At 68.6% G+C, this 55,881-nt stretch carries 54 protein-coding genes and 1 pseudogene (2 of these 55 only partly in view); 33 read left to right on the forward strand and 22 right to left on the reverse strand.

Annotated features, from left to right (window positions below; all coding sequences use genetic code 11):
* Positions 1-196: the beginning of an MASE1 domain-containing protein gene (locus JN22_RS05675; RefSeq protein ID WP_085552977.1), read on the reverse strand. It extends 1,547 nt beyond the left edge of the window; the window shows 196 of its 1,743 coding nt (coding positions 1-196); its start codon is at positions 194-196; the stop codon falls past the left edge of the window.
* Positions 197-429: 233 nt separating this feature from the next.
* On the opposite strand from JN22_RS05675, the gene JN22_RS05680 reads away from it, so the two are divergent.
* From JN22_RS05680 to mnhG, 8 genes are all read left to right on the forward strand, one after another.
* A complete protein-coding gene (locus JN22_RS05680) occupies positions 430-1,266 on the forward strand; it encodes a universal stress protein (RefSeq protein WP_085552978.1) in 837 nt (278 codons plus the stop codon).
* 136 nt (positions 1,267-1,402) lie between these two features.
* Positions 1,403-1,891 carry a PTS sugar transporter subunit IIA gene (locus tag JN22_RS05685; RefSeq protein ID WP_085552979.1) on the forward strand — a complete coding sequence of 163 codons (489 nt, stop codon included), beginning with the start codon at positions 1,403-1,405 and terminating at the stop codon, positions 1,889-1,891.
* Between the two features lie 151 nt (positions 1,892-2,042).
* Positions 2,043-5,030 (forward strand): monovalent cation/H+ antiporter subunit A, encoded by a 2,988-nt coding sequence (locus JN22_RS05690; RefSeq protein ID WP_085552980.1) that lies wholly within the window; start codon positions 2,043-2,045, stop codon positions 5,028-5,030.
* A complete protein-coding gene (locus tag JN22_RS05695) occupies positions 5,030-5,374 on the forward strand; it encodes a Na+/H+ antiporter subunit C (RefSeq protein WP_085552981.1) in 345 nt (114 codons plus the stop codon). The genes JN22_RS05690 and JN22_RS05695 overlap by 1 nt, the downstream gene beginning before the upstream one ends.
* A complete protein-coding gene (locus JN22_RS05700) occupies positions 5,371-7,011 on the forward strand; it encodes a monovalent cation/H+ antiporter subunit D (RefSeq protein ID WP_085552982.1) in 1,641 nt (546 codons plus the stop codon). Before JN22_RS05695 ends, JN22_RS05700 begins: the two co-directional genes overlap by 4 nt.
* An 8-nt stretch (positions 7,012-7,019) precedes the next feature.
* Positions 7,020-7,496 (forward strand): Na+/H+ antiporter subunit E, encoded by a 477-nt coding sequence (locus JN22_RS05705; protein ID WP_223677589.1) that lies wholly within the window; start codon positions 7,020-7,022, stop codon positions 7,494-7,496.
* Complete coding sequence (locus tag JN22_RS05710) at positions 7,493-7,774, forward strand: K+/H+ antiporter subunit F (RefSeq protein WP_085552984.1); 282 nt, start codon at positions 7,493-7,495, stop codon at positions 7,772-7,774. Before JN22_RS05705 ends, JN22_RS05710 begins: the two co-directional genes overlap by 4 nt.
* Complete coding sequence (gene mnhG / locus JN22_RS05715) at positions 7,771-8,178, forward strand: monovalent cation/H(+) antiporter subunit G (protein ID WP_085552985.1); 408 nt, start codon at positions 7,771-7,773, stop codon at positions 8,176-8,178. Before JN22_RS05710 ends, mnhG begins: the two co-directional genes overlap by 4 nt.
* On the opposite strand, the gene JN22_RS05720 is transcribed toward mnhG, so the two are convergent.
* From JN22_RS05720 to JN22_RS05750, 7 genes are all read right to left on the reverse strand, one after another.
* On the reverse strand, positions 8,138-9,295 hold the full coding sequence (locus JN22_RS05720; RefSeq protein ID WP_085552986.1) for a CaiB/BaiF CoA transferase family protein: 1,158 nt from the start codon (positions 9,293-9,295) through the stop codon (positions 8,138-8,140). The genes mnhG and JN22_RS05720 overlap by 41 nt on opposite strands.
* A gap of 96 nt (positions 9,296-9,391) precedes the next feature.
* Positions 9,392-9,646, reverse strand: a complete 255-nt coding sequence (locus tag JN22_RS05725; protein ID WP_085552987.1) for a hypothetical protein — start codon at positions 9,644-9,646, stop codon at positions 9,392-9,394.
* Positions 9,647-9,663: 17 nt separating this feature from the next.
* Positions 9,664-10,653, reverse strand: a complete 990-nt coding sequence (locus JN22_RS05730) for an NADPH:quinone oxidoreductase family protein (protein ID WP_085552988.1) — start codon at positions 10,651-10,653, stop codon at positions 9,664-9,666.
* Positions 10,650-11,534, reverse strand: a complete 885-nt coding sequence (locus JN22_RS05735) for a MaoC/PaaZ C-terminal domain-containing protein (protein WP_143268156.1) — start codon at positions 11,532-11,534, stop codon at positions 10,650-10,652. Before JN22_RS05735 ends, JN22_RS05730 begins: the two co-directional genes overlap by 4 nt.
* A gap of 3 nt (positions 11,535-11,537) precedes the next feature.
* Complete coding sequence (locus tag JN22_RS05740; protein WP_085552990.1) at positions 11,538-13,115, reverse strand: AMP-binding protein; 1,578 nt, start codon at positions 13,113-13,115, stop codon at positions 11,538-11,540.
* Positions 13,116-13,218: 103 nt separating this feature from the next.
* The gene (locus JN22_RS05745; RefSeq protein ID WP_085552991.1) at positions 13,219-14,463 is read right to left on the reverse strand and encodes an ABC transporter substrate-binding protein; all 1,245 of its coding nucleotides are present in this window, start codon (positions 14,461-14,463) and stop codon (positions 13,219-13,221) included.
* A 47-nt stretch (positions 14,464-14,510) separates the two neighbouring features.
* Positions 14,511-15,569 (reverse strand): amidohydrolase family protein, encoded by a 1,059-nt coding sequence (locus JN22_RS05750; RefSeq protein ID WP_085552992.1) that lies wholly within the window; start codon positions 15,567-15,569, stop codon positions 14,511-14,513.
* Positions 15,570-16,019: 450 nt separating this feature from the next.
* On the opposite strand from JN22_RS05750, the gene JN22_RS05755 reads away from it, so the two are divergent.
* Both JN22_RS05755 and JN22_RS35455 read left to right on the forward strand, forming a co-directional pair.
* A complete protein-coding gene (locus JN22_RS05755) occupies positions 16,020-17,663 on the forward strand; it encodes an AMP-binding protein (RefSeq protein ID WP_085552993.1) in 1,644 nt (547 codons plus the stop codon).
* A gap of 65 nt (positions 17,664-17,728) precedes the next feature.
* Positions 17,729-18,090: pseudogene (locus JN22_RS35455) on the forward strand (transposase); the annotation flags it as partial.
* Between the two features lie 59 nt (positions 18,091-18,149).
* Here the strand turns inward: JN22_RS35455 and JN22_RS05765 are convergent.
* Genes JN22_RS05765 through JN22_RS05795 form a run of 7 tightly spaced genes read right to left on the reverse strand, consistent with a single transcriptional unit; the run spans position 18,150 to position 25,094 of the window.
* Positions 18,150-18,896, reverse strand: a complete 747-nt coding sequence (locus tag JN22_RS05765) for an IclR family transcriptional regulator (protein WP_085552994.1) — start codon at positions 18,894-18,896, stop codon at positions 18,150-18,152.
* A gap of 42 nt (positions 18,897-18,938) precedes the next feature.
* Positions 18,939-19,796, reverse strand: a complete 858-nt coding sequence (locus JN22_RS05770) for an HpcH/HpaI aldolase/citrate lyase family protein (protein WP_085552995.1) — start codon at positions 19,794-19,796, stop codon at positions 18,939-18,941.
* Entirely contained in the window at positions 19,796-20,254 is a 459-nt protein-coding gene (locus tag JN22_RS05775) for a MaoC family dehydratase (protein WP_085552996.1), read from the reverse strand. Before JN22_RS05775 ends, JN22_RS05770 begins: the two co-directional genes overlap by 1 nt.
* 32 nt (positions 20,255-20,286) lie before the next feature.
* Complete coding sequence (locus tag JN22_RS05780; protein ID WP_085552997.1) at positions 20,287-21,444, reverse strand: CaiB/BaiF CoA transferase family protein; 1,158 nt, start codon at positions 21,442-21,444, stop codon at positions 20,287-20,289.
* Positions 21,441-22,676 (reverse strand): acetyl-CoA hydrolase/transferase family protein, encoded by a 1,236-nt coding sequence (locus JN22_RS05785; RefSeq protein ID WP_085552998.1) that lies wholly within the window; start codon positions 22,674-22,676, stop codon positions 21,441-21,443. Before JN22_RS05785 ends, JN22_RS05780 begins: the two co-directional genes overlap by 4 nt.
* A gap of 7 nt (positions 22,677-22,683) precedes the next feature.
* Positions 22,684-23,850 (reverse strand): acyl-CoA dehydrogenase family protein, encoded by a 1,167-nt coding sequence (locus JN22_RS05790; RefSeq protein WP_085552999.1) that lies wholly within the window; start codon positions 23,848-23,850, stop codon positions 22,684-22,686.
* A 17-nt stretch (positions 23,851-23,867) separates the two neighbouring features.
* Positions 23,868-25,094: a CaiB/BaiF CoA transferase family protein gene (locus JN22_RS05795; RefSeq protein WP_317852916.1), complete on the reverse strand. Its 1,227-nt coding sequence runs from the start codon at positions 25,092-25,094 to the stop codon at positions 23,868-23,870.
* Between the two features lie 317 nt (positions 25,095-25,411).
* Between JN22_RS05795 and JN22_RS05800 the strand changes: the two genes are divergently transcribed.
* The 8 genes from JN22_RS05800 to JN22_RS05835 all read left to right on the forward strand — a co-directional run bounded on the left by JN22_RS05800 (position 25,412) and on the right by JN22_RS05835 (position 33,390).
* Positions 25,412-26,923 (forward strand): aldehyde dehydrogenase, encoded by a 1,512-nt coding sequence (locus tag JN22_RS05800; protein ID WP_211099574.1) that lies wholly within the window; start codon positions 25,412-25,414, stop codon positions 26,921-26,923.
* 15 nt (positions 26,924-26,938) lie between these two features.
* Entirely contained in the window at positions 26,939-27,700 is a 762-nt protein-coding gene (locus JN22_RS05805; RefSeq protein ID WP_085553002.1) for an SDR family NAD(P)-dependent oxidoreductase, read from the forward strand.
* A gap of 7 nt (positions 27,701-27,707) precedes the next feature.
* Complete coding sequence (locus tag JN22_RS05810; protein WP_085553003.1) at positions 27,708-28,760, forward strand: alcohol dehydrogenase; 1,053 nt, start codon at positions 27,708-27,710, stop codon at positions 28,758-28,760.
* Between the two features lie 39 nt (positions 28,761-28,799).
* Entirely contained in the window at positions 28,800-30,017 is a 1,218-nt protein-coding gene (locus JN22_RS05815) for an ABC transporter substrate-binding protein (protein WP_085553004.1), read from the forward strand.
* A 64-nt stretch (positions 30,018-30,081) separates the two neighbouring features.
* A complete protein-coding gene (locus tag JN22_RS05820; RefSeq protein ID WP_085553005.1) occupies positions 30,082-30,963 on the forward strand; it encodes a branched-chain amino acid ABC transporter permease in 882 nt (293 codons plus the stop codon).
* Positions 30,960-31,955: a branched-chain amino acid ABC transporter permease gene (locus JN22_RS05825; protein WP_085553006.1), complete on the forward strand. Its 996-nt coding sequence runs from the start codon at positions 30,960-30,962 to the stop codon at positions 31,953-31,955. Before JN22_RS05820 ends, JN22_RS05825 begins: the two co-directional genes overlap by 4 nt.
* Entirely contained in the window at positions 31,952-32,677 is a 726-nt protein-coding gene (locus tag JN22_RS05830; protein WP_085553007.1) for an ABC transporter ATP-binding protein, read from the forward strand. The genes JN22_RS05825 and JN22_RS05830 overlap by 4 nt, the downstream gene beginning before the upstream one ends.
* Entirely contained in the window at positions 32,674-33,390 is a 717-nt protein-coding gene (locus JN22_RS05835) for an ABC transporter ATP-binding protein (protein ID WP_085553008.1), read from the forward strand. Before JN22_RS05830 ends, JN22_RS05835 begins: the two co-directional genes overlap by 4 nt.
* A gap of 200 nt (positions 33,391-33,590) precedes the next feature.
* Here JN22_RS05835 and JN22_RS05840 read toward each other — a convergent pair whose 3' ends face one another.
* Positions 33,591-34,373: an IclR family transcriptional regulator domain-containing protein gene (locus tag JN22_RS05840; RefSeq protein WP_085553009.1), complete on the reverse strand. Its 783-nt coding sequence runs from the start codon at positions 34,371-34,373 to the stop codon at positions 33,591-33,593.
* Between the two features lie 255 nt (positions 34,374-34,628).
* Here JN22_RS05840 and JN22_RS05845 point away from each other — a divergent pair, with 255 nt between their 5' ends.
* From JN22_RS05845 to JN22_RS05915, 15 genes are all read left to right on the forward strand, one after another.
* On the forward strand, positions 34,629-35,912 hold the full coding sequence (locus JN22_RS05845) for a CaiB/BaiF CoA transferase family protein (protein ID WP_211099575.1): 1,284 nt from the start codon (positions 34,629-34,631) through the stop codon (positions 35,910-35,912).
* A 41-nt stretch (positions 35,913-35,953) separates the two neighbouring features.
* Positions 35,954-37,387 carry an aldehyde dehydrogenase family protein gene (locus tag JN22_RS05850; protein ID WP_085553011.1) on the forward strand — a complete coding sequence of 478 codons (1,434 nt, stop codon included), beginning with the start codon at positions 35,954-35,956 and terminating at the stop codon, positions 37,385-37,387.
* A gap of 21 nt (positions 37,388-37,408) precedes the next feature.
* A complete protein-coding gene (locus JN22_RS35155) occupies positions 37,409-38,344 on the forward strand; it encodes an NAD(P)-dependent oxidoreductase (protein ID WP_223677590.1) in 936 nt (311 codons plus the stop codon).
* 71 nt (positions 38,345-38,415) lie between these two features.
* A complete protein-coding gene (locus tag JN22_RS05860) occupies positions 38,416-39,624 on the forward strand; it encodes an ABC transporter substrate-binding protein (RefSeq protein WP_085553013.1) in 1,209 nt (402 codons plus the stop codon).
* Positions 39,625-39,700: 76 nt separating this feature from the next.
* The gene (locus tag JN22_RS05865) at positions 39,701-40,456 is read left to right on the forward strand and encodes an ABC transporter ATP-binding protein (protein ID WP_085553014.1); all 756 of its coding nucleotides are present in this window, start codon (positions 39,701-39,703) and stop codon (positions 40,454-40,456) included.
* The gene (locus JN22_RS05870) at positions 40,449-41,186 is read left to right on the forward strand and encodes an ABC transporter ATP-binding protein (RefSeq protein WP_085553015.1); all 738 of its coding nucleotides are present in this window, start codon (positions 40,449-40,451) and stop codon (positions 41,184-41,186) included. The genes JN22_RS05865 and JN22_RS05870 overlap by 8 nt, the downstream gene beginning before the upstream one ends.
* Positions 41,187-41,202: 16 nt before the next feature.
* Positions 41,203-42,090 carry a branched-chain amino acid ABC transporter permease gene (locus JN22_RS05875; RefSeq protein WP_085553016.1) on the forward strand — a complete coding sequence of 296 codons (888 nt, stop codon included), beginning with the start codon at positions 41,203-41,205 and terminating at the stop codon, positions 42,088-42,090.
* 2 nt (positions 42,091-42,092) lie between these two features.
* Entirely contained in the window at positions 42,093-43,073 is a 981-nt protein-coding gene (locus JN22_RS05880; protein WP_085553017.1) for a branched-chain amino acid ABC transporter permease, read from the forward strand.
* Between the two features lie 49 nt (positions 43,074-43,122).
* The gene (locus JN22_RS05885; protein ID WP_223677591.1) at positions 43,123-44,202 is read left to right on the forward strand and encodes an acyl-CoA dehydrogenase family protein; all 1,080 of its coding nucleotides are present in this window, start codon (positions 43,123-43,125) and stop codon (positions 44,200-44,202) included.
* Entirely contained in the window at positions 44,127-45,377 is a 1,251-nt protein-coding gene (locus JN22_RS05890; protein ID WP_223677592.1) for an acyl-CoA dehydrogenase family protein, read from the forward strand. The genes JN22_RS05885 and JN22_RS05890 overlap by 76 nt, the downstream gene beginning before the upstream one ends.
* Before the next feature lie 56 nt (positions 45,378-45,433).
* On the forward strand, positions 45,434-46,234 hold the full coding sequence (locus JN22_RS05895) for a crotonase/enoyl-CoA hydratase family protein (protein WP_085553020.1): 801 nt from the start codon (positions 45,434-45,436) through the stop codon (positions 46,232-46,234).
* A gap of 41 nt (positions 46,235-46,275) precedes the next feature.
* Positions 46,276-47,025, forward strand: a complete 750-nt coding sequence (locus tag JN22_RS05900) for an electron transfer flavoprotein subunit beta/FixA family protein (RefSeq protein ID WP_085553021.1) — start codon at positions 46,276-46,278, stop codon at positions 47,023-47,025.
* A 17-nt stretch (positions 47,026-47,042) separates the two neighbouring features.
* Positions 47,043-47,990 carry an electron transfer flavoprotein subunit alpha/FixB family protein gene (locus JN22_RS05905; RefSeq protein WP_085553022.1) on the forward strand — a complete coding sequence of 316 codons (948 nt, stop codon included), beginning with the start codon at positions 47,043-47,045 and terminating at the stop codon, positions 47,988-47,990.
* 51 nt (positions 47,991-48,041) lie between these two features.
* Entirely contained in the window at positions 48,042-48,281 is a 240-nt protein-coding gene (locus tag JN22_RS34775; protein ID WP_143268201.1) for a 3-hydroxyacyl-CoA dehydrogenase NAD-binding domain-containing protein, read from the forward strand.
* 10 nt (positions 48,282-48,291) lie between these two features.
* Positions 48,292-48,465 carry a hypothetical protein gene (locus JN22_RS05915; protein ID WP_179166047.1) on the forward strand — a complete coding sequence of 58 codons (174 nt, stop codon included), beginning with the start codon at positions 48,292-48,294 and terminating at the stop codon, positions 48,463-48,465.
* A gap of 621 nt (positions 48,466-49,086) precedes the next feature.
* Here the strand turns inward: JN22_RS05915 and JN22_RS05920 are convergent.
* From JN22_RS05920 to JN22_RS05945, 6 genes are all read right to left on the reverse strand, one after another.
* On the reverse strand, positions 49,087-49,722 hold the full coding sequence (locus JN22_RS05920) for a nuclear transport factor 2 family protein (protein WP_085553024.1): 636 nt from the start codon (positions 49,720-49,722) through the stop codon (positions 49,087-49,089).
* Positions 49,723-49,853: 131 nt separating this feature from the next.
* Entirely contained in the window at positions 49,854-51,215 is a 1,362-nt protein-coding gene (locus JN22_RS05925; protein WP_179166048.1) for a DUF1329 domain-containing protein, read from the reverse strand.
* A gap of 100 nt (positions 51,216-51,315) precedes the next feature.
* Positions 51,316-52,077 (reverse strand): glucose 1-dehydrogenase, encoded by a 762-nt coding sequence (locus JN22_RS05930; RefSeq protein ID WP_085553026.1) that lies wholly within the window; start codon positions 52,075-52,077, stop codon positions 51,316-51,318.
* 121 nt (positions 52,078-52,198) lie between these two features.
* Positions 52,199-54,574, reverse strand: a complete 2,376-nt coding sequence (locus JN22_RS05935) for an efflux RND transporter permease subunit (RefSeq protein WP_085553027.1) — start codon at positions 54,572-54,574, stop codon at positions 52,199-52,201.
* 8 nt (positions 54,575-54,582) lie between these two features.
* Positions 54,583-55,689: a WD40/YVTN/BNR-like repeat-containing protein gene (locus tag JN22_RS05940; RefSeq protein WP_085553028.1), complete on the reverse strand. Its 1,107-nt coding sequence runs from the start codon at positions 55,687-55,689 to the stop codon at positions 54,583-54,585.
* 65 nt (positions 55,690-55,754) lie between these two features.
* Positions 55,755-55,881 carry the final stretch of a DUF1302 domain-containing protein gene (locus tag JN22_RS05945; protein WP_179166049.1) on the reverse strand. Its footprint extends 1,526 nt past the window's final position, so only the last 127 of its 1,653 coding nucleotides appear in the window; the start codon falls outside the window, past its right edge; the stop codon is at positions 55,755-55,757.

A 55,881-nucleotide genomic window follows, 5' to 3' on the forward strand; every position in this document is an offset into this window, starting at 1 on the left:
TCAGCCCGAGCCAGACCAGCGGGACGGCGGGGAGGCCGAAGACGATCAGCGTCCCCATCATCAGCCCGGCCGGCGGATTCCAGGGGGTGACGTTGAGCGGCGAGATCTCGTGGATGAAGCTGACCCAGTCCAGCGCGAGATGGGCGCCCAGATAGGCCGCGGCGAGGCTCCAGCGGCTGAGCGGAATCTTCGGCATCTCCTCCCGTTCCCTCGACACCGGCCCCGCCCGTCCCGGCACCGCGATGGACCACGGCCGGCGGCGGGGGACGGAGGCAAGCGGCGATGCTAGCCCAGCCGGCCGGCGCCCGCAGCAACCGGCCCCCGGTATCCGTGGTAATACGGAAGGCGAGGCTCCGCCAGTCCGTAAAAGCCGGCATAGACAGGGGCGCTCCCCTCTTCCGATCATGCCGGGGAAAAGGGAGGACGGCCATGGCGAGCCTTCGACGTATCCTGCTGGCGACCGACCTCGAACCGAAATCGGATCGGGCGATGGAGCGCGCGGTTCTGCTCGCCCGCCAGTCCGGCGCCGAGCTGACGGCGCTCCACGTCGTCCACGGAACGGACGGCCCCTACGCCCATCTTCCCCTCCATCACGTCGAGATGGAGCTGCGCCGCCACCTGCTGGCGGTTCCCGGCGCCGCCGGGCTGACGACCCAGGAGGTCGCGGTGCGCGGCGGCGCGGTCGATTCGCGGATCGCCGGCTATGCCGGGCTGTGGCAGCCCGATCTGGTGGTGGCCGGCGCCCACGCGCGCGACCAGCTCGCGGACCTGTTCCTGCCCGCCACCGTCGAACGGATCGCCGTCGCCGACGAGACGCCCCTGCTGGTGGTGCGCGACAAGCCGCTCGGCCCCTACACCCGCGCACTGGTCCCGGTCGATTTCTCCGAACGCTCGCGCGCCTCGATCGAGGCGGCGCGCCGGCTGCTGCCGGCCGGCGGCCTGCATCTGCTGCATCTTCTCGACCTGCCCCCGGTGGCCTCCGCCGGGGCGGACCTCGCCGCCGAATTCGCCGGGGAGTTCGACCGGCTGCTGGGGACGGACGCGCCCGGCGATCTGGCCATCACCCGCGAGGTGCGAATCGGCGCCCTGGTCCCGGAGATCGTCCGCACGGCGCGGCTGGGCCGCTACGATCTGGTGGCGATGGGGTCGGCGCGGCGCGACGGGCTGATCCGCGTGCTGCTGGGCAGCGTTGCCCAGGACGTGCTGGCGGAGCTTCCCTGCGACGCCCTGATAACGGGGGCGCTGAGCGGCGTCCGGCGGCGCTAGATGGGCCTTGCGGCAAGGGAGGAGGTTTCCTCCGCTTCAGGCGATTGCTCCGGCGTTCCGGGCAGCCCACTTGACGTTCCGGACGCGAACACCATCCAATGCAGAACGCAGACGGTTCGCCCACAAGGAGACGGGAATGAGCATTTCGGACCTTTTTTCGACGGCCGACGTCATTCTCGGCGCAAGCCCGGCCAACAAGGCCGGGCTGCTCGACCTGCTGGCGGACGAGGCGGCGAACCGGCTGGGGCTTCCCAAGCCGGACGTGCTGGCGGCGCTCCAGGCGCGCGAGAAGATCGGCTCCACCGCGCTCGGCCGCGGCGTGGCGCTTCCCCATGCGGAGCTGCGCGACGCCCAGGCCCCGGTCGTGCTGTTCGCCCGGCTCGGCCGCGGCGTCAACTTCGACGCGCGGGACGAGGAGCCGGTCGATCTGGCCTTCCTGGTTCTGTGGCCCACGGCGGCCCGCAAGGGGCTGCTGCCCGCCATGTCGGAAATCTGCCGGGCGCTGCGCGACCCGCAGACGCTGCGCCGGCTGCGCGCCGCGGAGACGCCCGAGGAGGTCGTCCAGCTCATCCAGCAGGCGACGGTTCCCGACCCCGACGAGGATGTGGTGCCGGAGGGCCCATGAGCCCCGACCCCGATCCCCCGGCCATGCCCCGCCGACACGCCTGAACGGGCGCCGCGCCGGTCTCCGGAACGCCCGCCGCCCCACCGACGGCCACGGTCCCGCCCCAAGGTTCCGCCCCCGTCGTCACCAAGCCGCTTGATTGTTGGAGAGCATGCCCGACGCCCTGTTGCTGCTGACCGCCGTCGGTCTTCCCTTCGTCGGCGCCATCGCCGCCGGCCTCCTGCCGACGCACGCGCGCAACGCCGCGGCGTGGATGGCCGGCGGGGTCGCGCTGGTCGGACTCGCCCTGCTGTGGGCCGCCTACTCGACGGTGGCGGCCGGCGGCGTGCTCCGCCACGAGATCGACTGGATGCCGTCGGTCGGGCTGAACTTCATCCTGCGGATGGACGGCTTCGCCTGGCTGTTCGCCGGGCTGATCTCGGGCGTCGGCGCGCTGGTGATCCTGTACGCGCGCTACTACATGTCGGCCGAGGATCCGGTCCCCCGATTCTTCTCCTTCCTGCTCGCCTTCATGGGCTCCATGATGGGGGTGGTGCTCTCCGGCAACCTGATCCAGATCGCCTTCTTCTGGGAGCTGACCAGCCTCTTCTCCTTCCTGCTGATCGGCTACTGGCACCATCTGGCGGCGGCGCGCGACGGGGCGCGGATGGCGCTGACCATCACCGCCACCGGGGGCCTGTGCCTGTTCGCCGGCATGCTGGTGCTCGGCCACATCGTCGGCAGCTACAACCTCGACGTCGTGCTGGCCTCGGGCGACCGCATCCGGGCGCATCCGCTCTACCTGCCGGCCCTGATCCTCATCCTGCTGGGCGCCCTGACCAAGAGCGCGCAGTTCCCCTTCCATTTCTGGCTGCCGCACGCGATGGCGGCGCCGACCCCGGTCTCGGCCTACCTGCACTCGGCGACGCTGGTGAAGGTCGGCATCTTCCTGATGGCGCGGCTGTGGCCGGTGATGGCCGGAACCGAGGCCTGGTTCTGGATCGTCAGCTCGGCCGGCATCGCCACGCTGCTGCTCGGCGCCTACGCCGCGATCTTCCAGCACGACCTGAAGGGGCTGCTGGCCTATTCGACCATCAGCCATCTCGGGCTGATCACGCTGCTGCTCGGCCTCAACAGCCGGCTCGCCATGGTCGCGGCGATCTTCCACATCATCAACCACGCGACCTTCAAGGCGTCGCTGTTCATGGCCGCCGGCATCATCGACCACGAGACCGGGACCCGCGACATCCGGCGCCTGTCCGGCCTGAACCGCTTCATGCCCTTCACCGCGCGGCTGGCGCTGGTCGCCGCCGCCGCGATGGCCGGCGTGCCGCTGCTCAACGGCTTCATCTCCAAGGAGATGTTCTTCGCCGAGGCGCTGTCGGCCGAGGGTCCGCTGCCGCCGCTGATCGACATCCTGCCGGTCGCCGCCACGGTGGCGAGCGCCTTCAGCGTCGCCTATTCGCTGCGCTTCATCCACGGCGCCTTCTTCGGTCCCGACCCGGTGGATCTGCCGCGCAAGCCGCACGAGCCGCCCTCCTGGATGCGCTTCCCGGTCGAGATCCTGGTGCTGGCCTGCATCATCGTCGGCCTGCTGCCGGCGGCCACCGTCGGGCCGTACCTGGACATGGCGGCGCATGCCGCCCTGGGGACCGCGACGCCGGAATACAGCCTCGCGGTCTGGCACGGCTTCAACCGGCCGCTGCTGATGAGCCTGCTGGCCCTGACGGCCGGGGTCGTGCTCTATCTGCTGCTCCAGGAGTATCTGGCCAAGGGGGTGGAGGGGGCGCCGCTGATCCGCCGGCTGGACAGCCAGCGCCTGTTCGAGCGCGCCCTGGTCTTCCTGTCCTGGCGGCTGGCGCGGACGGCGGAGGGGCTGCTCGGCACCCGCCGCCTGCAACCCCAGCTCCGCCTCGTGGTCTGCGTCGCCGTCCTGGCGGCGGGCTGGGCCGCCCTGCTGCGCTGGCCCGGCCCCGGCAACCTGATCCCCGCCGGCATCGACCCGGTGCTGGCGCTGATCTGGGCGATCGGCGCGGGCTGCGCCCTGGGCGCGGCGTGGCAGGCGAAGTTCCACCGGCTCGCGGCCCTCATCCTGCTGGGCGGCACCGGGCTGGTCACCTGCATCACCTTCGTCTGGTTCTCCGCCCCCGACCTCGCGCTGACGCAGCTGCTGGTCGAGGTCGTCACCACCGTCCTGCTGCTGCTGGGCCTGCGCTGGCTGCCCAAGCGGCTGGACCTGCCCGGCACCCGCGCGGCGGAGGTGCTGACCCGGACGCGCCGCCTGCGCGACCTCGGCATCGCCGTCGCCGCCGGCGCCGGCATGGCGGCGCTCGCCTTCGCGGTGATGACCCGCGTCCCGCCGGAGCTGCTGGCCGAGCATTTCCTGGAGCGTGCCTACACCGAGGGCGGCGGCACCAACGTCGTCAACGTGATCCTGGTGGATTTCCGCGGCTTCGACACGCTGGGCGAGATCACCGTGCTCGGCGCGGTGGCGCTGACCGCCTACGCGCTGCTGCGCCGCTTCCGCCCGGCGCCCGACAGCGTCGACGTGCCCGAGCAGCAGCGCGACCAGAGCGCCTACGACATCGCCCAGCCGGAGCGGCGCGACGGCGACACGGTGGCCGACTGGCTGCTGATCCCGTCGCTGATCGCGCGGCTGCTCTTCCCGATCATCTGTCTGGTCGCGATGTTCCTGCTGCTGCGCGGCCACGACCAGCCCGGCGGCGGCTTCGCGGCGGGGCTCACCGCCTCGATCGCCATGATCCTGCAATACATGCTGGGCGGGACGCAGTGGGTCGAGGCGCGGCTGCGGGTGCTGCCGCTGCGCTGGATGGGCATCGGGCTGCTGCTGGCCGCCGGCACCGGCCTGGGCGCCTGGGCGTTCGGCCGGCCCTTCCTGACCTCCTACTTCGCCTACGCGGATCTGCCGGTGCTCGGCAAGATCCCGATGGCGAGCGCCCTGATCTTCGACGTCGGGGTCTTCGCCCTGGTGGTCGGCGCCACGATGCTGACGCTGATCGCGCTGGCCCGCCAGTCGCTGCGCGGCCACCGCGCCTCGGCGCCGCGCCCCGCCGACCCGCCGGCCCTGCCGCCGCCGGTGCCGGCGCCCGCGCCGCCCCCGACCCCGACGCCGGCACAGACGACGATGGGAGACGACTGATGGAACTCATCCTCGCCCTCGGGATCGGCGTGCTGACGGGATCGGGCGTCTGGCTGCTGCTGCGGCCCCGCACCTTCCAGGTGATCATCGGCCTCTCGCTGCTGTCCTACGCCGTGAACCTCTTCATCTTCTCCACCGGCGGGCTGCGCACGGGCGCCGCGCCGGTGCTGCAACAGGGAACCGCGGGTGACCTCTCCACCTACGCCGACCCGGTGCCCCAGGCGCTGGTCCTCACCGCCATCGTCATCGGCTTCGCCACGACGGCCCTCTTCCTCGTCCTTCTGCTGGCCGCGCGCGGCCTGACGGGGACCGATCACGTGGACGGCCGGGAGAAGGACCGATGACAGGCTGGATGGATCACCTGACGATCGCCCCCATCGTCATCCCCCTGCTGGCCGGGGCGATGATGATGCTGATCGACGAGCGGCGGCGGCCGCTGAAGGCGGCGCTCGGCCTCGCCTCCACGGTGGCGCTGCTGGTGGTGGCGGTGACGCTGCTGCGGATCGCCGACGGCGCGCCGCCGGAGGCGGGGGCCGCCGCGGTGCGCATGTACCGGCTGGGCGACTGGCCGTCCTTCCTCGGCATCGTGCTGGTGCTCGACCGGCTGGCGGCGCTGATGCTGGTGCTGACCGCCATCCTGGGCCTCGCCGCCCTGGTCTTCTCGCTGGCGCGCTGGCAGAAGGCGGGGGCACATTTCCACCCGCTGTTCCAGTTCCAGCTGATGGGGCTGAACGGCGCCTTCCTGACCGGCGACCTGTTCAACCTGTTCGTCTTCTTCGAGATCATGCTGGCGGCCTCCTACGGGCTGGCCCTGCACGGCTCCGGGCTGGCCCGCGTCCGCGCCGGGCTGCACTACGTCGCCATCAACCTGGCGGCCTCCCTGCTGTTCCTGATCGGGGTCAGCGTGATCTACGGCATCGCCGGCACGCTCAACATGGCCGAACTGGCGAACCGCATCGCCACCGTCGCGCCCGAGGACCGGGCGCTGCTGGAGGCGGGAGCCGCCATCCTCGGCATCGCCTTCCTGACCAAGGCGGGGATGTGGCCGATCGGCTTCTGGCTGCCCAACACCTACTCCACCGTCAGCGCGCCCTCGGCGGCGATCATGTCGATCCTCAGCAAGGTGGGCATCTACGCCGTGCTGCGGCTGTGGCTGCTGATGTTCGGCGGCAGCGCCGGCGCCTCGGCCGGCTTTGCCGGCAACTGGCTGCTGATCGGCGGCGTGCTGACCATCGTCTTCGGATCGGTGGCGGTGCTGGCGACGCAGAGCATGGCGCGGCTGGCCGGCGCCTGCGTGCTGGTCTCCTCCGGCACGCTGCTGGCGGCGATCGGCATGGGGCAGGTCGCGGTGACCGGCGGGGCGCTGTTCTACCTGACCAGTTCGGTCCTGGCGATCGCCGGCTTCTTCCTGCTGATCGAGCCGCTGGAGCGCAGCCGCGAGGTCGGCGCCGACGTTCTGGCGGTGACCCGCGCGGCCTTCGGCGAGGACGACGAGGAGCCCGACGAGGACGACGAGGTCGGCATCGCCATCCCGGCGATCATGGCGATCCTCGGCGTCAGCTTCGGCGCCTGCGCCCTGCTGCTGGCCGGCCTGCCGCCGCTGTCCGGCTTCCTCGCCAAGTTCGCCATGCTGGCCCCCCTGCTGGCGCTCGACACCAGCGGCGACGCCGGCGTGTCGGTCACCGCCTGGGTGCTGCTGGCGGCGCTGATCCTGTCCGGTCTGGCGACGGTGGTCGCCATGACCCGCACCGGCATCGACGTCTTCTGGGCCTCGCCGGGCAACGAGCTGCCGCGCGTGCGCGTGGTCGAGATCGCGCCGGTCGTGCTGCTGCTGTCGCTGTGCGTCGCGCTTTCCGTCGGGGCCGGGCCGGTGATGCGCTACATGGAGGCGACGGCCCAGTCGCTGCACGTGCCGCAGGACTATGTCCGGATGGTGCTGCCGCCGCCCCCGGCGGAACCGGGCGCTGGAGACGGCCAATGAGACGCTGGATGCCCTTCCCCGTCCTGACCGCGACGCTGCTCGCCGTCTGGCTGATCCTGAACGAGAGCGTGACGCCGGGCGGCATTCTGCTGGGCGGCGTGCTGTCGATGATCGCCGTCCGCATGCTGCTGGCGCTCGATCCGCCGAAGGGGCGGATCCGCCGCGTGCAGGTGGCGGTCAAGCTGGTGTTCCTGGTCCTGGGCGACATCATCCGCTCCAACCGCACGGTGGCCGAGATCATCCTGCGGCCGGACAGCGGCAAGCGGACGGCCGGCTTCCTGCTGATCCCGCTCGACATGCGCGCGCCCTACGGGCTTGCGGCGCTCGCCTGCATCATCACGGCGACGCCCGGCACGATCTGGGTGGAGTATGATTCGGTCAAGCACACCATCCTTCTCCACATCCTCGATCTGGTCGAGGAGCAGGTGTGGATCGACACCATCAAGGACCGGTACGAGAAGCGCCTGATGGAGGTGTTCGAATGATCACGGAAATCCTGGTCTGGTCGATCCTGGTGGCGCAGATCCTGCTGGTTCTCGCCATGGGCTGCGCGGTGGTCCGCATGCTGAAGGGGCCGCGGGCGCAGGACCGGGTGCTCGGCCTCGACACGCTCTACGTCAACGCCACCATGCTGCTGCTGACCTTCGGCATCCGCACGGCCAGCATCCTGTATTTCGAAGCCGCCCTGATCATCGCCCTGCTCGGGTTCGTCTCGACGGCGGCGCTGGCGAAGTTCCTCATGCGGGGAGAGGTGATCGAATGACGCATCTGGCCGAGATTCCCGCGTGGGTGGCGCTGCTCACCGCCCTGTTCCTGCTGATCGGCGCCGGCCTGACCCTGATCGGGTCGTTCGGGCTGCTGCGGTTCGACACCTTCTACGCGCGGATCCACGCCCCGACCCTGGGATCGACCCTGGGCGTCGGCTTCGTGCTGATCGCGTCCATGCTGTTCTTCACGGTGCTGGAATCGCGCCTCGTCATCCACGAGGTGCTGATCACCGCGCTGATGATCGTCACCACGCCGATCACGCTGATGCTGCTGGGCCGCGCCGCGCTGTACCGCGACCGCACGGAGGGCAACGACGACGTGCCGCCCTCCCAGGCCACCGTCGTGAAACCGGACGTCGTCATCCCCGAGGCGACAGGCGATCAACCTCCTCCGGCGTGAAGCCCCAGTCGGCCAGGATGTCCCGCGTGTGCTCCCCCGGCGCCGGCGGGGGCCCCTGGACCGCCGGCCGGCTGCGGCTGAAGCGCGGCGCCGGGGCGGGCTGGACCACGCCGCCGACCGCGACGAAGCCCTCGCGCGCCACCGTGTGGGGATGGTGCGGCGCCTCCGCCATCGACAGGACCGGGGCGAAGCAGACGTCGGTGCCCTCCAGCCGCGCGCACCACTCGTCGCGCGTCCGCGTCCGGAAGACCTCCGCGAAGGCCTCGCGCAGGCGGGGCCAGTTCGCCTCGCTCCGGTCGCGCAGGGTGGCGCGCAGGGTGTCGTCGGTCACGCCGAGCAGTTCCAGCATCCTGTCGTAGAAGCGCGGCTCTAGCGGGCCGATGGCGATGTGCTTGCCGTCGCTGGTCCCGTAGCTGTCGTACCAGGGCACGCCGCCGTCGAGCAGGTTGCTTGCCCGCCGGTCGTGCCACAGCCCGGCGTCGAGCAGCCCGTAGAGCGCCGCCCCCAGCGAGGCGGCGCCGTCGACCATCGCCGCATCCACCACCTGTCCCTTGCCGGATTTGGCCCGTTCCAGCAGGGCGCAGACCATGCCGAAGGCGAGATACATGGCGCCGCCGCCGTAGTCGCCGATCAGGTTCAGCGGCGGCAGCGGCCGGTCGGCCGGACCGATGGCGTGCAGCATGCCGCTGAGCGCGATGTAGTTCAGATCGTGCCCGGCGGCCTTGGCCAGCGGCCCCTCCTGCCCCCAGCCGGTGATCCGGCCGTAGACCAGCCTCGGGTTGACCGCCAGCAGCTCGTCGGGCCCGAGGCCGAGCCGCTCCATCACGCCGGGGCGGAAGCCCTCGATCAGGGCGTCGGCCTGTGCCACCAGCCGCTTCAGCGCCACCACCCCCTCCGGGCTCTTGAGGTCGAGCACCGCCGAACGCCGGCCGCGGTTGGTGACGTTGCCGAGGACCGGGATGTCGATTCCCTGGTCGGGCGGCGCGGCGCGGTCGATGCGGATGACCTCGGCCCCCATGTCCGACAGCATCATGGCGCAGAAGGGGCCGGGCCCGATGCCGGCGATCTCGATGACGCGCAGCCCCGCCAGGGGGCCCGTCGGCTGCTTGCTGTCCATCACATCCCGCTCCCTCACACTCTTTCCCTCCATGGGCCGACGCCGGCTTTCCGGACGCTGGCGGCGCAAGGCCGTGCCTGACGATGCCGGGCAGACTCAGGTTTTCTTGACGAAGGGGCGGGTGCTTTCCGACAGTGGCTGGAACGCCTCCTTGCCGGGAACCACGCGCTTCAGGTTGCAGCCGTCCCAGGGGCGCCAGCTCTCGGCCGGGGTCTTGACCTGGAACCGGTCGAGGTCGTGCTCCATCGGCCGGTCCTCGCGCAGCGTGCCGTTGCGGGCGAACATGTCGCGCACCGGCGTCGCGCGCATTCTGGCGACGACCGCCTTGGCGCCCAGAGACCCGCACGGCATGGCGGTTGTCCTCCCTGTTATTGCGCGGCCTCGAAATCGGGCCGGATGACGGGCTTGCCGACGCTGCGCCGGTTCCGGAAATCGTCCAGCAAGGGAACCAGCGCGGACAGCGGGTGGATGATGGGTCGCTCGGGCCGCAGGGCGCCGCTGTCGAGCAGGTCGCGCAGGCGCGCCAGCAGCGCCCGGTTGGCCGCCGGCTCCTGCTGCATGAAGCCGCCCCAATCGACCCCGACGATGCTCGCCCGCTTCAGGAGCGGCAGGTTGAGAGGGATGCGGGGGATGTCCCCGGCGGCGAAGCCGACGACCAGATGGCGGCCGCCGGGGGCGAGGCTGCGGAAGGCCGGCTCGGACAGGGCGCCGCCCACCGGGTCGAGCACCAGATCGATCCCGCCGCCGAGCCGCTCCGTCATCGCGCGGCGCCAGTTCGGGTCGCCGTAATCGACCGCCAGATCGGCGCCGCGCGCCCGGCAGAAGTCCAGCTTCTCCGCCGAGGAAGCCGCCGCGACCACCCGCCCGCCGAGCCCGCGCGCGATGTCGATGGCCGCCGCCCCCACCGTTCCGGCACCGCCGAGCACCAGCACCGTCTCGCCGGCCTTCATCCGCCCGCAGGTTTCCAAGGCGTAGAGGCTGGTCGCGTAGGCGCTGAGAATGGAGGCGGCGGTGGCGGCGTCCATGGCCGGCGGCACCGCCAGACAATGGTCGCAGCGCGCCACCGTGCGTTCGGCCAGGGCGCCCTTGAAGGCGATGGCCGCGACCCGCGCGCCGATCAGCGCCGGGTCGCCACCCTCCCCCACCGCCAGCACCCGCCCGGCCAGCTCGCGCCCCGGCACGAAGGGCGGCTCGGGCCGTTCCTGGTAGCGGCCGCCCAGCAGCACCGCGTCGAAGCCGCCGAGCCCGACCGCCTCGACGGCGATCAGCGCCTCGCCGGGGCCGGGCTGCGGTTCGGCGATCTCGGCGACGCGCAGCGCGGGCGGCTCGCCGTAGGACAGGCAGTACAGCGCCTTCATCGGACGCTCCCCCCGCGCAGCCGGCTCAGGCCGTTCCTGACCACCACGGCGTCGCGCGCCTTGACCCGCGCCTGGAAGGACACCGTGTCGCCGCCGCCATCGCCGCCCGCATCGCCGTCAATCCACAGATCGACGGTGATCGTCTCGCCCGGAAAGACCGGGGCCGAGAAGCGCGCCTGATGGTGGAGCATGCGCTCCGGCTGGAAATCGCAGCAGGCGGCGAGCACGGCGCGGGCGGTGATCGCGTAGGTGCAGAGCCCGTGCAGGATCGGGCGCGGGAAGCCGGCGGCGCGCGCCGCCTCGGGATCGGCGTGCAGCGGGTTGAGGTCGCCGGAATGCCGGTAGAGCAGCGCCTGCGACGGCGTGGTCGGCAGATCCATGGAGAGATCAGGCGCGCGGTCGGGCACCGGGTGCGGCGCCGGCTGGCCCTTGGTCGGGCCGCCGAAACCGCCCTCGGCCCGGCCGAAGGCGGTGGTGACGACGGTCGCCAGCGGCTCGGGATCGCCGTCGAGGCGCAGGATCTTCTCCTGCGCGAACACGGCCCCCTTCCCCGCCCCCTTGTCCCAGGCGCCGACCATGCGCCCCTCGACGGTGCCGGTGCCGCTCGCCGGCATCGGCCGGTGCAGGGTGACCGCCTGCTCGCCGTGCAGCAGATAGCGGGTGTCGAGCCCGATCCGGAACAGCGGCCCGCCGGCGAAGGTCGGCACGATCGCGAAGGTTGGCAGCGCCTTCAAACCGCGCTCGTAGACGAAGGGGAGTTCGCGCTCGTCCATCGGGTCGGCGCCCATCCCGACGCCCAGAGCGTAGAGCATCGCGTCGCGTTCGCTCCAGGACGTGTCGTCCCGCGTCCGCAGCTCCATGATCGCCGCATGGTCCAGCATGATTCAGTTCACTCCGCGTGTCCGGTCGCGCCAATAAGGCTCGCGCAGCGCCTTGCGGTCCACCTTGCCGAGCCCGGTCAGCGGCATCTCGGCGACGATGTCGATGGATTTCGGCGACCAGGGGGCGCCGCGCAGCGCCTTCACATGCGCCTGGAGGTCGGCCGCCTCGACGCTGGCGCCGGGGCGCAGGGTGACGAAGCCCTTCACCGCCTCGCCCCACTTGCTGTCGGGGATGCCGATCACCCCGGCCAGCGACACCGCCGGGTGCGCCATCAGCGCGTCCTCGACCTCGCGCGGGTAGATGTTGAAGCCACCGGAGATGATCATGTCCTTGGTGCGGTCGACGATGTGCAGGAAGCCCTCGGCGTCGCGCCGGGCGACGTCGCCGGTGTGCAGCCAGCCGCCGTGGAAGGCCTGCTCGGTCAGCTCCGGCTGGCGCCAGTAGCCGGTCATCACCAGCGGCCCGCGCACGCACAGCTCGCCCGGCTCGCCGATCCCGACCTCGCGCATGTCGGCGTCGAACAGCTTGACGTCGCACAGCGCGGTCGGTCGCCCGCAGGAGCCGAAGCGTTCCGGCTTGGTCAGGTCGTGATCGACCTTGCGCAGCGTGGTGACGCATTGCGGCGCCTCCGACTGGCCGTAGAGCTGGAGGAAGACCGGGCCGAAGGCGTCGATGGCGCGGCGCAGCAGGTCCGGCGCCATCGGGGCGGCGCCGTAGACGATCAGACCCATCGACGACAGGTCGTGCCGCGCCAGGAGATCCGGATCCTCGACCAGCGTGTTGATGATGGTCGGCACCAGGAAGGCGGCGGTGATGCGCTCCTCCGCGACGCTGCGGCAGAAAACCTCCGTGTCGAAGCCGGGCAGCAGCAGGGCCGAGCCGCCCATCAGCATGATCGGGTAGAGCATGATGCCGCCGGCGTGGCTGATCGGCGTGACGGCGGCGTAGCGCAGCTCGGCCGGCCATTCCCATTCGGCGGCGATGGTCGAGGCCATGGCGGCGATGGTCCGGTGCGGCAGCATGATGCCCTTCGACCGTCCGGTGGTGCCGCCGGTGTAGCAGAGCAGCGAGGTGTCCTCCGCTTCCGCCCGCGGGTCGAGCGGGGCGGGGTCGAGGTGCCGCAGTTCCTCCAGCAGGTCGGGGACGCCGTCGAGCGGGCCGCCCAGGGGGCCAAGGGCCAGCAGATGTTCCAGGCCCGGCACCCGCGCGCGGATCGCCAGGGCGCGGGCCCCGAAGCGCTCGGAATCGACGATCAGGGCGCGCGCCTCGGAATCGGCGAGGATGAAGGCGTGGTCGTCCTCGCCGGCCAGCGGGTGCAGCGGCGTGTAGCGGATGCCCAGCATGTTGGCGGCGCAGATGGCGGCCCAAGGCTCCACCCGGTTGCCGGTCAGGATGGCGATCCCGTCGCCCTTGCCGAGCCCGAGGGCGCGGAAGCGGGTGACGAAGCGGCCGATCCAGTCGCCCAACTCGGCGTAGGTCCAGCGCGTCCGCCGGTCGGCCAGGGCCGGGCGGTCGGCGAAGCGGACGACGGCATCGGCGATCAGCCGCCCGGCCGTGCCGCCGGTGTGCAGGGATGGCATGGGGATCCTCGCATGGGGAGGAAAGGTGGAGGCGCGCCGGTCCAAGCCCCTCTCCCTCAGGGAGAAGGGCTTGCTTGGGACGTGGAGGAAGGCGAACCCGCTCCTACTTCTTCACCAGCGCGCACTTGCTCTCGGACAGCGGCGCAAAGGCCTCCTCGCCCGGAATGGTCTTCAGCAGCGTGTAGTAGTCCCAGGGCTGCTTGCTCTCCGACGGCGCCTTCACCTTGAACAGGTACATGTCGCGCAGCACGATGTTGTCGGCGCGCAGGCGCGACGGCTTGGTCACCGGGTCGCTGATCGTCATCTCCTTCATCGCCGCCAGGACCGGGGCGGTGTCGGTGCTGTTGGTCGCCTTGACCGCCTTCAGGTAATGGTTGACCGCCGAATAGAGACCGGCCTGCACCATGGTCGGCATCTTCCCGCGCTTGTCGAAGAAACGCTTCGACCAGGCCCGCGTCTGGTCGTTCATGTCCCAGTAGAAGGATTCGGTGACGTACATCCCCTTCGCCATGTCCAGCCCCATGGCGTCGATGTCGGTGATCATCGCCAGCAGCGGGGTCAGGGCGACGCTGCTGCCCAGGCCGTACTCGTTGGCCTGCTTGACCGCGTTGATGGTGTCGGGCCCGGAGTTGCCGAAGCCGATGGCCTTGGCGCCGGAACTCTGCCCCATCAGGATCTGCGAGGAGAAGTCGTTGTTGTTGAACGGGTGCTTGACCGAGCCCAGCACCTTGCCGCCGCCCGCCAGCACGCCCTTGGTCGCGTCCTCCTCCAGCGAGCGGCCGCCCGCGTAGTCGGCGGTCACGAAATACCAGTTCTTGGCGCCGTCCATCGTCACCGCCTTCGCCGTCGTGGCGGCGACGGCGCGGGTGTTGTAGCTCCAGTGCAGGGTGGTCGGCTTGCAATCCTCGCTCGACAGGCTGTTCTGGCCCGACGCGGTGGCGAGCACCAGCCGGTTCTTCTCCGCCCCGATGTTCGAGACGGCCAGCGTCACCGAGGCGCCGGCCACGTCGGTCAGCACGTTGACGCCCTGCTCGTCGATCCATTTGCGCGCGATGCTGGAGGCGACGTCGGCCTTGCTGGTGTGGTCGGCCGACAGCAGCGAAATCTTGAAGCCGGGCTTCTCGGCCGCGATGAAGTCGTCGATCGCCATCTGCGCCGCCAGCACCGAGCCGGGGCCGACCAGATCGGAGTAGATGCTGCTCATGTCGGTGAGCACGCCGATCTTCACCTCCTTGGCCGGGGTTTCCGCCCCGGCGGCGGAGGTCACGGCGGCGGACATTGCGGCGGACAGGGCGGCGGCGACCGCCAGACAGGACACGGCGCCACGGAGCGTCTTGGCGAACGGCATGGTTTCCTCCTCCCGGAACTTGACTTGTTGGTTGTGGCCCGCGCGGCTCAGCGCAGGACGTGCTCGATGCTGTAGACCCGCGCGGCCGTCCGGCTGAACAGCGCCGCCTTCTCGTCGGCCGAGGCCCCCGCCACGATCCGCTTGAAGCCGTTCCACAGGACGGCGTAGCTGCACGAGAGCTGATCGACCGGGAAGTTGCTCTCGAACATCGCGCGGTCGGGGCCGAACGCCTCGATGCAGGTCTCGATGTAGGGGCGCCACGCGGCGGCCAGTTCCTCCGAGGAGGGCGGCAGCGGCCGTTCGTGGAAACCGAAGCCGCCGAGCCGCATCGCCAGCCCCCCCAGCTTGACGCTGACGTTGGGGTGGCGCGCCACCTCCAGGATGCCGGCCTTCCACTGGGCGAAGACCTCGTCGCGCCGGCCGGCGTAGGGGCCGATGCCGATGGGGCCGCCGACATGGTCGAGGATGATCGCGGTTCCGGGGAAGGCGCCGGCCAGATCGGCGACGTCGGAGAGCTGGTGGTGGTAGACCCAGGCGTCGAAGGTCAGCCCCAGCGGTTCCAGGCGGGCGAAGCCGCGGCGGAGCTGTTCGTCGCGCAGCAACCCTTCCGGCGGGGTGCGCATGGTGGTGCGGATTTCCGGGTTCGGATCCCAGGAGGTCGATTGCCGGATGCCCTTGAAGCGGCCCTTGCCGGCGGCGATGTGCGCCTCCAGCACGGCGCGCACGCTCTCGCCCTCGCGCAGGTCGGCGTAGCTGATGATGCCGGCGCACAGGCCGGCCGGCCGGTAGTCGCCGGCCTCCACCCGCTCGGCGATGGCGGTGACGAACTCGGTCTCGCCGACCGGCCGCAGGTTCTCCGGACCGTCGGTGCGGTAGCCCTCGGTGCAGTCGGTGAAGATGGTGCCGACGATGGCGTGGCCGGCCTGGGCGTCGCGCTGAAGCTCCTCGGCGAGGTAGCGCGGCGAGCGCGGCGCGTCCCACAGATGGTGGTGGGGGTCGATGATCGGCAGATCCGGCTCCAGGATCGCCTCGTCCCGCAGGGCCAGCCAGTTCGGATCCGCCGAAGGCAGGATCGCGGTCTGCGTGCCGCTCTTGGTCTGCGTCATACCGTCCTCTCGTGAGCATCGGCTTGGGCGGCCGGGGCGTGGCAGCCCGTCCGGCCGCCGCCTTCACCACCCCGGCGGGCGCCAGTCCCGGTGCGGTGAAACCCGCCCTTCGCGCGCCGCTTATTGCTGGACAAGTCAATCATAAGCCTGAGAAACATGAAACATAAAAAATCACATGCGATTTATTTTTCGGGACCGTGCCACGTTTCGCCTGGCAGCGGGCCTGTGCGCAGTGCAACGCACGCAGGCGGTGTAACCCGCCTATCCCGAGAAGCCGGTTGACAGACAAAATAAATCGTGTGTGATTGTATTGAACCGACTCACAACCCCGGCCGGCGCGCCCGCGCTCCAGGCCGGTGCCAGCGTCCCCGCCGATCCGTCGCGGCCCCCGCGGTCATCACGAACCCGACCGCCGCCCGCCGACCGGCCCCGCCGTTTTGGAGCCCCCTGATGACCGACCACGGCATGGCCCCCCCGACCCGTCTCCCACCAACCCGCCTCTTCGACATGCTGAACGGCGCGCCCGACGGCGCGACCATGCTGGTGGGGGCGGACGGCCCCGTCACCTACGGCCGGATGCGCGCCGAGTCCGCCCGGCTCGCCGCCCGGCTGAAGGATCTCGGCCTGACGCGCGGCGACCGGCTGGCGCTATGGCTGCCCAACATCCCCGAATGGCTGGTGGTCGCGCTCGCCTGCTCGCGGCTCGGCGTCGCCGTGGTGCCGCTGAACGTGCGGCTGGGCAGCCACGAGGTCGGCTTCCTGATGTCGCGCGCCGGTTGCCGGGCGGTGGTGCTCAACCCCGCCTACCGCAACGGGGCCTGCGCCGAGGTGCTGCGCAGCGTCGACCCGGCCGAGCGCCCGGCGCTGGAGCTGGTCGTCACGCTGGGCGACACCGGAGACACGCTGCTCGACGGCGTGCGGCAAGCCCGCTTCGCCGAGTTGATCGCCGAATCGCCGGAGCCGCTGCCCGACATCGCCGACGGCCGGCCGGAAGACGTCAGCCTGATCCTCGCCACGTCGGGCACCACCAGCGCGCCCAAGCTGGTGCAGCACACGCAGGGGCGCAACACGCGCCACGCCGGCGAGGCGGCGGCGGCGGTGGGGCTGTCCGAACCGGGGACCAGCCTGCTGCTCGGCATCCCGATGTGCGGCGCCTTCGGCTACACGCTGGCGATCACCACCATCCGCGCGCGGCGCCCGCTGGTGCTGATGGAATCCTTCGTGCCGGAGGAGGCCGCCCGCCTGCTGGTGGAACACGCCATCACCCACATGCTGGGCACCGACGACATGCTCGACAAGATCCTGTCGGTGGTGCCGGAGGGCAAGCCCTTCCCCGCTCTGCGCATGTTCGGCCACGCCAACTTCACCCCGGCGCTGACCACCATCCTGCCGCCCAAGGCGGAGGCGCACGGCGTGCTGCTGCGCGGCTTCTTCGGCATGACCGAGACGCTGGCCATGTTCGCCGCCCAGCCGGCCGACGCGCCGCTGGAGCGCCGTTCCCAGGGCGGCGGCCGGCCGGTCTGCCCCGACGCGTCCTTGCGCGTGCGCGACCCGGACAGCGGCGCCCTGCTGCCCGACGGCGAGATCGGCGAGGTCGAGGTGCTCACCCCCAACGCGATGATCGGCTACCTCGACAACCCGACGGCGACGGCCGAGGCGTTCACGGAGGACGGCTATCTGCGGACCGGCGACTACGGCTACCGGCTGGCCGACGGCGGGATGATCTTCGTCTCGCGCATCAAGGACGTGCTGCGCATCGCCGGCTATCTGGTCAGCCCGACCGAGATCGAGGAGGTCATCCTGGATCTGCCCGGCGTCACCGTCTGCCAGACCGTCGCCGCGAGTTGCCCGGCGGGCGTGCGCCCCATCGCCTTCGTCGTGATGGAGCCCGGCCGCACGCTCGACGAGGCGGCGGCGCTGGCCGCCTGCCGGGCGCAGCTCGCCGTCTACAAGGTGCCGGCGCGCGTCTTCGCCATCGAGGCGATGCCGGTCACCGACGGGCCGAACGGCGCCAAGGTGAAGAAGAACGTGCTGCGCGACATGGCGACCGCCTGGATGAACCCGGCCGGCGAGGCCGCCGCCGCGTCCGCGTAAGTCGTCTCCAGAGACGACGGCTTGAGAAAACGATCATCGGGAGGAAGCCTGTCCTGACCCAGAGCGCGCTGGACGAACTGGACCGCGTACGGACGGGGGGTGTGCGTTTCGACATGGTCGTCGCCGAGGCCGGGTCGGCGACGGCGCCGCCTTCCGCAAGGGGCTGGGCGTGCGCGGCCTGACCTGGGCGGTCGGCGTCGAGTGCACGCCGCAGGGCAATCGCACGCCCCTGCCCGGTGAGGAGACTTGGCCGATCGGCGAGCGCCGAAGCACCGGCGAGCGCAAATGCCACCTCAGCAACCCGCCCCCCGACACCCCGTTGCGGACCCCGGCGGCCCGGATCGAAGCGCGCCGGGTCTGCGAACAGGGCCATCAGCAAATGAAGGAGGAACTCGGGCTCGACCACTTCGAGGGACGGCGTTGGCCAACCCGCCAAGTTCTTCATCAACTTTGCCCGAAATGCGTAAAGCCGAACACCGATTCCGTTCAGTATTGCAGATCAAGCTCTGCCGAGAAACGGGCGACCGCGCGCTTCATCGTGGCCGCGATCTCAAGAGCGCGGGCGGAACAGCGGTACATCGGACCGGCGACGACCAGCGCCAGCCGCTTGCCCTGGATCGGCAGGGGCAGGGCGACGCCGACCAGATCGGCGCTGTAGTCCGCGTTGCTCTGGTGATAGCCGCGCTCAGCCGATCGCCGCAGCTCCGCCTCGACCGCATCGATGCTCGTCGGAGTGGTCTCGGAGTATTTCTCGAAATTTATCCTGCGATAGAGGGTCTGCCGCTCCGCCGGGGTGTATTGCGCCAGGATGGCGCGGCCGGTCGAGGTGGCCTGGATCGGCAGCTTATGGCCGACCTTGGCGAAATAGCGGATCGGATGAGACGACTCCACCACATGGATGAAGATCGCCAGGGTTCCGACGGGACCGCCGATCGCCGTGGTCTCGCCGGTTTCAGCCGCCACCTCGGCCACGAGTTGCATGGCGGCTTCGGGCAACGGCTCGGCCTCCGCAATGGCGCCGACGACACTGGACCAACGCGGGCTCGGATAATAGCCGTTCCGCGCCCTGGGTTCGTAGAGGTATCCCATCTCCGCCAGGGTACCGATGATGTTGTAGGCGCTCGACCGTGGCCATCCCAGCTCTTCGGAAATTTCCGCCAGCGTCGCCGGACGCTGGCGCTTGGCAAAGAACTCCAAGAGTTCGATGACGTTGGCAGCCTGCTTGACTTGCATGCTCGTCGATACCCGCGTTTGGAAGCAGCCGGCCTTCTTATGCTATTGCAGCGCTGCGGATTCCAGGATTTTCTCGGCGGCGCGCAGGTGTGGCTTGTCGATCATCTGGCCGTCGATCTTCACTACGCCGGTGCAGTCGCCAGCAAACGCCTCGACGATGCGTCGGGCCCAGGCGATCTCGCCTTCGGTCGGTCGGAAGGCGGTGTTCACCACCTCGACATGCTTGGGATGGATGATGCCTTTGGCGCGGAAGCCGTCGCGCCGCGCCGCGCGGGCCTCCTCGGCCACCGCGTCGAGATCATCGATGGTGGTGGCGACCGTGTCGACGGCAACCACCCCGGCCGCCGCCGCCCCAGCCAAGCACAGGGTCCGCGCCAGCCGGAAACTGTCGAGCAAAATCCCACCTTCGCGGTTGGTGGTGGCGCCGAGCGAGGCGATCAAATCCTCCGCCCCCCACATCAGCCCCCACAGCCGTGGACTGCACCCCTTGTACCGGCCGAGGTTGAACAGGGAGTCGGCGGTCTCCGTGGCAATGGCAAGGATGCGGGTATGACCCGGTTCCAGCCCGGCGGCGACCTCCAGCGCGTCGAGCATGTGGGACAGGCGCTCGACCTGTTCCGGTCCTCCGCATTTGGGCAGGGCGATTCCATCCGGAGCGTACGGCAACACCGCCGCGAGATCCCGGGCGGTCAGGCCGGTGTCGAAGGCGTTGACCCGGACGAACAGCTTCTGCGCCCCACGCTCCTCCCGCAGCATGGCGGCGGTCTGTTCACGGGCGCGCGGCTTTTCCTCGGCCGCGACCGAGTCCTCCAGGTCCAGGATCAGCGCGTCGGCGGCGGTCTGGCGGGCACGGGCGAATTTGCGCGGGCTGTCGCCCGGCACGAACAGGAGAGTGCGCATCACGCGGCGTCCTTGCGGCGGTAGATCATGGCCATGCGGCGGCAAACGGCGACGATTTCGCCGCGCTGGTTGAATCCGGTGTGTTCGAATTCCACGAGCCCGACGTCGCCGCGCGACTTGCTCAGCCGCTTGGAAACCACTTGTGTTTGGGCGCGCAGGGTGTCGCCATGGAACACGGGCTTGGGAAAGCGGACGTCGCTCATGCCCAGATTGCCGACGGTGGTGCCGAGCGTGGTGTCCTGCACGCTCATGCCGATCAGGATGCCCAGCGTGTAGAGGCTGTTGAACAGCGGCTTGCCCCATTCCGTCCGACTGGAAAAGTCGGCATCGATGTGCAGCGGCTGCGGGTTCAGCGTCATCAGGCTGAAGCTGATGTTGTCCTGTTCCGTGACGGTGCGCGAAACCGCGTGATTGAAGACGTGGCCTTCCTCGAATTCTTCATAGTACTTGCCGCTCATGGGTGATGCTCCTGCGATGATCGGTGGATGGGTCAGAGCGGCCGGATGATGCCCTGCCGCTCCAGATGGTCGATGCGCTCCCCCGCGATGCCCCAGGCCGCGAGCGCCGCATGGGTGCCGGCCCCCGGCGGTTCGGCCGGTTGCGGCATGGCGGCCGGCGTACGGCTGAAGCGTGGGGCCGGGGCCGGTTGGACCACGCCATCGATGACGAGATGGGCGGCACGGGCGCGGGCGTGCGGATGGTCCGCCGCTTCGGCAACCGACAGGACGGGCGCGAAGCAGGCGTCGGTGCCTTCCAGCAGCGCACACCATTCGGCCCGGCTGCGCTCGGCGAAGCGCGCGGTCAGCAGCTCCCGGGCTTGCGGCCATCGGGCGCGGTCGGCAACGTCGGGAAAGGTCGTCGGATCGAAGCCGATGCGGGTCAGCAGATCGTCGCGGAATTTGCGCTCGATCGGGGCGACGGCGACCCACTGTCCGTCGGCGCACTCGTAAACATCGTAGTGCGGCGCGCCGGAATCGAGCAGGTTGGTGCCGCGCTCCGGCCGGTGCAGCCCGGCGGCGGCAAGGCCGAAGGCGCTCGCCATCAGCGTCCCCGCACCCTCGGCCATCGCCGCATCGACCACCTGTCCCCGGCCGGACCGTCGGGCCTCCAGCAAGGCGCATACGATGCCGAAGGCGAGCAGCAGCCCGCCGCCGCCATAGTCGCCGACCAGATTGAGCGGCACGGTCGGCGGCTGCCCCGCCCGCCCGATGGCGGCAAGCGCGCCCGACAGCGCGATGTAGTTCAGGTCATGTCCGGCCGCCCCCGCCAGCGGCCCATCCTGGCCCCAGCCGGTGACCCGGCCGTAGACCAGATGCGGATTGACCGCGTGGCAGGCGTCGGGGCCGAGGCCCAGGCGCTCCATGGTGCCGGGGCGGAATCCTTCGACCAGCGCGTCGGCCTTCGCGACGAGGTCCACCGCGCAGGCGATGCCCTCGGGTCGCTTGAGGTCCAGCGCCACCGAGCGACGCCCACGGCGGGTCACGTCGAATTTCGGTGCGCGGGGAATGCCGTTGCCGCTCGGCTCCAGCCGGTCCACCGAGATCACCTCGGCGCCGAGATCGGCCAGCAGCATCGCGCACATCGGCGCCGGACCGATGCCGGCGAACTCGATGACTCGCAGGCCGGCCAATGGTCCCGCCCCGGTCATGCCGCACCTCCCAGGCTGCGTTCCAGCGCCTCGCGGTGTTGGGGAGCCGCGATCGCGATCAGCGCCCGAGCCCGTTCCGCCGGACCGAGCCCGACCAGCCGCGCGACGCCGTGTTCGGTGACGATGGTGTCGGCGTCGCTGCGTGCCAGCGTCACCGCGGCAACCCGTGGCACGATGCGGCTGACCGTGCCGGAGCGGTCGGTCGAGCGCAGCGCGACGATGGCCCGCCCCCCCTTGGCCGCCCGGGCGCCGCGGGTGAAATCGGCCAGCCCGCCCACGCCGCCGACCGGCGCGCCGTCAGCCAACTCGGCGTTGACCTGACCGGTCAGGTCCACCTCGATGGCGGCGTTGATGGCGATCATGCGGTCCTGCGCCGCCAGGATGGCCGGTGAATGGGTGTGCGAGGCCGGCATCAGCCGCACCGCCGGATTGTTGTCGATGAACCGGCAGAGAATGCTGGATCCGAAGGCGGTGTTGCTGACCGTCAGCCCGGGATCGACGGACTTGTGGGCGTTGGTGACGGCGCCGCTCCCGACCAGCGCCACCACCCGGTCGCCGATCATGCCGGAATGAACGCCGAGATCGCGGTGCCCGGCCAGCTCCGACAGCGCCGCATCGGGAATCGCACCGATGCCGACCTGCAGCGTGGCCCGGTCGGGAATCAGGCCGGCGACGTGGCGGGCGATGGCGCGCTCCGCTTCGCCGATCGCGGCCGGTTCGAGCGCCACGAGGTCCCGGTCGGTCTCAACCACCGCGTCGAGGCGGATCGCCGGATCGAGTTCCGCCCCCCGGCACCACGGCGCCCGCCGGTTGACCTCGGCGATCACGCAGCGGGCCTTGCGCGCCGCCGCCAGGACATGGTCGTTGGCGAGCGCCGCGGCATAGCCCTGCGGTCCGTGGGCGAGTTGGATCAGCACCACGTCCGCCCGCAGATCGCCGTTTGCGAAGGCCGGACCGAGCGCGCCGTAATGCAGGGGCAGCACCTCCAGCCGTCCGCGCCGCGCCAGCCGCGACGCCTTGCCCATGGCGCCGTAGCTGGCGAAGCGCAGGCGGCCGGGCTCGGCGAAGCTGTCGGAGAACAGCGGGCCGATGAACAGCTCGATCGGCAGATCGAGCGCCGCCAGCCCGGCGGTGAGCGCCAGCGGCTCGGCACAGCCCTGGCCGCACACGACCCGGTCGCCCGCCCGGATGAAACGGGCGAGGTCGAGGGCCGGCGTGAGCGTCGCAATCATCACGCCCTCAATAGGATTTGGGAAGGCCGAGCACCTTCTCCGCGATGAAGCACAGGACGAGCTGCGGGCTGATCGGCGCGATGCGCGGGATCATCACCTCGCGCAGGTAGCGCTCGACATGGAATTCCTTGGCGTAGCCGAAGCCGCCATGGGTCATCACCGCCTGCTGGCAGGCGTTGAAGCCGGCCTCGCCCGCCAGATACTTGGCGGCGTTGGCACTGGCGCCGCAGGGCAGTCCGTTGTCGTACTCCCAGGCCGCACGCAGGATCATCAGCCAGGCGGCCTCCAGCTCCATCCAATTTTGGGCAAGCGGATGCTGGATCGCCTGGTTCTGGCCGATCGGCCGGTTGAACACCACCCGCTCCTTGGCATAGGCGGTCGCCCGCGACAGCGCCAGACTGCCGAGCCCGACCGCCTCCGACGCGATCAGCACCCGCTCCGGGTTCATGCCGTGCAGGATGTATTCGAAACCGCGCCCCTCCTCGCCGATGCGGTCCTCCTCCGCGATCTCCAGCCCCTCGATGAACAGCTCGTTCGAATCGACGGCCTTGCGGCCCATCTTGTCGATGACGCGGACGTCGATCCTGCTGCGGTCGAACGCGGTGTAGAACAGGCTGAGCCCGTGCGTCGGCTTGCCGACCTCCTCCAACGGGGTGGTGCGGGCAAGCAGCAAGAGGCGGTCGGCGACCTGGGCGGTGGAAATCCACACCTTCTGCCCGTCGACGATGTAACGGTCGCCCTTCTTCACCGCGCGGGTCTTGAGCTGGGTGGTGTTGAGGCCGGTGTTGGGTTCGGTGACGGCGAAGCACGCCTTCTCGCGCCCCTGCACCATGGGCGGCAGCATGCGGCGCTTCTGCTCCTCGGTGCCGTGCACCACCACCGGATTGAGGCCGAAGATGTTGATGTGCAGGCTGGAGGCGCCGGACATCCCGGCACCGGATTCGGCGATCGTGCGCATCATGACCGCCGCCTCGGTCACGCCGAGGCCGGAGCCGCCATACTCTTCCGGGATGCAGATGCCGAGCCAGCCATTGTCGGCGAAGGCGGCGTAGAAATCGTCGGGAAAGCCGCCGTCGCGGTCACGCGCCAGCCAGTAATCGTCTCCGAAACGCCTGCACAGCCCGGCGATGGCGTCGCGCAACGCTTCCTGGTCGTCGGTCAGTCGGAAATCCATGGTGCGGAATGCTCCCGTCAGGTGTCTGAGCCGGCCGCCTCGGCCGGAATGGTCAGGGCGCGCCGTTCGGCCAGCGCCGCGATCTCGTCGTCCGCAAACCCGGCTTCGCGCAGGATGGCCGGGCCGTCCTGGCCGCGCCGGGGGGCCAGGCGCCGGGTCGCGGCCGGCGTCCGGGACCAGCTCGCCGACAGCCGCATGTTGCGCACACGCCCCTCGGTCGGGTGCTCCACGAGTTCGAAGAAGCCGGTCTGTTTCAGCTGCGGGTCGTCGAAGATGCTGTCGAAGTCGTGCATCGGCATCGCCGGCACGTCGGCGCGGTCCAACAGGTCCATCCATTCAGCGGTCGTGCGTTCGGCGAAGATCCGCCCCAGCTCGCCATAGACGAAATCGACGTTGCTCTGCCGGTCGGCATAGGTGGCGAAGCGCGGATCGTCGCGCGGCAGGTCCTCCCGTCCGATCGCCCGCAGGAAGTTGGCCCACTGCTTGTCGTTGTAGATCACGGTGCAGATATGGCCGTCGCGCGTCCGGTACGGCCTGCGCTCCGGCGAAAGCTGGCGGGCGTAGCCGCCGCCGCCGAGGGGAGGATCGAAGGTCAGCCCGCCCAGATGGTCGCCCAGCACGAAACCGACCATGGTCTCGAACATCGGGATGTCCACCCGCTGCCCCAGGCCGGTCTGGTTGCGGTTCACCAGGGTGGCGCAGATCGCCCCAACCGCGGCCAGCCCGACCACACGGTCGGCGACGGCCGAGGGAACGTAGCGCGGCGTCCCGTCGCCTGCCTGCGCGATCAGCGCCGACATCACGGAGGCGCCCTGGATCAGGTCGTCATAGGCCGGGCGCGCCGCGTAGGGGCCGTCCTGGCCGAACCCGAAAAGCCCGGCATAGATCAGCCGCGGGTTGCGCGCGGCCAGGGCTTCATAGCCCAGGCCGAGGCGCGTCATCGCCTGCGGGCGGATGTTGTAGGTCAGTATGTCGGCGGTGTCGGCCAACCGCAGCAGGGCGTCGAGCCCGGCCGGATCCTTCAGGTTCAGGCAGATGCTCCGTTTGTTGCGGTTGGCGTTCAGGAAGTACGCCCCCATTCCGGCGTTCCGCTGCGGCCCGATCTGCCGCACCACGTCGCCTTCCGGCGGCTCCACCTTGATGACATCCGCCCCCATGTCACCGAGCATCTGCGTTGCCGAGGGTCCCATGACGACAGAGGTCAGGTCGAGGATCCTGGTTCCTGCCAGCGGCCCCATTCCCATTCCTTCCACGATGTTCCTGGATTTGGTGCGGATACCCGCCCCGACAGCCTTATGTCCATATACAGAGATTAATAATCCACATGCAAGGGCAATTTATGCGGCCGAGTTTATCGCCCACGGAAAGTCCATGGTGCAGCGCAGTAGGAATTTTCGCGCCGCACCAATATGTCAAAATGGGCGACCCCAAGGAAAAATGACTTTTAATCAATTAAATAGCCGAAATAGTTCGTATCTCTGATTGATGGATAAGCGACTTGACAGGCGCGTCCGTGAACATGTACGTATTATCCATCATACTGGACAAGAGGCTCGGGTCTGTGACCAACGCGTTCAAGAGCGGCTCTGGCGACGGCGAACTGCGCCGCTACCCGCACCTCTTCATTGGCGGCGAGTGGGTGGCTCCGGCGGATGGCGGCATGGTCGAGAGCATCGACCCCGCGACCGGACGCCCCTGGGCCGCCGTCGCCTTCGGCGGACCGAAGGACATCGACCGCGCGGTCCAGGCGGCGCGCGATGCGTTCGAGGGGCCGTGGCGACGCATGCCGGGCTGGGAGCGCGCGGCGATCCTGCGCCGCCTGGCCGAACTGTACCGGGAGTTCGCGCCGGAGATGGCGGTGCTGGAAACCCGCGATTCCGGCCGCGCCATCCGCGAGACGCGCGCCGACATCGGCGCGCACCACCAGTGGTATCACTGGTTCGCCTCGCTGGCCGACAAGCTGTCGGGCCGCACCATCCCGATCGACGACAGCGTCCATTGCTTCACCACGCGGGTGCCGGTGGGGGTGGTGGGTGCGATCACCCCGTGGAACGCGCCGATGCTGACCACGGCCTGGAAACTGGCGCCAGCACTGGCCGCCGGCTGCACCGTGGTGCTGAAGCCGGCCGAGCAGACCCCCGTCACCGCGTTGGAACTGGCCCGGCTGGCCCATGAGGCCGGCGTGCCGCCCGGCGTGTTCAACGTGGTGCCGGGCTACGGCCACGACACCGGCGCCCGTCTCGTGGCGCACCCCGGCGTCAACAAGATCGCCTTCACCGGCGAGGGCAGCACCGCCAAGGTGATCCTGCGCAACGGCGCGGACACGCTGAAGCGCTTCTCCTTCGAGCTGGGCGGCAAGTCGCCCCACATCATCTTCAAGGACGCCGACCTGGAGCAGGCGGTGAACGCCGCCACCTCCTCGGCCTGGTCGGTGTGCGGGCAGAGCTGCGCCCTGGGCTCGCGCGTGCTGGTCGAACGGCCGGTCTACGACCGGGTGGTCGCCGCCTTCGCCGAGCGTGCCGCCAAGGTCCGCGTTGGCCTGCCCCTTGATGAAGCGACCCACATGGGACCACAGGCCCATGGCGAGCAGCTCGCCAAAACCCTGTCCTACATCGACATCGGCCGGCAGGAGGGCGCGCGGTTGGTCACCGGCGGCCGGCGGCTCGACGCCGGGAATCTCGGCGACGGCTTCTTCGTCGAGCCGACCGTCTTCGCCAACGTCTCCAACGACATGCGCATCGCGCGGGAGGAGATCTTCGGCCCGGTCGCCTCGATCATCCCCTTCGACGGCGAAGACGAGGCGGTGGCACTCGCCAACGACACCAGCTACGGCCTCGCCGCCGGCCTGTGGACCGGCGACACCGGCCGCGCCCACCGGGTGTCGGCGCGGATCGAGGCCGGCATCGTCTGGGTCAACACCTACCGCTTCATCCGCTGGTCGACGCCCTACGGCGGCTTCAAGGCGAGCGGCTGGGGCCGCGAGAACGGGATCGAGGCGCTCGACAACTATCTGGAGACCCGCACCACGGTCATCAGCACGACCGGCCGGTTCCCGGACGCCTACGCACAATAAAACGGGGAGGGGAACATGCGTCTCAAAGGCAAGCTGGCGGTGATCACCGCCGCGGCGTCGGGCATGGGCAAGGCCGGCGTCGAGCTGTTCGTGCGCGAAGGCGCCACCGTGGCGGCGGTCGACATCAACGAAGGCGCGCTGAACGATCTCGCCGCCACGCTCGGCTCCGCCGTGATTCCGGTCGTCGCCGACCTGTCCACGGTGGACGGCGTCAAGGCCAGCATCGCGGCGGCAGCGGAGCGGCTCGGCGGCATCGACGTCATGTGGGCGCACGCCGGGATTCCCGGTCCGGCCTCGGTCGAGGACATGGACCTCGACCAGTACCATCTGGCGATCGCGCTCAACCTGACCTCCGCGGTGGTCGCGGCCGGCGAGGTGGCCAGGCACATGCGCGCCCGCGGCGGCGGCTCGCTGATCTTCACCGCTTCGGTTTCCGGCCTCGTCGGGTCGATGTTCAGCCCGGTCTACTCGGCGGCCAAGTTCGGCGTGGTCGGCCTGACCAAGTCGCTGGCCCAGCGCTTCGCCCCCGACGGCATCCGGGTCAACGTGGTCTGCCCCGGCCCGATCGACACCCCCATGCTCCCCGGCTTCGTCGCGCGCGGCGACGACACGGCGCAGGCTGCGGAGAACGAGAGGAAGCTGCTGGGCGCCGTCCCGCTCGGGCGGGTTGGCAAGCCGTCGGAGGTGGCGCATGCCGGCCTGTGGCTCGCCTCGGACGACAGTTCCTACGTCACCGGCGTGGCGCTGCCGGTCGACGGCGGCTTCCTGTCGCGGTGAGGTGGCGATGCGCTCCTACTGCATCCACGCTTTCGGGGAACCGCTGGTCGGCGATGACCGGCCGATCCCGGAGGTTTCCGGCACCGAGGTGCTGATCAAGGTCGAGGCGGCGGGGGTGTGCCACAGCGACCTCCATCTGTGGGACGGCGGCTACGACCTCGGCCTCGGCCGCAAACTGTCGCTCAAGGACCGTGGGGTGGCGCTGCCGCTGACCATGGGCCACGAGACCGCCGGGGAACTGGTGGCGGTCGGGCCGGACGCCGGAGGGGTGGACATCGGCGCCTCCTACCTCGTCTATCCCTGGATCGGCTGCGGCGAGTGCCGGAGCTGCCGCGACGGATACGAAAACTACTGCGCCAAGGCGACCTACATCGGCGTCCACCTCCATGGCGGTTATGCCGAGTATGTCCGGGTGCCGCACCCGCGCTACCTGCTGCCGATCGGCGACCTCGACCCGGCCCAGGTGGCGCCGCTCGCCTGCTCCGGCGTCACCACCTACAGCGCGCTGAAGAAGTTCGGGGACCAGATCGCCGAGCACCCGGTCGTGGTGGTCGGCGGCGGCGGGCTCGGCCAGATGTGCCTGCAGATTCTGCGCGCGCTCGGCGGCAAGGGCGCCGTCGTCGTCGATCTCGATCCCGTCAAGCGGGAGGCGGCGCTGGCCGCCGGCGCGCTGGCCGCTGTCGATGGCGGCGCCCCGGACGTGGCGACCCTTGTCATGGACGCGGTCGGCGGTCCGGCCCACTGCGTGCTCGACCTGGTCGGCAGCCCGCAATCGGCGGCGCTCGGGTTCGATGCCCTGGCCAAGGGCGGCACGCTGGTCATGGTCGGGCTTTTCGGCGGCAACACGCCGTGGTCGCTGCCGCTGATCCCGATCAAGGCCGCCCGCATCCTCGGCAGTCTGGTCGGCAATCTGGAGGAGATGCGGGAACTGGTGGCGCTGGCGCGGGCCGGCCGCATCCAGCCGATCCCCGTCACCCGGATGCCGCTCGATCGCGCCAACGACGCGCTGCTCGCCCTGCGCAACGGCTTGGTGGTCGGCCGGGCCGTGCTCTGCCCCTGACGGCCGACAACTCCGCAATCCGCCTTTCCAGGAGGACACATGACGGGAATCACTCGCAGGGACGCGCTGTTGCTCGGCGGCGCGGCCATGGCGGCGCCGGGCCTCTTCTCCTTCGGCGCGTCGGCCCAGGGCGGCACGCTGAAGATCGGCGTCCTGGTGCCGCTCACCGGGACTCACGCCTCCGACGGCGCGCGCATGCTGAAGGCCCACCAGCTCGCCGCCAAGATGATCAACGACACCGGCGGCCTCAAGGGGCTCGGCGGCGCCAAGGTCGAACTGGTGGTCAGCGACATCCAGTCCAAGCCCGAGGTGTCGCGCAGCGAGGCGGAGCGGCTGATCAGCCGCGAGGGCGTCAGCGCACTGACCGGCGCCTGGGCCTCGTCCTCGACGATCCCCGCGGCCCAGGTGGCCGACCGCAACCGGACCCCGTTCATGGTGACCAGCGCCGTGACCGACGCCATCACCGAACAGGGGCTAAAATACGTCTTCCGCACCGCGGTGAAGGCGAAATGGTTCGGCCAATACGTCGCCGACTTCATGGACGACATGAAGAAGAAGGGCATGGCGATCGACAAGGTGGCGCTGGCGACCGAGGACGGTCCGGCCGGCCAGTCGGTGCACGCCAATTACGCGTCGGTGATGCCGGGCCGCGGCTACCCCGTGGTGGCCGACGAGACCTTCCGCACCGGCTCGCCCGACTTCAGCACGGTGGCGACCAAGCTGCGCACCAGCGGCGCCGACGCGGTGCTCAGCGTCGCCTACGCCGACGACTCCACCGTGCTGCTGCGGGCGCTGGCCTCGCAAAGCTACCGGCCGCTCTACATCGGCTTCGGCGGCGCCCACGTCAACCAGACGGTGGCCGCCTCGGGGAAGCCGGCCGAGCGGACGTTCGGCGTGGTGGAATGGGCGCCCGACCTGCGCAAGCCGGCCAGCGAGGCGTTCGTGAAGGCGTTCGCCGAGAGCTACCCCGGCGAGGTGCCGCTGAGCAACCAGGCCCAGGCCTTCGCCGCGACCTACGCGCTGGCGCTGGCGGCCGATGCGGCGGCCTCCACCGACCGCAACAAGATCCGCGACGCGCTGCGCACCCTGCGGATCAAGGACGGGCCGGCCTCGCTGCTGCCGGCGCCCGAACTGTATTTCGACGAGCAGGGGCAGGCGCCGGCGACCTGCGTCATCGTCCAGGTGATCGACGGCAAGTTCGTCACCGTCTGGCCCGACGCGGTCGCCGCCCGGCCGCCCGCCCCGCTTCAGGGGTAACGTCAGCCCCTCTCCCGCCGGCCGCGCATCCGACGCGCGCGGCCGGCGGGCGCCGGAGATTTCCATGTCAGCGACCATCTTCCTCCAGGCACTGCTGAGCGGGCTGACCAACGGCGCGATCTATGCGCTGATCGCGGTCGGCCTCACCCTCGTCTTCGGGGTCATGCGCGTGGTCAATTTCGCGCATGGCGAGTTCCTCATGCTGGCGATGTACGGCGGCTACCTCGCCTGGGCGCATCTCGGCGTCGATCCGGTGGTCGCGGTGGCGCTGGTGGTGCCAGTGCTGCTGGCGCTCGGCGTCGGGCTGTTCGAAAGCCTGATCCGTCCGGCCATGAAGGTGCCGGAGATCAACCAGATGGCCGTCACGCTGGGACTGTCGCTTCTGCTCCAGTACCTCGCCCTGATGGCGTTCAAGGCCGACAATCTGCTGATCGTGCAGGACCGGTCGACCGCCAGCGTCTGGATCGGACCGGTGCTGCTGCAGATGCCGCACGCGATCGCGGCGGGGGCCGCCGTCGTCCTGCTCCTCGGACTCTACCTCATCATGCGCAAGACCGATTTCGGGCTGATCATGCGCGCGGTTTCGCAATCGCACGACGGGGCGGCGCTGTCCGGAATCGACATCGGCCGCACCTACCGCTGGGCGATGGGGATCGGGGTCGGGACGCTGGGCGTCGCCGGACCGCTGATGGCGTCGGTGCTCTACGTCAACCCGCACATCGGCACCCTGTTCACCTTGAAGGCCTTCGTGATCGTCATCGTCGGCGGCATGGGCAGCTTCGGCGGGGTTCTGCTGGGCGCCCTGCTGGTCGGGGTGGCGGAGAGCGTGGCCGGCGTGCTGACCACCGCCTCGGTCGCCGCGGCGGTGCCGTTCGCGCTGCTGATCCTGGTCATGCTGGTGCGGCCGGAAGGGCTGCTGCCGGTCGGCGGGGGAGCGCGCGCATGAAACGCTTTCTCCCCGCCCTCGTGCCGGCGGCGCTGGCCGCGGTCCTCTTCGGGATTTGCCTCGGCGATCCGTATTTCATGGACATCTTCATCCTCACGGCGTTGATGGGAAGCATCGCGGTGGCGTGGAACCTGATGGCCGGCTTCACCGGGCTGATCTCGCTCGGGCACTCGCTGTTCTTCGGCATCGGTGCCTACGTCGTCGCCTACGGGCATGTCGGCTTCGGGCTGGGGCCGCTGCTGACGTGGCCGTTGGCCGCCGCGCTCGCCGCCGCGGTGGCGCTGGTGATCGGGCTGCTGTGCTTCCGCTACGGGCTGCGCGGCTATTTCTTCGCCATCGCCACGCTGGCCTTCAGCGAGGTGGCGTTCCTGCTGGTGTCGGCCACACCATGGCTGGGGCGCTCCGACGGCATGATGATGCCGACCGAGGACGACGCGGCGCGCTACCTCCAGTTCATGGAGAAATGGCCCTACGGGCTGATCGTGCTGGCCTTCCTGACGGCGACCCTGCTCGTCGGCCAGCATTTCGCCAGCAGCCGTGCCGGTTCCTACTGGCGCGCCATCCGCGACAACGAGGGGGCCGCCGAGGCGCTGGGCGTCCCGGTGATGCGCTACAAGCTGCTGGCCTTCGTGGTCAGCGCGGTGCTGACCGCGGTGGGCGGCGCCTTCTTCGCCAGCACCTTCTCCTTCGTCGATCCGCGCTCGACGCTCGGCGTCGACCTGTCGATCCAGCTTCTGGTGTTCTCGATCATCGGCGGGCTCGGCCTGCTGTGGGGACCGCTGCTGGGGGCCGCTCTGCTGATCCCGCTGGGCGAGGTGTTGCGCACCGCGATGAGCGGCTTCACCGGGGTCAACATCGTCGCCTATTCGGTTCTGCTGATGGTGATGGCCCTGATGCTGCCACACGGGCTGGGCGGTCTGCTGAAGACCCGGCTGCCGCGCCTGCGCCTGGGCGCCAGGACCGCTTTCCGACAGGAGGACACCGCAAGATGACCGCTCCGATCCTTGAGGTCCGGGACCTCGGCAAGTCCTTCGGCGGGTTGCGGGCGCTGAGCGGCGTCAGCTTCGCGGTGCCGGCGGGCGCCGTGTTCGGGATCATCGGCCCCAACGGCGCCGGCAAGACCACCCTGTTCAACTGCCTGTCCGGTCTGCTGAAGCCGAGCGACGGCCACATCCTGTTCGAGGGTCGGCGCATCGAGGGACTGCGACCGCACGACATCTGCCGGCTGGGTCTCGCCCGCACCTTCCAGATCGTGCGGCCGTTCAAGGGCATGAGCGTGATCGAGAACGTGATGGTCGCCTCCTACGGCCGCTACCCGGCCTCGGCCGATGCCGAGCGCCACGCGTTCGGGGCGCTGCGCGCCATCGGCATGGACCATCTGGCCGGCACCGATGCCGAGCGGCTGAGCGTCGCCGAGATGCGCCGGCTGGAAATCGCCCGTGCCATCGCCACCGAACCGCGCCTGCTGCTGCTCGACGAGATGCTGGCCGGGCTGACCGCCACCGAGGCCGGCGCCCTATGCGACCAGATCGTCGAACTCAACCGGCGGGGCATCACCATCGTGATGGTGGAGCACTCGGTCCCGGTGATCAGCCGGATGTGCGCCCGGTCTGTCGTGATCAACTTCGGCTCCCTGCTGGCGGAGGGCGCGACGCAGGACGTGCTGCGCGATCCACGGGTGCAGGACGCCTATCTCGGGAGTGCCGCCGCATGACCCGTCTGACGCTGGAACGCGTCTCGGCCGGCTACGGCAAGGCCGACGTGGTGCGTGACATCGACCTGGTCATCGAGAGCGGCCAGCGGGTCGCCCTGATCGGCTCCAACGGCGCCGGCAAGAGCACGGTGGTCAAGGCCATCAACGGGCTGGTTGCCACCCGCCGCGGCCGGGTCACGTGGGACGGAGAGGAGCTTGGGCGGATGCGGGTGTCCGACCGCACCCGCGCCGGCATCGGCACGGTGCCGGAGGGCCGCCTGCTGTTCCCCGAGTGCACGGTGACCGAGAACCTCGTCGCCGCCAGCACCTTCGGCAAGGCGCGCGAGCATCGGGACGAGGGGCTGGCCCGCGTCTTCGGCCTGTTCCCCCGCCTCGCCGAACGGGCCCGCCAGCGTGTCGGCACCTTGTCGGGGGGCGAGCAGCAGATGGTGGCGATCGGCCGGGCGCTGATGACCCGGCCGCGCCTGCTGGTGCTGGACGAACCGTCGATCGGGCTGGCGCCGCGCGTGGTGGCGGAGATCTTCGAGATCCTCGGTACCCTGACCCGCAGCGGCCTCAGCCTGCTGCTGGTCGAGCAGAACGTGCAGCTCAGTCTGCGCTCGGTCGATTACGCCTATCTGCTGCAACAGGGAGAGGTCGTGCTCCAGGGGCCCTCCGGGGAGCTTCTCGACAGTCCACTGGTGCGGGCCGCCTATCTGGGAATGACGGTATGAACATCGGCACCCTGCTGACGCGCGCGGCCCTCGTCCGTCCCGAGCGGACCGCGGTCTTTGAGGGCACCCGCCCGGTTTGGAGTTACCGCGAGCTTACGGTCAGGGCGAGAGCCCGATGACCATCAGCGTGCTGCCACGCGCCTTTCATGCCGATCTCGGCGACGGCCGGCCGAACCGGTCACCGAAAATGACCGCGGCCGCTATTCGCCGTTGCGCAAGACGTTTGCCAGACGATCCGCCGTGTCCTTCAAAGGACCAAGAAACCGCTCCACGGCCATGTCGGGCGTGATCGCGTTGCGCAGCATCATGATGTTCAACGTCGCATGGATGCCGCCGTCATCCTGGACGGGAACGGCCATCGCCCACATTTGCCGCGAATATTCCCGTTCACTGTAGGCGTCGTCCATGCAGGCGAAGCCGCGCGCACGAACGTCCGCGAGAAGCGCCTCCAGTTTTTCCGGCTCGCTGGCCAACATGTTTCTCACATCCGGCTTCACGCGCAGACGGGCAATGATCCGCTCCCGCTCGGCCGGGTCGCAGTAGGCGAGGTAGGCGCGTCCGATCGACGTCTCCAGGATCGACGCCCGAAAGCCTGGCCTGCGGTTGAAGAACAGCGGACCCGTTTCACGGCTCGTCTGCACGACGATCATCGCGTCGTGGTCGAACAAGGCCACATCCGATGGCCACCCGATCCTGTGACGGAACTCGGTCAGGATCGGTTCCGACAGCAGCCCGATGCGATGGTGAAGGTCGTAGCCGCGACTCAGTTGCAACGTGCGTCCGGTGGCGACGTAGCCGCTGTTCGACGGGCTGCGGGTGACGTAGCCCTCATGCTCCAGGGTTTCCAGCATGCGAACGATCGTCGCCTTGTCGAGGCCGGTCTCCTTGTGAAGAGCGGAGACGGTGGCTTCCCGCAGTTCGTTCACGACACGAAGAACGTCCAGACCGCGCGTCAGCGCGGTCACAGGTTTGAACGACGGCATTGAAACTTCAGTCCCTTCGATTCCAGGCACAACCGGATGGCAAAACCAGCCTATCGCTTCTCGTATTTCGCTTGAAAGGCCAGCGATCCGCCCTCCCGCATTTTTCCCGGCTAGGCGTTGAAATGCCAGTTGCATTTTATCAGCACGCTGGTTAGCCTTTCCACAATGAAACGGTCATTTCACTGTATGAAATGACGGGCGCCAACCATCCACCTCCCAGCCGGGACACCGGCCGCGAGCGGAGAGCCGACCATCGTGACTCAATCAGAACTTCCAGCCGATCGCGACGAAGCCGCGGCCGCACTCGCCGGCGTGCGGGTGCTCGATCTCAGCCGCGTTCTCGCCGGCCCCTGGGCCTCGCAGATCCTGGGCGATCTCGGGGCCGAGGTGATCAAGATCGAGCATCCCGGCAAGGGCGACGACACCCGTGCCTGGGGACCGCCCTATCTGCGCTCCGCACGGGAGGAGGCGGACAGCGATCCGCTGAGCGCCTATTACCTGAGCTGCAACCGCAACAAGAAATCCGTGGCGATCGACATCGCCTCGCCCGACGGCGCCGCTCTGGTCCGCCGCCTAGCCCGCTCCTGCGACATCGTGCTGGAGAATTTCAAGGTGGGCGGGCTCGCCCGTTACGGCTTGGACTATGAAAGCCTGAAGCGTGAGAACGAAGCGCTGATCTACTGCTCGATCACGGGCTTCGGACAGACCGGCCCCTATGCCGCGCGCGGCGGCTACGACTTCCTCATCCAGGGAATGAGCGGCCTGATGAGCGTGACCGGCCAGCCCGACGGCACACCCGGCAGCGAGCCGCTCAAGGTCGGGGTTCCCGTGTCCGACCTGTTCACAGGGATGTACGCGACGGTGTCGATGCTCGCCGCCCTGCGGCACCGTGACCGCACCGGAAAAGGCCAGCACATCGACTGCGCCCTGCTCGACACGCAGGTGGCGGTGCTGGCCAACCAGGGGATGAACTGGCTGGTGGGCGGTCAGGTGCCCCGCCGCATGGGCAACGGCCATCCCAACGTCGTGCCTTATCGTTGCTTCGCCACGAACGACGGCCACATCATCGTCGCCGTCGGCAACGATGGGCAATTCCGCGCCCTCTGCCGGTTGCTGGAGCGCCAGGATCTGCTCGAAGACAGCCGCTTCGCCGACAACCCCGGCCGCCAGCGGAACCGGCAGGAGCTGGAGGCCGCGCTCGCCGAGAGCATCGCCGGATGGACCTCGGCGGCGTTGACCGCCGCGATGGCCGGCGCAGGCGTCCCCGCCGGCCCGATCAATCGCATCGATCAGGTCTTCGCGGATCCCCAGGTGGCCGCGCGAAGCCTCGTTCACCGTCTGGAAACCGATGACGGCACCACCATTCCGGTCGTCGGCTTCCCGGCCCGCCTGTCCCAGACACCGGCGCGCTACCGGCAGGCCCCACCCCGCTTGGGACAGCAGACGGCGGACGTCCTCGGCGAGCTTCTCGGTCTCAGCCCCGCCGAGCTCGACGACCTCAAGGCTCGCGCGGTGATTCAGACAACGGACCGTCGCTGAGCCGCCCTGCCCTTCCGTCAGACGCGAAAGACGAACAAGTCATGGAAAAGACGAACTGGATCGGCGGTCGTCCGACCGGCAGCCCGATCTTCGAGCCGAACGTGAATCCGGCCAAGCTGGACGAGGTCATCGGCCATTACGCCTGGGCGACGGTCGAACAAGCCGCCGAGGCCCTGGCCGCGGCGCGCGAGGCGCTGCCCGGCTGGGCGGCGAGCAACCCGCAGACACGATCCGACATCCTGCGTCGCGTCGGCGACGAACTCCACGCGCGCGCCGAGGAGCTTGGCGCCCTGCTGACCCGCGAAGAGGGCAAGACCCTGCGGGAAGGCATCGGCGAGATCCGCCGCAGCGCCCAGATCTTCCATTACGCCTCGGGCGAACCGCTGCGGAACGGCGGCGAGTGCCTGCCCGGCCTGCGCGATGGGACGACCACGATGGTCACCCGTGAACCGGTCGGCGTGGTCAGCCTCATCACGCCGTGGAATTTCCCGATGGCCGTACCGGCCTGGAAGACCGCGTATGCGCTGGCCTTCGGCAACACCGTCGTTCTCAAGCCATCGGAGGCCACCCCCGGCTGCGCCTGGGAGCTGGCCGACATCCTGCATCGCGCCGGCCTGCCCGCCGGTGTGTTCAACCTCGTGATGGGCGACGGCCGGACGCTCGGCCCGGTTCTGGTCGATGGCGCCGACGCGGTCAGCTTCACCGGCTCCCCGCCGGTCGGCCGGGCGATCCTGGAACGCACGGTCGCGAGGATGACCAAGGTCCAGCTCGAGCTGGGCGGCAAGAATCCGTTGGTGGTGCTGGACGACGCGGACCTCGATCTCGCCGCCGACATCGCCCTCCAGGGTGCCTTCCACTCGGCCGGTCAACGGTGCACGGCCACCAGCCGCATCATCGCGACACGCCGGATCCACGATGCCTTTGTCGAGCGTCTGGTCACCAGGATCCGCGCGATGCGCGTCGGCGATCCGCTCGACGCCGGGACCGACATGGGTCCGGTGGTCAACCAGCCGCAGCTCGACAAGGATCTGCGCTACATCGCCATCGCCCGCGACGACGGGGCGGAGCTGGCCTGCGGCGGACAACGGCTCGATGCCAACGGTTACTTCCTGGAACCGACCCTGTTCATCGGCACCGACAACACCATGCGGATCAACCGCGACGAGGTGTTCGGGCCGGTCGCCAGCGTCATCCCCGCGGACGATCTCGACCATGCCATCGCCATCGCCAACGACAGCGAGCACGCGCTGTCCAGCGGCGTCGTCACCCAAGGGCTGGTCGCCGCCGAAACCTTCCGGCGCCGCTCGCGCGCCGGGCTCGTGATGGTCAACGCGCCGACCGCCGGCATCGACTACCACGTTCCCTTCGGCGGGCGCAGCCCGTCCGGCTATGGCGGGCGCGAGCAGGGAAGCGCCGCGGTCGAGTTCTTCACCGAAGGCAAGACCGCCTACATCAACCACGGCGTCACGGCCTGAACACCACCGGACGTTCAGCGCGTGAACGAACAAGAAAGTGATGGGAGATCGAACATGAGCGAGACGATCGCGTTCATCGGCCTCGGGGCGATGGGGTTGCCGATGGCCTCCAATCTGGTCCGCAAGGGCTTCGCGGTGGTCGGCTTCGACCTCGATCGCGGCAAGCTCGACACCCTGGTCGGCCTGGGCGCCCGTGCCGCCGGCAGCGTCGCCGAGGCCGTGACGGGAGCGGCCATCGTCGTCACCATGTTGCCGGCGCCCCCGCATGTGCGTGGTGTCATCCTTGGCGGCGAGGGCGTGCTGGCCAACCTTCCGGGCGGATCGCTGGTGATCGACATGAGCACCGTCGATCCGCAGACCACCGACGACGTCGCGGCGGCGTGCAAGGAACGCGGCGTGGCCTTCGTTGACGCTCCGGTCGGTCGGCTGGTCAGCCACGCCGAGCGCGGCGAGTCCCTGTTCATGGTCGGCGCCAGCGACGAGGGCTTCGCACGGGCCGAGCCGCTGCTGCAAGCCATGGGAACGACGATCCACCGTTGCGGCCCCGAAGGATCGGGAACGCGGATGAAGATCGTCAACAACTACCTTGCCGTGATCGGCGCCCAGCTCACCGCCGAGGCGATCCTGCTCGGAACCAAGCTCGGCTTGCCGGTCGACGTGATGAAGGCGGTGTCGGGCGGGACCACCGCGACCAACGGTCAGTTCCAGATCAATTTCGCGACCAAGGTTCTGAAAGGCGACACCGCGCCCGGCTTCACCATCGATCTTGCCCACAAGGATCTGATGCTGGCGCTCGCCGCCGCCGCACAGCAGCGCCTCGGTCTTCCCGTCGGACTGGCCGCCGCCGGCGCGCTCGGCGCCGCACGCGGCGGTGTCTACGCCACGCGCGATTTCTCGGCGCTCCTCGACTACGCCTGCGACGTGGCCGGCGTCGTCCCCCCCCGCTTGCCTGATTGACCCATCCGCGGCCGGGCGATCCGCATCGGTTCGGTCAAAAAATCGGCATCCCCCTTGGGAAGAAGACATTCATGAAGACATTGGCAGTGCTGGCGACCTCGCTCGCCGTTCTGGCGCAGGCGGCGTCGGCCCAGAACGTTTCGGACAACAAGGTCAAGATCGGCGTCGTCACCGATCTGTCGGGAGTCTACGCAGACATCGCCGGCTCGGGCTCCGTGGTCGCCGCCGAACTGGCGGCCGAGGATTTCGGCGGGCGCGTGCTCGGCATGCCCATCGAGATCGTGAGGGCCGACCACCAGAACAAAGCGGACATCGCCAGTTCCATCGTCCAGAAATGGTTCGACACCGAAGGCGTCGACGCCATCACCGACATGGTGACCTCCTCCGTCGGTCTCGCCTTGCAGGGTGTCGCCACCCGCGCGAAGAAGATCGCGTTGAACACCGGCGCCGGCACCTCGGCCATGACGAACGCCGCCTGTTCTCCCTATGGGGTGTCGTGGGTCTACGACACCTATTCCCTGGCGACGGTGAACGCCAAGGCGACACTCAAGAGCGGCGGCGACACCTGGTTCTTCATCACGGCCGACTACGCCTTCGGCCACGACCTGGAGAAGGACGTCCGCAAGGTGGTGGAGGGCAACGGCGGCAAGGTGGTGGGCAGCGTCCGCCATCCCTTCCCGTCGCAGGACATGAGCGCCTACCTGCTCCAGGCGCAGGCATCGGGCGCGAAGGTCATCGCGCTCGCCAACGCCGGCAAGGACACGATCACCACGATCAAGCAGGCCAAGGAGTTCGGCATCCTCGACGACTCCAGGGTGAAGGTCGTCGCCCTGCTGGCCTTCGAACCGGACGTGCGGGCCATCGGGCTCGAGGACGCCGCGGGCATCTTGATGTCCAGCGGCTTCGTCTGGAACCGCACAGCGGAATCCAAGAGCTGGTCCGACCGTTTCTACGCCAAGACGCAGAAGCGTCCGACCAGTGTGCAGGCGGGCACCTATTCAGCGGTCCTTCATTATCTGAAGGCCGTGGAGAAGGCAGGCACCGACGACTCCGAAAAGGTCGCGCAGACCATGCGGGCCATGCCGGTGAACGACATGTTCGCCACCAACGGCACGGTGCGCGCGGACGGGCGGATGCTTCACGAGATGTATCTGGTCCAGGTGAAGAAGGCTCAGGAATCCAACGACCCTTGGGATCTCTTCAAGGTGATCGGTTCGGTTCCGGGCGATCAGGCCTTCCGCCCGGTGGCCGAAAGCGAATGCGCACTGCTCAAGAAGTGATGCGCGCTCCGTGTCCCGGCCCCGTCCGGGCCGGGACACGGCTTTATGACGCATAGACCGCTTCAAGGAACAGGGCATGGCATCGGACATCATCCTGGAAGCGCGTGGCCTGACGAAGGAGTTCAAGGGCTTCGTCGCCGTGAAGGAGGTGAACCTGCAAGTGAGGCGGGGCACCATCCACGCGCTGATCGGCCCGAACGGCGCCGGCAAGAGCACGGTGTTCAACCTGCTCACCAAGTTCCTGACGCCGACGCGCGGCCAGATCCTCTACAAGGGCAAGGACATCACCCGCACCAGGCCGGCCGACATCGCGCTGATGGGGCTGGTCCGCTCCTTCCAGATCTCGGCCGTCTTCCCGCACCTCAGCGTGCTGGAGAACGTCCGCGTCGCCTTGCAGCGCCCGCTCGGCACCAGCTTCCATTTCTGGAAGTCGGAGGCCAGCCTGCACGATCTGCACGGCCGCGCCCTGCAACTGATCGAGGACGTCAACCTGACGCCCTGGGCGCATCATCTGGCCGCCGAGCTGCCCTACGGCCGAAAGCGCGCCCTGGAGATCGCCACCACGCTCGCCCTCGACCCGGAGGTCATGCTGCTCGACGAGCCGCTGGCCGGCATGGGCCACGAGGACATCGAGGGCACGGCGGCGCTGATCAAGCGCGTCGCCGCCGACCGCACCGTGCTGATGGTCGAGCACAACCTCTCGGTCGTGGCGCATCTGTCGGACACCATCACCGTGCTGCGGCGCGGCGAGATCCTCGCCGAGGGGCCCTACGAGGTGGTGTCGAAGAACGCCCAGGTCATGGAAGCGTATATGGGGACCGGACATGCCTGACGGGATGCAGAGCAAGACCAGCCAGGTTGGGACCGCCATGCTGGAGGTCCGCGACCTGCACGGCTTCTACGGCGAGAGCCACGTCCTGCACGGCGTCTCGCTGGAGGTCCGCCAGGGCGAGGTGGTGACGCTGCTGGGGCGCAACGGCGCCGGCAAGACCTCGACCATGCGCGCCATCATGGGCATCATGGCCAAGCGCACCGGCTCGATCCGCTTCCAGGGCACCGAGCTGATCGGCATGGCCCCGCACCGGATCCCGCGCCTGGGCATCGGCTATGTGCCGGAGGAGCGCGGCATCTTCTCCTCGCTCAGCGTCGACGAGAACCTGACGCTGCCGCCGGTCATCAAGGACGGCGGGATGACGGTGGAGCAGATTTATGATCTGTTCCCCAACCTGAAGGGGCGCGGTTCGACGCAGGGCACGCGGTTGTCGGGCGGCGAGCAGCAGATGCTGGCGATCGCCCGTATCCTGCGCACGGGTGCGAACCTGATCCTGCTCGACGAGCCCACCGAGGGTTTGGCCCCGGTGATCATCGAGCAGATCGGCGTTGCTGTGCGGGCGCTCAAAGCACGCGGCTTCACCATCGTGCTGGTCGAGCAGAACTTCCGTTTCGCCGCGACCATCGCCGACCGCCATTACGTGATGGAGGAGGGGCACGTCGTCGACATGATCCCCAACGACCAGCTCCACGCCAACATGGACAAGCTCCACACCTACCTCGGCGTGTGAGCGGGAGACCGTTACCATGTTCGACCTGCTGGGGGTGTCGCCCCAAATTCTGTTTGGCCAGCTTCTGCTCGGCCTGATCAACGGCTCCTTCTACGCGCTGCTCAGCCTCGGGCTGGCGGTGATCTTCGGCATGCTCAACGTCATCAACTTCGCCCACGGCGCCTTGTACATGGTTGGCGCCTTCCTGGCGTGGCTGCTGCTGACCTATCTGGGCATCGGCTATTGGTGGGCGCTGTTCCTGGCGCCTGCGGCCGTCGGCCTGACTGGGATCGTCCTTGAAAAGTCCATGTTGGCACGCCTCTACAAGCTCGACCATCTCTACGGGCTGCTGTTGACCTTCGGTCTTGCACTGATCTTCGAGGGCGCCTTTCGCCATCAGTACGGCGTCTCGGGCCAACCCTACCCGATCCCCGACGCGCTGAAGGGCGGGCAAAATCTCGGCTTCATGTTTCTGCCGAACTATCGCGGTTGGGTGATCGGTTTCTCGCTGCTCGTCTGCTTCGGCACCTGGTTCGCCATCGAGCGCACCAAGCTCGGCGCCTACCTGCGCGCCGCCACCGAGAACCCGACGCTGGTCCAGGCCTTCGGCATCAACGTGCCGGTGATGGTCTCGCTGACCTACGGCTTCGGCGTCGCCTTGGCCGGTCTGGCCGGGGTGCTGGCGGCGCCGATCTATCAGGTCTCGCCGCTGATGGGCTCGAACCTGATCATCATCGTCTTCGCCGTGGTGGTGATCGGCGGCATGGGCTCGATCCTCGGCGCCATCGTGACCGGGCTGGGGCTCGGGCTGCTGGAGGGCCTGACCAAGGTCTTCTACCCCGAAGCCTCCAACATCGTCGTCTTCGTCATCATGGCGATCGTTCTTCTCATCAAGCCCGCGGGCCTCTTCGGTCGGGAGCGTTGATCATGACCACGCAAACGCAAACCGGGCTGCGGGTACGCGCCACGGCGGGCACGGGAACGGGAACGCGCACGGCGCTGCTGTTCGGCGCCGGCCTGCTGATCGCGCTGGTGGCGCCCTTCGCGCTGTATCCCGTCTTCCTGATGAAGGTGCTGTGCTTCGCGCTGTTCGCCTGCGCCTTCAACCTGCTGATCGGCTACGCCGGCCTGCTCAGCTTCGGCCACGCCGCCTTCTTCGGCGGCGCCGCCTACGTCACCGCCCACACGGTCAAGGTGTGGGGCCTGCCGCCGGAGCTCGGGCTGCTGCTCGGCACAGCCTTCGCCGCCCTGCTCGGGCTGATCTTCGGTGTCATCGCCATCCGTCGCCAAGGCATCTATTTCGCGATGATCACGCTGGCGCTGAGCCAGATGGTCTTCTTCCTGGCCCTGCAAATGCCTTTCACGCGTGGCGAGGACGGCATCCAGGATGTGCCGCGCGGCACGCTGTTCGGCCTGTTCGACCTGACCCAACCGCTGACCATGTATTACACGGTGCTGGCGGTGTTCCTGCTCGGCTTCGCGCTGATCCGGCGGACGGTGCATTCGCCCTTCGGCCAGGTCCTGAAGGCGATCCGCGAGAACGAACCGCGCGCCATCTCGCTCGGCTATCGGACGGAGCGCTACAAGCTGGTCGCCTTCCTCCTGTCGGCGTCCCTGGCCGGTCTGGCCGGCGGCACCAAGGCGCTGGTCTTCCAACTGGCGTCGCTGACCGACGTGACATGGCAGATGTCGGGCGAGGTGATCCTGATGACGCTGCTCGGCGGGATGGGCACCTTGTTCGGACCGGTGGTCGGTTCGGCGCTGGTGGTGGCGCTGGAGAGCTATCTGGCCGCCACCAGCCTGCCGGTCCCGGTCGTCATCGGCGCCATCTTCGTCGTCTGCGTCCTCGTCTTCCGCAAAGGCATCGTCGGCGAAATCCTCGCGCGACTCCATCGTCGGAAGACGTGAGCGCTCCTTTCAGAACTCTCTTCCGGACAATGGACCGGAATCACCATTCATGCCCAGAGGTCCCAAGGTGAGCGAGACAAGTCAAATCGTGTGGGATACAGCGGCGCGGCTGTTCACCGAGCAGTTCACACCGCAAGAGTTGCATCGTGCCGAGGCCGGGGAATGGCTTGGTGCCCAATGGGACAGGATCGAGGAACTCGGCCTTCCCCTGGCCCTGGTGCCCGAAGAGGATGGCGGCGTGGGCCTCGACGCGATCGAGGGGGCGATGCTGGTCCGCATCGCCGGCTCCTTCGCCGTCCCGCTTCCCCTCCCCGAAACCATGCTGGCGAACCGGCTTCTGGCGGCGGCCGGTTTGCCGCTCGCCGCCGGTCCGGCGACCGTGGCGCCGGTACGGCTCGATGATCGGCTCACGCTGGCGCGCACGGACGGCGGCTGGAGGCTGAGCGGTGTCGCGCACCGGGTCCCCTGGGGCCGTTCGGCGGCCGTCCTGGTGGGACTCGCCGAGCATGAAGGGCGGGTGCTGGCGGTGCGCCTGACGGGGGATCAGGTCCGGACGGAACCGGGCGTCAATCTCGCCTGCGAACCGCGCGACACCCTGCGGATCGAGGGCGTGGCGGCGGAGAGCGCCGTGGCGCCGCTTCCCGACGGCTTCGGCCTCGCGGAGTGCTTCGCCATGGGGGCTGCGCTGCGCACCGCCGCGATCGCCGGCGCGGTCGGCCGGGTGCTGGAGATGACCGTGGGCTACGCCAACGACCGGGTTCAATTCGGCCGGCCGATCGGCAAGTTCCAGGCGATCCAGCAGAGTCTTGCGATCATGGCCGGACACGCCGCCGCCGCCGCCGGATCGGCGGACGTCGCGGCCGAGGCGATGCATGATGGAACCGTTCTCCTGCCCATCGCCGCCGCCAAGGCGCGGGCCGGCGAGGCCGCCGGGGCCGTCGCGACCATCGCGCATCAGGTGCATGGCGCCATCGGCTTCACCCATGAGCACAGCCTGCATTTTCTGACCAAGCGACTGTGGTCCTGGCGTGACGAATTTGGAAACGAGGCGCATTGGAACCGCGTGATCGGGCGGCGGATGATCGCGGCGGGCGCCGATGGCGTGTGGCCCTTGATTGCCGCCCTCTGAGCGCCGCCGCCAATCCCGGAGAAACGCAGATGCAAGATTTTTCTTTCCCGGCGCCGCCCGCGTCGCCGGACACGGAGTCCCTGCGCGCCGAGGTGCGGGAGTTCCTGGGAACCGAACTGGCGTCCCGACCGGCTTCCGAGCGCATCAAATCCTGGAGCGGCTTCGACGCCGATTTCAGCCGCAAGCTGGGCGAGCGCGGCTGGATCGGCATGACGTGGCCCAAGGCCTATGGCGGGCACGAGCGCAGCGCCCTGGAGCGCTACGTCGTGCTGGAGGAACTGCTGGCGGCCGGTGCGCCGGTCGCCGCGCATTGGATTGCCGACCGGCAGAGCGGCCCACTCATCCTCAAGGTTGGGACCGAGGAGCAGAAGCGCGCCTTCCTGCCGCGCATCGCCGCCGGAGAGTGCTTCTTCTGCATCGGCATGAGCGAACCCGATTCCGGTTCCGACCTCGCGGCGGTGCGGACACGGGCCGTCCCGATCGAGGGCGGCTGGCGGGTCAACGGCACCAAACTGTGGACCACCTACGCGCATCACGCCCATTGCATGATCCTTTACTGCCGGACGGGCGCCGCCGAGGATCGTCATGGCGGCACCAGCCAATTCCTGGTCGACCTCACCCTGCCCGGCATCACCATCCGTCCGATCGCCGACCTGTCGGGCGAACGGCACTTCAACGAAGTCGTGTTCGAGGATGTCGTCTTGCCGGCCTCCGCCCTCATCGGGCCGGAGGGGAATGGCTGGAACCAGGTCATGAGCGAACTCGCTTATGAGCGCAGCGGCCCGGAGCGCTTCCTGTCGACCTTCGTTTTGCTGGTCGAGCTGATCCGTGCCCTCGGAGCCTCTCCCTCGGACCAGGCGGCCGATGCCGTCGGACGCCTGGGCGCGCAGCTCGTCGTGCTGCGCCGGCTGTCCCGATCGGTCGCGGGCATGCTGCAGAAGGGAGAGAATCCTGCCCTCCAGGCCGCCGTCGTCAAGGACATGGGGGCGATCGTCGAACAGGAAATTCCCGAGATTGCCCGCCAGTTGGTGGCGACGGAACCGGCCCTGCGATCGCCCGATGCCCTGTCCGCAGTTCTCGGCTACGCGATCCTCAACGCTCCGGCCTTTTCCCTGCGCGGAGGAACGCGGGAGATTCTGCGCGGCATCATCGCGCGCGGGTTGGGACTGCGCTGACCGGCGGGTGTCCGGGAGCCGACACCCACACCCTGTTCCTTGAAGGAGTCTTTTCCATGCCCGATCCTGTTCTTTACGAAGAGAACGATGGCATCGTCACGCTCACCTTGAACCGGCCGGAAACCCGCAACCCGATCTCCGATCATGACATGATCGAGGCGCTTCTGGAGGCGTTGAACCGCATCGACGGCGACATGTCCGTGCGGGCCGCCATCCTCACCGGCACCGGAAGCAGCTTTTCGTCGGGCGGCAACCTCAAGACGATGGGGGAACAAGGCGGCATCAACGATCCGCTCCCGGCCCAGACCCGCCGCAACTACAAGCGCGGCATCCAGCGCATTCCCCTGGCGTTCGAGGCACTGGAGGTCCCGATCATCGCGGCGGTGAACGGTCCGGCGATCGGCGCCGGCTGCGATCTCGCCTGCATGTGCGACCTCCGCATCGCCGCGGAAAGCGCCCGTTTTGCCGAAAGCTTCGTCAAGGTCGGGATCGTGCCGGGAGATGGCGGTGCCTGGCTGCTGCCGCGCGTCGTCGGCTTTTCCAAAGCCTGCGAGATGGCCTTGACCGGCGACCCCATCGACGCCGCTGAAGCTCTTGCCTGCGGTCTGGTCTCGAAGATCGTGCCGGACGCGGAGCTTCTGGATCATGCCCGGCGCCTTGCCCTACGCATCGCCGCGAACCCATCACACGCGGTCCGCATGACCAAGCGCCTTCTCCGGGAAGGCCGCAACGTCAAGCTCGACGCGCTGCTGGAAATGTCGGCCGCCATGCAGGCCCTGGCGCACGCGACCGAAGACCACAAGGAAGCCGTCGCCGCCCTGCTGGGCAAACGTTCACCGGTCTTCTCGGGGCGTTGAAAGCTCATCAACCGGGTAAAGGCAGGAGCAGGAGCGCAACAATGAAGGTTCTGGTGCCCGTTAAGCGAGTGGTCGACTACAACGTCAAGATCCGCGTGAAGGCGGACGGCAGCGGCGTCGAGACCGCCAACGTGAAGATTAGCATGAACCCCTTCGACGAGATCGCCGTCGAGGAAGCGGTTCGCCTCAAGGAAGCCGGCAAGGCGAGCGAGATCGTCGCCGTGTCGGTCGGCCCGGCCCAGGCGCAGGAGACGCTGCGCACCGCGCTCGCCATGGGGGCCGACCGCGCCATCCTGGTGCAGACCGACGCCGAGACCCAGCCGCTGGCCGTCGCCAAGGTGCTGAAGGCCCTGGTGGACAAGGAAGGGCCGCAGCTGGTCATCCTCGGCAAGCAGGCGATCGACGACGACTGCAACCAGACCGGCCAGATGCTCGCCGCATTGCTCGGCTGGGGCCAGGGCACCTTCGCCTCGAAGCTCGTCCCCGGCGAGGGCTCGGTCGCCGTCACCCGCGAGATCGACGGCGGGCTGGAGACGGTGGAGCTGACGCTGCCGGCCATCGTCACCGCCGACCTGCGCCTCAACGAGCCGCGCTACGCCTCGCTGCCCAACATCATGAAGGCGAAGAAGAAGCCGCTGGAGACCGTCACCCCGGACAGCCTGGGCGTCGATGTCGCCCCGCGCCTGACGACGCTGAAGGTGGTCGAGCCGGCCAAGCGCAAGGCCGGCGTCAAGGTGGCCGACGTGGCGACCCTGGTCGACAAGCTGAAGACCGAAGCGCGGGTGATCTGAGAGGGGATGATCTGACCATGGCCAACATTCTCGTCGTCGCCGAGCACGACAACGCGACGCTCAAGCCCGCCACGCTGAACGCCGTCACCGCCGCCGCCCAAATTGGCGGCGACGTCCATCTCCTGGTCGCCGGCAAGGGCGCCCAGGCTGTCGCCGAGGCCGCCTCCAAGGTCGCCGGCGTGTCGAAGGTCCTGCTGGCCAACGACGCCGCCTTTGAGCATCAGTTGCCCGAGGAGGTCGCCCCGCTGGTGGTGTCGATCGCCAAGGGCGGTTACGGCCATGTGCTGGCCGGCGCCACCTCGGTCGGCAAGAATCTGCTGCCGCGCGTCGCCGCGCTGCTCGACGTCGCCGCGATCTCGGACATCACCGGCGTCGTCTCGGCCGACACGTTCGAGCGGCCGATCTACGCCGGCAACGCCATCGCCACCGTCCAGTCGAAGGACGCGGTGAAAATCGTCACCGTGCGGACCACCGCCTTCGAGACCGCCGCCGCGACCGGCGGTTCGGCGTCGGTCGAGCCGGTCGCGGGCGCCGGGGCCGCCGGCCTGTCGCGCTTCGTCTCGGCCGAGCTTACCAAGTCGGAGCGTCCGGAGCTGACCGCCGCCCGCGTGGTGGTGTCGGGCGGGCGCGGCATGCAGTCGGGCGAGAACTTCCCGCTGCTGGAGGCGCTGGCCGACAAGCTGGGCGCCGCCGTCGGCGCCTCGCGCGCCGCCGTGGACGCCGGCTTCGTGCCCAACGATTACCAGGTCGGGCAAACCGGCAAGATCGTGGCGCCCGAGCTGTACATCGCCGTCGGCATCTCCGGTGCCATCCAGCACCTCGCCGGCATGAAGGACAGCAAGGTCATCGTCGCCATCAACAAGGACGAGGAAGCGCCCATCTTCCAGGTCGCCGATTACGGGCTGGTCGCCGACCTCTTCAAGGCGGTGCCGGAGCTGACGGCCGAACTGGACAAAGCGCGCTGAAGAAAGGAATGACCGATAAACCCTGCCCGGCAGGCTCCGAGTAATATGTCAATGCCCCCAATCAAGACGATCGGTGTCATCGGAGCAGGCCGGATGGGATCCGGCATCGCTCAAGTTTGCGCCAGGGCGGGTCATGACGTCGTCGCCTCCGACACCAGCGAGGAGGCAACGAGTATATCGAAGCAGGCTGGACCGGCCGGAAAGCTGGTCGCGGCTTTTACGATGACACACACAATCCACCGCTTCCCTCCCGGTGAGAGAAGCGATCTCTTCACGTTCTCGACACTTTGAAGGTATTGAGATGCTGACTTTTGAGGATTGCCTGGCCTTGTCCGACGCCGAGGTCGTCATGACCGAAGCCGCGAGCGCTGACACCATCGGCGCGTTCCGCGTGATGGCGCGTTCCTCCTCGCATGCAACCCGGCAACAGAGCGGGGCGGGGCCGGAGGACGGCGAGTTGGAGATCAATCGGTAATCTCCAGCTTGCTCCCTGCCCGAGGAACGACCGTTGGCCCGGCGGCGCCGAACCACGCCGCACTTGCGATCACTTCCCTCTTCGTCGACCGCCGGCCGCCACGACACGCCGTTGATGTGGGAGCCGCCATCGACGAAGAGCGGGTTGCCGTTGAGATGGCCGCTCCACTCGCTGGCCAGGAAGAGGCGACCGGCCCCCAATGTCCAGCTCTGCCCTACCCATGCCTCCTCGACACGGCGCTGGGCCAGCGCTACGCTGGTGCCGCTCCGGGCCAACGCACGGGCGATGCACGGGCGATGCCTTGGCCGCCTCCCTGGCCACCGCCAGCCACCAGCGCGACACGCCCATCAAGTGGCTTGGTCATGGGAATGCTCGTCCGTCCTGTCCGTAAGGCCGGATGCTCGATGCAGCCCCGACGACACCCGCCATGGCCGGTGAGAAAGATGCCGGTTCCTGCTCCGTCGGCGGCGCCTGATGGCGGAACTGCACGACCGGCTTCGGATCGCTGATGACGACCCCGCCAAACGAAACCGCCTCAGCCAATCCCGCGGCCAACAGGCTTTCGACACGATCCCGCGTCGGGTTGCCGGGTCCGGTCGGACCAGTCGCTCGTCGTGGACATCAGCTCCGCACGCGCGGCTTTGGCAGGGGATGCCCCCTGCGCATGGTGTCGATGAATTTTTCGAGCGGCGCCGGATCGGCCACGGGGAGGGCCGAAGGTCCGCCGCTCCGCTCCCAGAACGCCTTCCAAGAAGGGAAGAGATCGTGGAAGCTGCCCTCATAGGGCGGAACGCCGGGCCACCGCATCTTGCGGCCGCCTATGGGCGGCTTGTTCAGATCGCTCGCGTACCAATAGAGCGGCAACCGGCGTCGGAAATACCAGCGTCCGTCGAGGCGCTCGTAGCGGTCGAAATACATCATCTGCATGATGACCCAATCCGCGCCGCTTTCGTGCTCGTTCTTGGAATAGACGATGCCTTGGGCGTGGTCCGGATCGTCGAACTCGATGATGTGGCCGCCGATGTGATGCGACGTGCCGTCGAACTGCCGGGAATGGGTCTCGTCGAACCAGTCGCGGAGCGCCTTGCGCCCCGATCGGCCGCCACCGACCGCCACATCTTCGGGAAACAGGTTCACCCAGGCATCGGAGTCACGCATGTCCAGCGCCAGCGAATATTTGGCGGCAAGCTGGCGGATGGCATCGATCGATTCGAGCCGATCCAACCGGCCCGCAATCTCTTCAAATCGGTCGCTCATGTCTTGTCTTCGCCGGGACTGTGAGTGGCTCCCGCGTCACGCACAAATGCGCTCAGGGCGTGACGGGGAGATTGGGGAGAAGCGCGCGACCGGGGGACCTCGTGGGAGACCTTGTCCCCCACCCTTTTCGATCAGCGCGTTCCCGCAGCCGCCAGCGCATCGGGGGTGTAGTAGCTGGCAGGGCTCTTCGGAAGCCAATTCAGAGGCTTGGGCGAACCGGAAATGTCCCCCTCCATCAAATAGACCCCGTTCTGAAGATTGATGCTGAAGTAGCCGGCAAAGCCCGTCATCGGTCCATCGGGGCAGACATACTGGGTGAAATAGGTGACTTTCCAGGGCTTCTCGTCGGCCGAGAAGGAGTCGACCATCGCGAAGTTCCAACTGTCCTCATCGATGTAGACCACCCGATGCGGCACCGTGTTGCGCTGCCCGGGCTTGACCGTCATCTCCACCACCCAGACACGGTGCAGCTCCCAGCGCACGACATCCGGGTTGGGGACGTTCGGCGTCAGGATGGTCTCGGTCTTGGCCAGCGCGATGTTGTTGTTGTTGTAGGGGATGAACATCTCCTTCTTCCCCAGCAGCTTGACGTCGAAACGGTCGAGCGCGCCCGAGACACCGTAGGACTCGTCCATGTTGGTCATGCCCGAGGTGTAGGAGTTCGGCGCGTCGTAGGCGAGGTTCGGCGCCTTGCGCAAACGACGCTGCCCGGCCAGATACTGCCAGACGTCATTCTTGTTCGTGTAGGTGTCGATCGGATAGCGGATCAGCATCATCTCGCCGTTCTTCACCGCAGGCCCGGTGAATTCGGTGCGGGTCAGGCTGAAGAAACCCGGCCCTTTCTGGTATCCTTCAAGGCTGTTGGTCTGGTCATACATCGGGTAGGCGACCCGCATGCTCAACTCCGACAGCATGACCTTTTCGCCGCTGGCCATCACCACCCAGTTCCTGGCGACGGTTTCCATTTCCGGCACGGTGATGCGCATCTGAGCGTTCCAAATCACCTCACGGCCGGTCTTCGGGATCGGGAACGGGGTGCCGCCGAACGCGTTCTCCACGGTCAGGCCATCGTTGGTGGTGATGGTCCGGGTCGCGTTCAGAAAAGTCTGATCGTAACTCCATTGCGAAAAGCCGACCGTGCGGCGGGTGGGATAGACGTCGATACGGAAATTCGGGTGCTTGGCCATCAGGGCCATCAGGTTGGGGGACAGCTTGTCCTTGTATGCCCCCATGGTCTTCGCATCGATCGAGAACTGGAGCTTGTCCTCGGGATGGATCGCCGGCCGCGGGTCACCCGGCTTGAAACCGGGAGGCGCCTTGGTCAGGCCGCCGGTCCAGGCGGGAATGGTTCCCTCCTTGTTGCCCGCGCGTTCGGCACCCATGGGTGTCAGCGCACCCTTCAGCGCCTCCGCTTCCTGCACCGTGACGGCCGCCTGCGCGCCATGCACGGCGGCCATCGCCAGCAGGCCGATGAGCCCGATCCGAGAAATCATCCGTTCCGCTCCTGGAAATCGTTTCCATGCAAAAGGCCCCCAAAGCGTCGGCAGCGGGAGACCGTGACGCCGCAAGCCCGCTTCGCCGCGCGCCGTGGGATCAAGCGGCGGTGAAGCCGCCATCGACGACCAGCGCGTGGCCCGTCACATAGCTGGCCTTGCTCGAGCTCAGCCAAAGGACCGCCTCGGCAATCTCCTCCGGAGTGCCGATGCGGCCCAGAGCCGTCGCGGCCTTCGCGTATTGCGGCATCACCTCGGGGCCGCCGATCTCGGGACGGGACGTCATCGGTGTCGCGATGATACCGGGACACACCGCGTTCACACGGATCCCATGCGGCCCGAACTGCAACGCGGCCTGCCTGGTGGTGCCGATCACCGCATGCTTGCTGGTGACGTAACCGGGCTGCATGGGGTTGCCGACAAGGCCGTTGATCGACGAGGTGTTGACGATGGAGCCGCCACCCAGCTTGAGCATCGCAGCGATCTCGTGCTTCATGGCCAGGAAGACGCCACGACAGTTCACCGCCATGGTCCGATCGAACTCATCGACGTCGTAGTCCGCCTTGAACTCGATGTTGATGCCGGCGTTGTTGACGGCGCAGTCGAGGCGTCCGTATGCCTCCAACGCCGTGTCGACCAGGCGGCGGATATCCTCCTCCCGGCTTGCGTCGGCGACGCAGGCAATGGCGGCCCCGCCGGCTTCGACAATGCCGGCAACGGTGGCCTCGGCATTCAGCGGGGAGACATCCGAAACGACGACTCTCACGCCGTTGCGCGCGAAAGCCTGGGCGGTGGCGCGGCCGATGCCGCTGCCGGCACCCGTCACCAGCGCCGTGGCGCCGTCGGGAAACGCATCACTCATCGAAGAGGCTCCAGGATTGATCGTTGTGATTGGAAGTCGGTTCGCCGGCGTCCGGAGCGCTGCCCCGCCCTCACACCCCTCCCACCGTGCTGGGGCGGCCGTGCGACGCAACGGCCTCACGCTAGCGGGGCAGCAGGAAGTAGGCGAGCGCGGGCAACAGAACCAGCGCGCCCAGCATGTTCCACAGGAACATGAAGGCCAGCATCAGTCCCATGTCGGCCTGGAACTTGATGGGCGAGAAGACCCAGGTCGCCACGCCGATCGCCAGGGTGAAGCCGGTCAGCATCACCACCTTGCCGGTGAACAGCAGCGCCTGATAATAGGCGGTCGACAGCGTCATCCCCGCCCGGAGCGCCGCCAGCACGATGCTCAGCACATAGAGCGCGTAGTCCACGCCGATGCCGACACCCAGCGCGATCACCGGAAGCGTCGCCACCTTGACGCCGATGTTGAGATGGACCATCAGCGCCTCGCCCAAGATCGAGGTGACGACCAGCGGCAGCACCGCGCAGACCACCGCCTGCCAGGAGCGGAAGGTGATGAAGCACAGCAGGATCACCGCCGCGTAAACCCACAGCAGCATCGACCGCGAGGTTTCCTTGACGACGATGTTGGTCGCCGCCTCGATGCCGGCGTTGCCGGCGGCCAGCAGCAGCTTGGATTCGGCAGTGTCCTGGGCGCGGAAGGACTCCACCGTGGACACCACCCGTTCCAGCGTCGCCGCCTTGTGGTCGGCCAGCGAGACGACGACCGGCGTCTGTTCGCAATTGCGGCCCACCAGATCGACCGGCACCATCGACGTCATCTGATTCAACGTGAGTTGGTTCGGCGTCAGCTCGTACCATTTCAGGCTGCCCTCGTTCAGGGCGGTCTGCATCAGCCGGCTCATCCCCGCCAGGGAATTGGTGGCCGTCACACCAGGCAGCTTGCGCAGAGCGGTCTCCATGCTGTCCATCCGCAGCAGGGAGTCGTAGGACGCGCAGGTGCCGGGCGTTGTCTTCACCATGGCGACCAGCATGTCGCTGCTCATGTTGTAGTGGCTGATGAGATAGGCGTTGTCCTGGTTGTAACGGGAGTCCGCGCGCAGTTCCGGGGCGCCGGGATCGAGGTCGCCGATCTGGAGCTTGTGGCTTTCGAACCAGCCGCCGACGGTCACCACCGCCGCGACCGAGACGGCGAGGATCGCCCACCCCCGCCGGGTGAAGAGGTCGAGGAAACGCCAGACGACATGCTTTTCGGTTCCGGCCAGCGCCTCCGTCTCCGACCGCAGGCTGCGTTCGGCGGCCTGGGCGTTGACGCCGGTGTAGCTGAGCAGGATCGGCAGCAGGATCAGGTTGGTGAACGTCAAAACCGCAACGCCGATGCTGGCCATGATCGCCAGATCCTGGATGACGCGGATCTGGATGATCAGAAGGACGCCGAAGCCGACGGCATCGCACATCAGCGCGGTGAAGCCGGCGATGAAGAGGCGCCGGAAGGTTTGCCGGGCGGCGATCAGCTTGGGCATGCCGCGACCGATGTCCTGCATGACACCGTTCATCTTCTGCGCCCCGTGGCTCATGCCGATGGCGAAGACAAGGAAGGGCACCAGAATCGAATAGGGATCGAGCGCGTAGCCGAACAGCGGCAGCAGGCCAAGCTGCCAGACCACCGCGATCAGCGAGCACGCCACCACCAGAAAGGTGCTGCGGACGCAGCGCGTGTACCAATAGACCAGGACCGACGCGATCACGATGGCGATCCCGAAGAAGAACAGCATCTGCTGCAATCCCTGGATCAGGTCGCCGACGATCTTGGCGAAGCCGGTGATGTGGATCCTGATGCCGTCGCGGTCGAAGCGCGCGCGCAGTTCCTCCAGCCGGTCGGACAGACGCCCGTAGTCGAGCGGCTCGCCGGTGTTGGTGTCCTTTTCCAGCAGGGGCGCCAGAATGATGGTCGAGCGGAAATCATTCGCGACCAACTGACCGACGATCCCGGCGCGCTGGATGTTGCGCTGAAGCTGCTCCAGGGTCTCGGGCGACCCGTCATACTCGTCGGGCAACACCGGACCGGACGCGAAGCCTTCCTCCGTCACCTCCGACCAGCGCGTGCCAGGCGTCCAGATCGATTTCATGAATTGGCGGTCGATCCCCTCCATCAGGAAGGTGACGTCGTTGATCTGCTTGAGCGCTTCGATGTAGCGCGGGTCGATGATCGATCCCTTGGTGTTCTCCACCACGATCCGGACGACGTTGCCCTGGAATTCCTGGGCCAGCGAATTCTTGTTGGCGAGGTAGTTCTGGATGTAGGGATGGCCGGTGGGAATCATGTTCTCGTAGCTGGCGTTCAGGCGGATGTGCAGCGCCTGCCAGCCGAGAAGAAGGGTCACCGCCGTGCAGAGGAGAACGATCAGCTTGCGGTGGCCGAACAGGGAACGTTCGATCCAGGAACCGGCGCTTGGGTCGAACGCGACGTCCTTGGCCCGATCACCCATCGCCTTCAGATGCGCTTTTGCCATGTGAGCCACTACCGCGAAAGAGGTGAATAGACCGGCAGCACACCGGCGGGGCCGACACCCAGAACCGTGCCGTTCGCCGCCTCGACCAAGCCGGCCAAGGGAAGCCGCACCGGACTCTCGACCGGAGCGAAGCGCGACGATCCGGCTTCGCGGCGGAACAGCTGGCCGCCCTGGTCGGCCACCAGCACGCCGCCATCCCGCAGCGCGATGGCGCTGGTCAGGGTCGCGCCGCTCTTCAGGTCGAGCGGCGCCCAGGTGACGCCGCCGTCGGAGGATTGAAACGCGTTGCCCCGCAGCCCGAAAATCAGGACATCCTTGGGAGAGGTGGCGAGCACCGAGAAGAAACTGCCTTCGTAGGGCGAGTTCAGCGTCTCGAACGACGCGCCGGCGTCGCCGCTGCGCAGAACCGTCCCCTGTTCGCCCACCACAAAGACCGTGCCGTTCCCCTGCATGGTGGAGACGGCGTTCAGGTGAAGGTGCCGGTTGTCCGCGATCGCCGCGACCGAAGGCTCCCACCGAGCGCCCGCGTCGTCGGTGCGGAACGCCAGGCCGTAGGAACCGACGACCAGCGCGCTGCGCTCCCCGAGTATCAGCAGGTCCAGAAAGGGCTTGTCGGGCCCGTCCTTCACCATCCGTTCGGCCCAGCGGACCGCATCGTCGGAGCGGTCGCTCCCGGTGCGCCGAAGGGCATCCTCCAGCAGCAACCGGGCGGCCGCGACGCCGTCGAGTTGCTTGCGCCACGTCTCGCCGCCGTCCTCCGTCTGCAACACGACGCCGAAATGACCGACGGCCCAGCCGCGCCGCGGGGTAGCGAAGCGGACCGCCGTGATGCTCACCCCGACCGGGACGGCGGCTTGGCGCCACGTCTGCCCGTTGTCGTCGGACAGGAACAGGATCCCCCGTTCGCCCGCCACGACGAGCCGGTTTCCCGCCCGCGCGCCGCTGAGAAGGAACGGCCGCGCCGCCGGGCTGGAGGAGAGGGCGGGCGAGTCCAAAACAGACCAGCGGCCTGACGCCGCCGCCGCTCCCCCACCCTGGCAGATCCCGGCCACGAGCGCGAGACAGCACCCCCATCCAAGAAACTTCGGCCGTTGACGCTTCATGTTCCTGCTCATCGTTTTTTCATCCCGGGTGTCCTGCGTCCAAGGGACGCCGGACACCCCTCATTCCAACCCGGTGCTCAGAAGGTCCGCTGAACGTTGAAGCCGATGAAGTCGCGATCGGCGAAGGGCTGGCGGGCGAGGTCGCCCACGAAGTGGGTGTAGCTGAGGCCGCCCTTCCAGACGGTCTGGTAGGTCAAGGTCGCC

The organism is Azospirillum agricola, assembly GCF_020005195.1.
In the GTDB taxonomy this organism is placed as follows: Bacteria; Pseudomonadota; Alphaproteobacteria; order Azospirillales; family Azospirillaceae; genus Azospirillum; species Azospirillum agricola.

Excerpts from the sequence above, each read along its gene's own strand:
- JN22_RS05790 (WP_085552999.1), bottom strand. The coding sequence starts at position 23,850 with ATGGATTTCCGACTGACCGACGACCAGGAAGCGTTGCGCGACGCCATC.
- JN22_RS34775 (WP_143268201.1), top strand. The coding sequence starts at position 48,042 with ATGCCCCCAATCAAGACGATCGGTGTCATCGGAGCAGGCCGGATGGGA.
- JN22_RS05795 (WP_317852916.1), bottom strand. The coding sequence starts at position 25,094 with ATGGGAATGGGGCCGCTGGCAGGAACCAGGATCCTCGACCTGACCTCT.
- JN22_RS05765 (WP_085552994.1), bottom strand. The coding sequence starts at position 18,896 with ATGCAAGTCAAGCAGGCTGCCAACGTCATCGAACTCTTGGAGTTCTTT.
- JN22_RS05840 (WP_085553009.1), bottom strand. The coding sequence starts at position 34,373 with ATGCCGTCGTTCAAACCTGTGACCGCGCTGACGCGCGGTCTGGACGTT.
- JN22_RS05735 (WP_143268156.1), bottom strand. The coding sequence starts at position 11,534 with ATGCTGGACCATGCGGCGATCATGGAGCTGCGGACGCGGGACGACACG.
- JN22_RS05935 (WP_085553027.1), bottom strand. The coding sequence starts at position 54,574 with ATGGCAAAAGCGCATCTGAAGGCGATGGGTGATCGGGCCAAGGACGTC.
- JN22_RS05820 (WP_085553005.1), top strand. The coding sequence starts at position 30,082 with ATGTCAGCGACCATCTTCCTCCAGGCACTGCTGAGCGGGCTGACCAAC.
- JN22_RS05775 (WP_085552996.1), bottom strand. The coding sequence starts at position 20,254 with ATGAGCGGCAAGTACTATGAAGAATTCGAGGAAGGCCACGTCTTCAAT.
- JN22_RS05900 (WP_085553021.1), top strand. The coding sequence starts at position 46,276 with ATGAAGGTTCTGGTGCCCGTTAAGCGAGTGGTCGACTACAACGTCAAG.
- JN22_RS05710 (WP_085552984.1), top strand. The coding sequence starts at position 7,493 with ATGATCACGGAAATCCTGGTCTGGTCGATCCTGGTGGCGCAGATCCTG.
- JN22_RS05825 (WP_085553006.1), top strand. The coding sequence starts at position 30,960 with ATGAAACGCTTTCTCCCCGCCCTCGTGCCGGCGGCGCTGGCCGCGGTC.
- JN22_RS05700 (WP_085552982.1), top strand. The coding sequence starts at position 5,371 with ATGACAGGCTGGATGGATCACCTGACGATCGCCCCCATCGTCATCCCC.
- JN22_RS05885 (WP_223677591.1), top strand. The coding sequence starts at position 43,123 with ATGCCCAGAGGTCCCAAGGTGAGCGAGACAAGTCAAATCGTGTGGGAT.
- JN22_RS05740 (WP_085552990.1), bottom strand. The coding sequence starts at position 13,115 with ATGCCATCCCTGCACACCGGCGGCACGGCCGGGCGGCTGATCGCCGAT.
- JN22_RS05755 (WP_085552993.1), top strand. The coding sequence starts at position 16,020 with ATGACCGACCACGGCATGGCCCCCCCGACCCGTCTCCCACCAACCCGC.
- JN22_RS05685 (WP_085552979.1), top strand. The coding sequence starts at position 1,403 with ATGAGCATTTCGGACCTTTTTTCGACGGCCGACGTCATTCTCGGCGCA.
- JN22_RS05815 (WP_085553004.1), top strand. The coding sequence starts at position 28,800 with ATGACGGGAATCACTCGCAGGGACGCGCTGTTGCTCGGCGGCGCGGCC.
- JN22_RS05850 (WP_085553011.1), top strand. The coding sequence starts at position 35,954 with ATGGAAAAGACGAACTGGATCGGCGGTCGTCCGACCGGCAGCCCGATC.
- JN22_RS05940 (WP_085553028.1), bottom strand. The coding sequence starts at position 55,689 with ATGAGCAGGAACATGAAGCGTCAACGGCCGAAGTTTCTTGGATGGGGG.
- JN22_RS05720 (WP_085552986.1), bottom strand. The coding sequence starts at position 9,295 with ATGGACAGCAAGCAGCCGACGGGCCCCCTGGCGGGGCTGCGCGTCATC.
- JN22_RS05785 (WP_085552998.1), bottom strand. The coding sequence starts at position 22,676 with ATGATTGCGACGCTCACGCCGGCCCTCGACCTCGCCCGTTTCATCCGG.
- JN22_RS05925 (WP_179166048.1), bottom strand. The coding sequence starts at position 51,215 with ATGATTTCTCGGATCGGGCTCATCGGCCTGCTGGCGATGGCCGCCGTG.
- JN22_RS05895 (WP_085553020.1), top strand. The coding sequence starts at position 45,434 with ATGCCCGATCCTGTTCTTTACGAAGAGAACGATGGCATCGTCACGCTC.
- JN22_RS05920 (WP_085553024.1), bottom strand. The coding sequence starts at position 49,722 with ATGAGCGACCGATTTGAAGAGATTGCGGGCCGGTTGGATCGGCTCGAA.
- JN22_RS05860 (WP_085553013.1), top strand. The coding sequence starts at position 38,416 with ATGAAGACATTGGCAGTGCTGGCGACCTCGCTCGCCGTTCTGGCGCAG.
- JN22_RS05880 (WP_085553017.1), top strand. The coding sequence starts at position 42,093 with ATGACCACGCAAACGCAAACCGGGCTGCGGGTACGCGCCACGGCGGGC.
- JN22_RS05915 (WP_179166047.1), top strand. The coding sequence starts at position 48,292 with ATGCTGACTTTTGAGGATTGCCTGGCCTTGTCCGACGCCGAGGTCGTC.
- JN22_RS05725 (WP_085552987.1), bottom strand. The coding sequence starts at position 9,646 with ATGCCGTGCGGGTCTCTGGGCGCCAAGGCGGTCGTCGCCAGAATGCGC.
- JN22_RS05750 (WP_085552992.1), bottom strand. The coding sequence starts at position 15,569 with ATGACGCAGACCAAGAGCGGCACGCAGACCGCGATCCTGCCTTCGGCG.
- JN22_RS05810 (WP_085553003.1), top strand. The coding sequence starts at position 27,708 with ATGCGCTCCTACTGCATCCACGCTTTCGGGGAACCGCTGGTCGGCGAT.
- JN22_RS05770 (WP_085552995.1), bottom strand. The coding sequence starts at position 19,796 with ATGCGCACTCTCCTGTTCGTGCCGGGCGACAGCCCGCGCAAATTCGCC.
- JN22_RS05780 (WP_085552997.1), bottom strand. The coding sequence starts at position 21,444 with ATGACCGGGGCGGGACCATTGGCCGGCCTGCGAGTCATCGAGTTCGCC.
- JN22_RS05730 (WP_085552988.1), bottom strand. The coding sequence starts at position 10,653 with ATGAAGGCGCTGTACTGCCTGTCCTACGGCGAGCCGCCCGCGCTGCGC.
- JN22_RS05875 (WP_085553016.1), top strand. The coding sequence starts at position 41,203 with ATGTTCGACCTGCTGGGGGTGTCGCCCCAAATTCTGTTTGGCCAGCTT.
- mnhG (WP_085552985.1), top strand. The coding sequence starts at position 7,771 with ATGACGCATCTGGCCGAGATTCCCGCGTGGGTGGCGCTGCTCACCGCC.
- JN22_RS05870 (WP_085553015.1), top strand. The coding sequence starts at position 40,449 with ATGCCTGACGGGATGCAGAGCAAGACCAGCCAGGTTGGGACCGCCATG.
- JN22_RS05830 (WP_085553007.1), top strand. The coding sequence starts at position 31,952 with ATGACCGCTCCGATCCTTGAGGTCCGGGACCTCGGCAAGTCCTTCGGC.
- JN22_RS05745 (WP_085552991.1), bottom strand. The coding sequence starts at position 14,463 with ATGCCGTTCGCCAAGACGCTCCGTGGCGCCGTGTCCTGTCTGGCGGTC.
- JN22_RS05705 (WP_223677589.1), top strand. The coding sequence starts at position 7,020 with ATGCCCTTCCCCGTCCTGACCGCGACGCTGCTCGCCGTCTGGCTGATC.
- JN22_RS05805 (WP_085553002.1), top strand. The coding sequence starts at position 26,939 with ATGCGTCTCAAAGGCAAGCTGGCGGTGATCACCGCCGCGGCGTCGGGC.
- JN22_RS05835 (WP_085553008.1), top strand. The coding sequence starts at position 32,674 with ATGACCCGTCTGACGCTGGAACGCGTCTCGGCCGGCTACGGCAAGGCC.
- JN22_RS05905 (WP_085553022.1), top strand. The coding sequence starts at position 47,043 with ATGGCCAACATTCTCGTCGTCGCCGAGCACGACAACGCGACGCTCAAG.
- JN22_RS05930 (WP_085553026.1), bottom strand. The coding sequence starts at position 52,077 with ATGAGTGATGCGTTTCCCGACGGCGCCACGGCGCTGGTGACGGGTGCC.
- JN22_RS05680 (WP_085552978.1), top strand. The coding sequence starts at position 430 with ATGGCGAGCCTTCGACGTATCCTGCTGGCGACCGACCTCGAACCGAAA.
- JN22_RS05690 (WP_085552980.1), top strand. The coding sequence starts at position 2,043 with ATGCCCGACGCCCTGTTGCTGCTGACCGCCGTCGGTCTTCCCTTCGTC.
- JN22_RS05695 (WP_085552981.1), top strand. The coding sequence starts at position 5,030 with ATGGAACTCATCCTCGCCCTCGGGATCGGCGTGCTGACGGGATCGGGC.
- JN22_RS05865 (WP_085553014.1), top strand. The coding sequence starts at position 39,701 with ATGGCATCGGACATCATCCTGGAAGCGCGTGGCCTGACGAAGGAGTTC.